The 57,671-nt window shown below is 71.3% G+C and carries 38 protein-coding genes and 5 pseudogenes (1 of these 43 cut by a window edge); 24 read left to right on the plus strand and 19 right to left on the minus strand.

All coding sequences use genetic code 11. From position 1 onward, the window contains the following. Window positions 1-750, minus strand: coding sequence for an ABC transporter permease (locus WJ438_RS13105; protein WP_406725396.1), 750 nt, complete (start codon window positions 748-750; stop codon window positions 1-3). Beyond that, window positions 747-1,706 (minus strand): ABC transporter ATP-binding protein, encoded by a 960-nt coding sequence (locus WJ438_RS13110; RefSeq protein WP_406725397.1) that lies wholly within the window; start codon window positions 1,704-1,706, stop codon window positions 747-749. The genes WJ438_RS13105 and WJ438_RS13110 overlap by 4 nt, the downstream gene beginning before the upstream one ends. Window positions 1,707-1,911: 205 nt before the next feature. Here WJ438_RS13110 and WJ438_RS13115 point away from each other — a divergent pair, with 205 nt between their 5' ends. From WJ438_RS13115 to WJ438_RS13130, 4 genes are all read left to right on the plus strand, one after another. Further along, the gene (locus WJ438_RS13115; RefSeq protein ID WP_406725398.1) at window positions 1,912-3,717 is read left to right on the plus strand and encodes an ABC transporter ATP-binding protein; all 1,806 of its coding nucleotides are present in this window, start codon (window positions 1,912-1,914) and stop codon (window positions 3,715-3,717) included. After that, window positions 3,714-5,585, plus strand: a complete 1,872-nt coding sequence (locus tag WJ438_RS13120; RefSeq protein ID WP_406725399.1) for an ABC transporter ATP-binding protein — start codon at window positions 3,714-3,716, stop codon at window positions 5,583-5,585. Before WJ438_RS13115 ends, WJ438_RS13120 begins: the two co-directional genes overlap by 4 nt. A gap of 341 nt (window positions 5,586-5,926) precedes the next feature. Next, window positions 5,927-7,612: a M4 family metallopeptidase gene (locus WJ438_RS13125; RefSeq protein ID WP_406725400.1), complete on the plus strand. Its 1,686-nt coding sequence runs from the start codon at window positions 5,927-5,929 to the stop codon at window positions 7,610-7,612. Window positions 7,613-7,803: 191 nt separating this feature from the next. After that, window positions 7,804-8,325 carry a DUF1990 domain-containing protein gene (locus WJ438_RS13130; RefSeq protein ID WP_406725401.1) on the plus strand — a complete coding sequence of 174 codons (522 nt, stop codon included), beginning with the start codon at window positions 7,804-7,806 and terminating at the stop codon, window positions 8,323-8,325. Window positions 8,326-8,353: 28 nt separating this feature from the next. Here WJ438_RS13130 and WJ438_RS13135 read toward each other — a convergent pair whose 3' ends face one another. Beyond that, the gene (locus WJ438_RS13135) at window positions 8,354-11,023 is read right to left on the minus strand and encodes a glycosyltransferase family 1 protein (RefSeq protein ID WP_406725402.1); all 2,670 of its coding nucleotides are present in this window, start codon (window positions 11,021-11,023) and stop codon (window positions 8,354-8,356) included. A gap of 291 nt (window positions 11,024-11,314) precedes the next feature. Between WJ438_RS13135 and WJ438_RS13140 the strand changes: the two are divergent. From WJ438_RS13140 to glgB, 5 genes and pseudogenes are all read left to right on the plus strand, one after another. Further along, window positions 11,315-12,528, plus strand: a pseudogene (locus WJ438_RS13140) (S8 family peptidase). Window positions 12,529-12,811: 283 nt separating this feature from the next. Then, window positions 12,812-14,877: pseudogene (locus tag WJ438_RS13145) on the plus strand (alpha-1,4-glucan--maltose-1-phosphate maltosyltransferase). Beyond that, window positions 14,874-16,573: pseudogene (gene treS, locus WJ438_RS13150) on the plus strand (maltose alpha-D-glucosyltransferase). Before WJ438_RS13145 ends, treS begins: the two co-directional pseudogenes overlap by 4 nt. Before the next feature lie 93 nt (window positions 16,574-16,666). Then, window positions 16,667-18,129, plus strand: a pseudogene (locus tag WJ438_RS13155) (maltokinase N-terminal cap-like domain-containing protein). A 60-nt stretch (window positions 18,130-18,189) separates the two neighbouring features. Beyond that, window positions 18,190-20,649, plus strand: a complete 2,460-nt coding sequence (glgB, locus tag WJ438_RS13160) for a 1,4-alpha-glucan branching enzyme (protein ID WP_406725403.1) — start codon at window positions 18,190-18,192, stop codon at window positions 20,647-20,649. 34 nt (window positions 20,650-20,683) lie between these two features. On the opposite strand, the gene WJ438_RS13165 is transcribed toward glgB, so the two are convergent. Together WJ438_RS13165 and WJ438_RS13170 are read right to left on the minus strand one after the other, a co-directional pair. Then, the gene (locus WJ438_RS13165) at window positions 20,684-23,044 is read right to left on the minus strand and encodes a HelD family protein (RefSeq protein WP_406729671.1); all 2,361 of its coding nucleotides are present in this window, start codon (window positions 23,042-23,044) and stop codon (window positions 20,684-20,686) included. A gap of 215 nt (window positions 23,045-23,259) precedes the next feature. Beyond that, window positions 23,260-24,651, minus strand: coding sequence for a cation:dicarboxylate symporter family transporter (locus WJ438_RS13170; RefSeq protein WP_406725404.1), 1,392 nt, complete (start codon window positions 24,649-24,651; stop codon window positions 23,260-23,262). Between the two features lie 156 nt (window positions 24,652-24,807). Here WJ438_RS13170 and WJ438_RS13175 point away from each other — a divergent pair, with 156 nt between their 5' ends. Then, a complete protein-coding gene (locus WJ438_RS13175) occupies window positions 24,808-26,484 on the plus strand; it encodes an ATP-binding protein (protein ID WP_406725405.1) in 1,677 nt (558 codons plus the stop codon). Further along, window positions 26,481-27,164 (plus strand): response regulator, encoded by a 684-nt coding sequence (locus WJ438_RS13180; protein WP_406725406.1) that lies wholly within the window; start codon window positions 26,481-26,483, stop codon window positions 27,162-27,164. Before WJ438_RS13175 ends, WJ438_RS13180 begins: the two co-directional genes overlap by 4 nt. Before the next feature lie 160 nt (window positions 27,165-27,324). Here the strand turns inward: WJ438_RS13180 and WJ438_RS13185 are convergent, their stop codons facing one another. Beyond that, window positions 27,325-28,350, minus strand: coding sequence for an ATP-dependent 6-phosphofructokinase (locus WJ438_RS13185; RefSeq protein WP_406725407.1), 1,026 nt, complete (start codon window positions 28,348-28,350; stop codon window positions 27,325-27,327). A gap of 284 nt (window positions 28,351-28,634) precedes the next feature. Between WJ438_RS13185 and pta the strand changes: the two genes are divergently transcribed. The 3 genes from pta (at window position 28,635) to pyk (ending at window position 33,497) form a co-directional block, all read left to right on the plus strand. After that, complete coding sequence (pta, locus tag WJ438_RS13190; RefSeq protein WP_406725408.1) at window positions 28,635-30,737, plus strand: phosphate acetyltransferase; 2,103 nt, start codon at window positions 28,635-28,637, stop codon at window positions 30,735-30,737. Beyond that, window positions 30,734-31,996, plus strand: coding sequence for an acetate kinase (locus tag WJ438_RS13195; RefSeq protein WP_406725409.1), 1,263 nt, complete (start codon window positions 30,734-30,736; stop codon window positions 31,994-31,996). Before pta ends, WJ438_RS13195 begins: the two co-directional genes overlap by 4 nt. 73 nt (window positions 31,997-32,069) lie before the next feature. Continuing rightward, on the plus strand, window positions 32,070-33,497 hold the full coding sequence (pyk, locus tag WJ438_RS13200; RefSeq protein ID WP_406725410.1) for a pyruvate kinase: 1,428 nt from the start codon (window positions 32,070-32,072) through the stop codon (window positions 33,495-33,497). Window positions 33,498-33,584: 87 nt separating this feature from the next. On the opposite strand, the gene WJ438_RS13205 is transcribed toward pyk, so the two are convergent. The 4 genes from WJ438_RS13205 to WJ438_RS13220 all read right to left on the minus strand — a co-directional run bounded on the left by WJ438_RS13205 (window position 33,585) and on the right by WJ438_RS13220 (window position 37,926). After that, window positions 33,585-34,952 (minus strand): hypothetical protein, encoded by a 1,368-nt coding sequence (locus WJ438_RS13205; RefSeq protein WP_406725411.1) that lies wholly within the window; start codon window positions 34,950-34,952, stop codon window positions 33,585-33,587. Beyond that, entirely contained in the window at window positions 34,942-35,544 is a 603-nt protein-coding gene (locus tag WJ438_RS13210; protein WP_406725412.1) for a DUF6114 domain-containing protein, read from the minus strand. The genes WJ438_RS13205 and WJ438_RS13210 overlap by 11 nt, the downstream gene beginning before the upstream one ends. A gap of 118 nt (window positions 35,545-35,662) precedes the next feature. Beyond that, window positions 35,663-36,298, minus strand: coding sequence for a DUF6230 family protein (locus WJ438_RS13215; RefSeq protein ID WP_406725413.1), 636 nt, complete (start codon window positions 36,296-36,298; stop codon window positions 35,663-35,665). Window positions 36,299-36,945: 647 nt separating this feature from the next. Beyond that, window positions 36,946-37,926, minus strand: a complete 981-nt coding sequence (locus WJ438_RS13220; RefSeq protein WP_406725414.1) for a tetratricopeptide repeat protein — start codon at window positions 37,924-37,926, stop codon at window positions 36,946-36,948. Between the two features lie 246 nt (window positions 37,927-38,172). Between WJ438_RS13220 and WJ438_RS13225 the strand changes: the two genes are divergently transcribed. Then, entirely contained in the window at window positions 38,173-38,799 is a 627-nt protein-coding gene (locus tag WJ438_RS13225; protein ID WP_406725415.1) for a TetR/AcrR family transcriptional regulator, read from the plus strand. 30 nt (window positions 38,800-38,829) lie between these two features. Here WJ438_RS13225 and WJ438_RS13230 read toward each other — a convergent pair whose 3' ends face one another. The 5 genes from WJ438_RS13230 to WJ438_RS13250 all read right to left on the minus strand — a co-directional run bounded on the left by WJ438_RS13230 (window position 38,830) and on the right by WJ438_RS13250 (window position 42,314). Beyond that, complete coding sequence (locus WJ438_RS13230) at window positions 38,830-40,530, minus strand: methylmalonyl-CoA mutase (protein WP_406725416.1); 1,701 nt, start codon at window positions 40,528-40,530, stop codon at window positions 38,830-38,832. A 128-nt stretch (window positions 40,531-40,658) separates the two neighbouring features. Then, window positions 40,659-40,997: a DUF3817 domain-containing protein gene (locus tag WJ438_RS13235; protein WP_406725417.1), complete on the minus strand. Its 339-nt coding sequence runs from the start codon at window positions 40,995-40,997 to the stop codon at window positions 40,659-40,661. A gap of 59 nt (window positions 40,998-41,056) precedes the next feature. Continuing rightward, a complete protein-coding gene (locus WJ438_RS13240; RefSeq protein ID WP_406725418.1) occupies window positions 41,057-41,566 on the minus strand; it encodes a MarR family winged helix-turn-helix transcriptional regulator in 510 nt (169 codons plus the stop codon). A 104-nt stretch (window positions 41,567-41,670) separates the two neighbouring features. After that, window positions 41,671-41,973 carry an MTH1187 family thiamine-binding protein gene (locus WJ438_RS13245; RefSeq protein ID WP_406725419.1) on the minus strand — a complete coding sequence of 101 codons (303 nt, stop codon included), beginning with the start codon at window positions 41,971-41,973 and terminating at the stop codon, window positions 41,671-41,673. After that, window positions 41,970-42,314 carry a DUF3817 domain-containing protein gene (locus tag WJ438_RS13250; protein ID WP_406725420.1) on the minus strand — a complete coding sequence of 115 codons (345 nt, stop codon included), beginning with the start codon at window positions 42,312-42,314 and terminating at the stop codon, window positions 41,970-41,972. The genes WJ438_RS13245 and WJ438_RS13250 overlap by 4 nt, the downstream gene beginning before the upstream one ends. 218 nt (window positions 42,315-42,532) lie before the next feature. Between WJ438_RS13250 and WJ438_RS13255 the strand changes: the two genes are divergently transcribed. The 4 genes from WJ438_RS13255 to WJ438_RS13270 all read left to right on the plus strand — a co-directional run bounded on the left by WJ438_RS13255 (window position 42,533) and on the right by WJ438_RS13270 (window position 45,204). After that, window positions 42,533-43,165 carry an AIM24 family protein gene (locus WJ438_RS13255; protein ID WP_406729672.1) on the plus strand — a complete coding sequence of 211 codons (633 nt, stop codon included), beginning with the start codon at window positions 42,533-42,535 and terminating at the stop codon, window positions 43,163-43,165. A gap of 1 nt (window position 43,166) precedes the next feature. After that, window positions 43,167-43,817, plus strand: a complete 651-nt coding sequence (locus WJ438_RS13260) for an AIM24 family protein (RefSeq protein WP_406729673.1) — start codon at window positions 43,167-43,169, stop codon at window positions 43,815-43,817. Continuing rightward, on the plus strand, window positions 43,814-44,626 hold the full coding sequence (locus tag WJ438_RS13265; protein WP_406725421.1) for an AIM24 family protein: 813 nt from the start codon (window positions 43,814-43,816) through the stop codon (window positions 44,624-44,626). Before WJ438_RS13260 ends, WJ438_RS13265 begins: the two co-directional genes overlap by 4 nt. A gap of 101 nt (window positions 44,627-44,727) precedes the next feature. Beyond that, the gene (locus WJ438_RS13270; protein ID WP_406725422.1) at window positions 44,728-45,204 is read left to right on the plus strand and encodes a MarR family winged helix-turn-helix transcriptional regulator; all 477 of its coding nucleotides are present in this window, start codon (window positions 44,728-44,730) and stop codon (window positions 45,202-45,204) included. A 14-nt stretch (window positions 45,205-45,218) separates the two neighbouring features. Here the strand turns inward: WJ438_RS13270 and WJ438_RS13275 are convergent, their stop codons facing one another. After that, window positions 45,219-46,718 carry a sensor histidine kinase gene (locus WJ438_RS13275; RefSeq protein WP_406725423.1) on the minus strand — a complete coding sequence of 500 codons (1,500 nt, stop codon included), beginning with the start codon at window positions 46,716-46,718 and terminating at the stop codon, window positions 45,219-45,221. Continuing rightward, window positions 46,715-47,437, minus strand: a complete 723-nt coding sequence (locus tag WJ438_RS13280; RefSeq protein WP_406725424.1) for a response regulator transcription factor — start codon at window positions 47,435-47,437, stop codon at window positions 46,715-46,717. Before WJ438_RS13280 ends, WJ438_RS13275 begins: the two co-directional genes overlap by 4 nt. A gap of 263 nt (window positions 47,438-47,700) precedes the next feature. Here WJ438_RS13280 and WJ438_RS13285 point away from each other — a divergent pair. Continuing rightward, a pseudogene (locus tag WJ438_RS13285) lies at window positions 47,701-48,927 on the plus strand (RNA-guided endonuclease InsQ/TnpB family protein); the annotation flags it as partial. Window positions 48,928-49,027: 100 nt separating this feature from the next. Then, window positions 49,028-49,681 (plus strand): PepSY domain-containing protein, encoded by a 654-nt coding sequence (locus WJ438_RS13290; RefSeq protein WP_406725425.1) that lies wholly within the window; start codon window positions 49,028-49,030, stop codon window positions 49,679-49,681. Window positions 49,682-49,772: 91 nt separating this feature from the next. Here the strand turns inward: WJ438_RS13290 and meaB are convergent, their stop codons facing one another. Then, window positions 49,773-50,729 (minus strand): methylmalonyl Co-A mutase-associated GTPase MeaB, encoded by a 957-nt coding sequence (gene meaB, locus WJ438_RS13295; RefSeq protein ID WP_406725426.1) that lies wholly within the window; start codon window positions 50,727-50,729, stop codon window positions 49,773-49,775. 47 nt (window positions 50,730-50,776) lie between these two features. Then, window positions 50,777-52,018 (minus strand): acetyl-CoA C-acetyltransferase, encoded by a 1,242-nt coding sequence (locus WJ438_RS13300; protein WP_406725427.1) that lies wholly within the window; start codon window positions 52,016-52,018, stop codon window positions 50,777-50,779. A gap of 147 nt (window positions 52,019-52,165) precedes the next feature. Here WJ438_RS13300 and mce point away from each other — a divergent pair, with 147 nt between their 5' ends. The 3 genes from mce to WJ438_RS13315 all read left to right on the plus strand — a co-directional run. Beyond that, window positions 52,166-52,606: a methylmalonyl-CoA epimerase gene (gene mce, locus WJ438_RS13305; RefSeq protein ID WP_406725428.1), complete on the plus strand. Its 441-nt coding sequence runs from the start codon at window positions 52,166-52,168 to the stop codon at window positions 52,604-52,606. Window positions 52,607-52,878: 272 nt separating this feature from the next. Beyond that, complete coding sequence (scy, locus tag WJ438_RS13310) at window positions 52,879-56,739, plus strand: polarized growth protein Scy (RefSeq protein ID WP_406725429.1); 3,861 nt, start codon at window positions 52,879-52,881, stop codon at window positions 56,737-56,739. Window positions 56,740-56,961: 222 nt separating this feature from the next. Next, on the plus strand, window positions 56,962-57,671 hold the 5' portion of the coding sequence (locus WJ438_RS13315) for a cellulose-binding protein (protein WP_406725430.1). It continues 226 nt past the right edge of the window; 710 of the gene's 936 nt are visible here — the first part of the coding sequence; it begins with the start codon at window positions 56,962-56,964; its stop codon lies beyond the right edge, outside the window.

Genomic DNA, 57,671 nt, shown 5'->3' on the forward strand with positions numbered 1-57,671 from the left:
TCACTCCCAGCGGAACCAGCGCGCGGCGGCCGCCGTCAGCAGCAGCGTCCAGGCCGCCAGGACGGCCAGGTGTGTCCAGCCGGGCCAGGCGCCGGCGGCGGCCTGGTTCAGTGCCTCGGCGGCGGCGCCGAACGGGGTCCAGCCGACGATGTCGGCGAGCAGGTCCGGCATGGCCTGCACCGGCAGCCACACCCCCGCGCAGAACATCGCGGGGAACAGCGCGGCGGAACCCACCGCGCCCGCGATCTTCGTCGTGCGGGACAGCGCGGAGAGCACGGCGCCCAGGGCGAGCGCGACGAGCACGGCGAGGACCAGCGCCAGGAGGTAGCCGAGGGGCTGACGCGGCAGCCGCACGCCGAAGGCGAGCCGGCCGGCGGTGAGCGAGAGCAGCGCCGAGAGCAGGGCGGCCCCGCCGTACACCAGCATCTGCGCGCCGAGCAGGGCCGTGGCCCGTACCGGGGTGGTGGCCATCCGGCGCAGGATGCCGTGTTCGCGGTAGCCGGTGAGGGTCTGCGGCATGCCCTGCAGGCCCCCGACGATCAGGCCGAGCAGCACGGCGACCGGGACGTACGCGTCCACCGGGCGCAGTCCGCCGAAGGACGGGCCGGCCTCGCGGAAGGACGGGATGGAGCCGAGGATCGCCAGCAGGAGGGTGGGGAAGAGCAGGATCCAGAAGATTCCGCCGGGTTCACGGCGGAAGAGGCGGATCTCGGCACGCAGGACGGCGGCGTTGAGGACGGGGGTGGTCACGCCGGGGCCTCCTCGGTGGGGTCGGGCTCGGGCATGGCGTCGCGCTCGGGCAGGGCCTCGGTCCGCCCGGTCAGGTCCAGGAACGCGTCGTCCAGGGTGGCGTCGGTGACCCGGAGCTGGTGGGCGGTGACGTGGGGGCGGGCGAGGAGGGTGAGGACGGCGTCGACGGTCTCGTCCGTGCCGGACAGGGTGACGCGGCCGTCCCGGTGCTCGATCGAGGCCAGGGCGGGCAGGCCGTTCAGGTCATGTTCGTCCAGGGGCGCGGAGGGCGTGAAGCTGATGACGGTGGCGCCCGCCGAGCGGCGGATCAGCCCGGCCGGGGTGTCCAGGGCGGCCACCCTGCCCTTGTCGATCACCGCTATCCGGTCGCAGAGGCGCTGGGCCTCCTCCATGAGGTGGGTGACGAGCAGGACGGTGACGCCGTTCGCGCGGATGTCCTCGATGAGCTGCCAGGTGTCGCGGCGGGCGCGGGGGTCCAGTCCGGTGGTGAGTTCGTCGAGGACGACGATCCGGGGGTCGCCGATGAGGGCGAGCGCGATGGACAGGCGTTGCTGCTGTCCGCCGGAGAGCTTGCCGAAGCGACTGTTCAGGTGTGGGGCCAGACCGAGCCGTTCGGCTAGGGGCCGCCAGTCGGCGGGCCGCGGGTGGAAGGCGGCGTACAGCTCCAGGGCCTCGCGGACGGTGAGTTTGGCCTGGAGTCGGCTCTGCTGGAGCTGGGCGCCGAGGACCTGGGCGACCTGCCCGTGGTCGGCGATCGGGTCGAGGCCGGTGACGCGGACGCGGCCCGCGTCGGGGACCCGCAGGCCCTCGACGCATTCGACGGTGGTCGTCTTGCCGGCGCCGTTGGGGCCGAGGACGCCGAAGATCTCGCCCTCCTCGACGGTGAAGGAGACGCCGTCCACGGCGGGCCTGCCCCGGTAGGACTTGCGCAGATCGGTGACTTCGATGACGGGCATGGCACCAAGCGTCCCGGTGGGCGGGGTGCCCGCACATCGGCCGTCACGCTCGAGACGCATCAACCGATCGGCTGATGGAGTGGTACGACTCCCACGGTTTCCGCGTACGGCCGGCCGGAGCCGCAGGTCGTAGGTCCGAAGGCCGAGCCCGGTCCGGCCGAAACTCGGTGGGCAGTGTCAGTTGCGATCCGTAGGCTCGCTGCTGATGGCCACCACACTCCCACCCCTCGAAGCGCGCGAAGCGCCCTCCACCGTTCGTTCGTTGCTGCGTCTGTGGCCGTACGTGCGGCCCGTGCGGGCGCGGCTGCTGACCGCTGCCTTCATCGCGATCCTCGCCTCGTGCATCGGCCTGGTCATCCCGCTGGTCCTGAAGTGGATGGTGGACGGTCCGATCGCCGACCGGGACCCGGCGGGTGTGTGGCTCGGCGCGCTGTACCTGCTGCTGCTCGGGATCGCGGAGGCGTTGCTGTTCGGGCTCCGGCGATGGCTGGTGGCACGCCCGCTGGCGGGTGTCGAGGCGGGGATGCGGGCGAGCCTGTACCGGCATCTGCAGCGGCTGCCGGTGGCGTTCCACGACCGGTGGCCGTCGGGGCAGTTACTGTCCCGGGGGACCACGGATCTGATGCTGGTACGCATGTTTCTGGCCTTCCCGCTGACGTTCCTGCTGGTCAACGGGGTGACGATCCTTGTCGGTGTGATCATCATGCTGATCCAGGACTGGGCTCTGGGACTGGTGGTCCTGATTCCGGCCGTGCCGGTGATGCTCATCTGCGTGGCCTTCGAGAAGCGGTACTCCAAGGCGTCGCGGCTCGCACAGGACCAGGTCGGCGACCTGACGACGGTGGTCGAGGAGAGCGTGCTCGGCATTCGCGTCATCAAGGGGTTCGGACGGCACCGCAGCCAGGCGCGGGCGTTCCGGGAGCTGTCGAAGGAACTGCGCGGGACGGAGCTGCACAAGGCGCGGCTGCTGGCCTCCATCATGAGCGTCATCGTGACGCTCCCGGAGCTGGCCATCGGCACGACGCTGGTGCTGGGGACCATGCGGGTGGCCGACGGGGACCTGTCCGCGGGCACCCTGGTGGCGTTCCTGTCGACGGCCCTGGCGCTCCGCTGGCCCGTGGACTCGATCGGCTTCCTACTGGCGATGAGCCAGGAGGCGGCGACCGCGACCGAGCGGTACTTCGAGGTGATGGACGCCGCGGAGGAGTCCCCGGGCCCGGACGGCGCACGGACGCCGGCCGCCCCCGCGGACGACGGCGGGCTGCGCTTCCACGACGTCACTTTCCGCTACCCCGACGCCCCTTCCGGGTCCCCGCCCGTCCTGGACCGTGTCGACCTGCACATCCGACCCGGTGAGTCGATGGCCCTGGTCGGCGCGACCGGCAGCGGCAAGACCACGCTCACCGCCCTGGTCCCGCGGCTGCACGAGGTGACCTCGGGGCGGATCACCCTGGACGGCACGGACATCACCGCGCTCTCCCGCGAGGAGCTGCGGAGCAGGGTCTCCGTCGCCTTCGAGGAGCCCACCCTGTTCTCGGCCGCGGTCGGGGAGAACGTGCTGATGGGCGCGGGGGCCGGGGCCGGGAAGGCCGAGTTGGAGCGGGCGCTGGGCGTGGCGCAGGCCGACTTCGTGAACGCGCTGCCGCAGGGCACCGACACGCAGGTCGGCGAGCAGGGGCTCAGCCTCTCCGGCGGGCAGCGGCAGCGTCTCGCGCTGGCCCGCGCGGTGGTCGGGCAGCCCGACTTCCTGGTGCTGGACGATCCGCTGTCCGCGCTCGACGTGCACACGGAGGCCGCGGTCGAGGCCGCCCTGCGCCGGGTGCTCGCCGACACCACGGCCCTGATCGTGGCGCACCGCCCGTCCACGGTGCTGCTGGCCGACCGCGTCGCCCTGCTCTCCGGCGGCCGGATCACGGCGGTCGGCACCCACCACGAACTGCTGCGCACCCACACCGAGTACGCCCGCCTCATGGCCGGCGACCCGGCGGGGGAACAGGAGGACCAGCGATGACGGCGGCCCCCACCGCGCCCGCGCGGGACGAGGACGGCAAGGACGACGGTCCGCAGACCTCGCAGCCCCCGCAGGCCGGCGACCCCTTCGACCGGGACGTACTGCCCACTCCCCCGGACGCCACCGGCGTCCTGCTGCGTTCCCTGCTGGCACCGATGCGGGGCAGGGTCGCCCTCACCGCGCTTCTGCTGCTGCTCCAGCAGGCTGCGGTGCAGGCGGGTCCGCTGCTGGTGGCGTACGCGATCGACCGGGGCGTACCCGCGTTCCGGTCCGCCGACCACGGGCCGCTGATCGCGGTCGCGGTGGGCTATCTGCTGTGCGCGGCGTCGGGCGGTGTGCTGCAGTACGCGTTCATCACCACCGCCGCCCGGGTCAGCCAGGACGTGCTGCTGGATCTGCGCGGCCGGATCTTCCGGCACGCGCAGGCGCTCAGCGTCGACTTCCACGAGCGCTACACCTCGGGCCGGCTCATCTCCCGCTCCACCACGGACGTCGAGTCGCTGCGTGAGCTGCTGGAGGAGGGCCTGCAGGAGCTGGTCACGGTCATCGTGTCCTGCGTCTACGTCTCGGTGCTGCTGCTCTGGCTGGACCTCGGGCTGGGAGCGGTGGCGGTGGCCTCCTTCGTCCCGCTGTACGCACTCGTACGGTCGTACCGGCGGCGCGTCACGGAGGTGTACCGGCAGCGGTCGACGGCGATCGCCGCGGTGATCGTGAAGTTCGTCGAGACGATGAACGGCATCCGCCCGGTGCGCGCCTTCCGCCGCGAGGCCGCCAACGACGCCGACTTCCGCGCGCTGAACCGGCGGCACGAGCGGACCAACGGGGACGCCCTGCTGGAGATGGCCCGCTACGTCGTCGGTTCCCGGGTGACCGCCAACACGACGGTCGCGCTGATCGTGCTGTGGGGTGCCTACCGGGTCGCGGACGGGACGCTCGCGCTCGGTGTGCTGGCGGCGGCGGTGCTGTATCTGCGGCGGCTGTACGACCCGATCGACCGGCTGGGCATGTTCCTCAACGCGTACCAGTCGGCGGCCGCCTCGCTGGAGAAGATCGCCGGGCTCCTGGCACAGGTCCCGTCCGTACCGGAGCCCGCGGCCCCCCGGGAGCTTCCGGAGGCGCCGTCGCGGCACCCGGGGCGCGAAGTCGTCTTCGACGCGGTCCGTTTCGCGTACCGCACCGGCGGCGAGGTGCTGCCCCGCTTCGACCTCACCCTCCCGGCCGGGCAGACCGTCGCCGTCGTCGGCTCGACCGGCGCGGGCAAGTCGACGCTGGCCAAACTGCTCGCCCGTTTCTACGACCCCACCGACGGCCGGGTCCTGCTGGACGGCGTCGACCTGCGCGACCTGCCGGGGCCCGAACTGCGGCGCGGGGTGGTCATGGTGACGCAGGAGGCGTTCCTGTTCTCCGGCACGGTCGCCGAGAACATCGCCCTCGGCCGCCCGGACGCCACCCGCGAGGAGATCGAGCGGGCCGCGAAGGAGATCGGCGCGCACGACTTCATCAGCGCCCTGCCCGACGGCTACGACACCGACGTACGCAAACGCGGCGGCCGCATCTCGGCCGGCCAGCGCCAACTCGTCTCCTTCGCCCGGGCGTTGCTCGCCGACCCGGCCGTACTGATCCTGGACGAGGCGACCAGCTCCCTGGACATCCCCGGCGAGCGGGCGGTGCAGCGGGCGATGGCGACGGTCCTGCGGGGGCGTACGGCGGTGGTGATCGCCCACCGCCTCTCCACCGTCGAGATCGCGGACCGCGTCCTGGTGATGGAACACGGCCGCATCGTGGAGGACGGCACCCCCACCGAACTCATCGCAGGCACCGGTCGTTTCGCAGCCCTGCACCAGGCCTGGCGGGACAGCCTGGCGTAGTGGGAGCACAGCCCCCGGGGGAGAGACGGCAAGCGCGGAGCCGCTGCCGCCACCGGCGCCACCTCGATGAAACGCTCCGTTTATCGAACCTGAACTCCCGGACAGCGGAATGTTTTCGGCCAAAGTTTTGACGCGCCCCTGACAGGAACTGCGGTCTCCTGCCACTCTTCCCACGGCCCCTGCGCGGCAACCCCACAGCGCCACCCGACCGTCGTGCCGTGGCCACCGCTCCAGCACAGCAGCACGTGGTACCGCGTACCGCCCTGTTCTGCCCGGCCGGCTCACCAGCCGGCCGGTCTCCCCTGGCCGCACAACCCGCGGCCGCGCAGAAGGAGTCAGTGTTGAGAAGCAGGCCCTCCCACAGACGCACCCCCCGCACCACACGCCGCACCGCCGCCGTCGCCCTCGCCGGGGTCGCCGCCCTGGTCGCCACGGCCGTGCAGGCCGGCAGCGCCACCGCCGCACCGGACGACACCCCGTCGGCCGTGAGCCGGGCGGACTCCGGCGCCGAGTCGCTCCGGCTCACCCCCGCCCAGCGCGCCGAGCTGATCCGCGAGGCGAACGCCACCAAGGCGGACACCGCCGAGGACCTCGGTCTGGGCGAGAAGGAGAAGCTGGTCGTCCGTGACGTCCTCAAGGACCGCGACGGCACCGTCCACGTCCGCTACGAGCGCACCTACGACGGTCTGCCCGTCCTCGGTGGCGACCTGGTCGTCCAGGGCGAACGGGCCGGCGCGGCCGAGTCCGTGGTCAAGGCCACCCGGACCTCGGTGAAGCCCGCCACCACCAAGGCCGCGGTGCCCGCCACCAAGGCGGAGCGGCAGGCCCTCGACGCCGCGAAGGCCGAGGACGCCAAGAGCCCCGACGTCGACGGCGCACCGCGCAAGGTCGTCTGGGCCGCGGGCGGGACGCCGACCCTCGCGTACGAGACCGTCGTCGGCGGGCTCCAGCACGACGGCACCCCGCAGGAACTGCACGTCGTCACCGACGCCACCACCGGCGAGAAACTGTACGAGTGGCAGGCCGTCCAGAACGGAACCGGCCACACCGTCTACAGCGGCACCGTCGGCCTGACCACCACCCGGTCCGGGTCGTCGTACAACCTCACCGACGGGGCGCGCGGCAACCACAGGACGTACAACCTGAACCGCCGCACCTTTGGCACCGGCACCCTGTTCTCCGGCTCCGACGACGTCTGGGGCAACGGCAGTCCGTCCAACCTGGAGTCGGCCGCCGCCGACGCCCACTACGGGGCCGCGCTGACCTGGGACTACTACAAGAACGTGCACGGCCGCAACGGCATCCGCGGGGACGGCGTGGGCGCCTACTCCCGGGTCCACTACGGCAACAACTACGTCAACGCCTTCTGGTCGGACAGCTGCTTCTGCATGACCTACGGCGACGGATCGGGCAACGCCAACCCGCTCACCTCGATCGACGTGGCCGCGCACGAGATGACCCACGGCCTCACCTCGAACACCGCCGGCCTGCGCTACAGCGGGGAGTCCGGCGGCCTCAACGAGGCGACCAGCGACATCTTCGGCGCGACCGTGGAGTTCTACGCCGGCAACGCCTCGGACGTCGGTGACTACCTCATCGGCGAGGAGATCAACATCCGCGGCGACGGCACCCCGCTGCGCTACATGGACAGGCCGAGCAGGGACGGCTCGTCCAAGGACTCCTGGTACTCCGGGCTCGGCTCGATCGACGTGCACTACTCCTCGGGCCCCGCGAACCACTTCTTCTACCTGCTGAGCGAGGGCAGCGGCGCCAAGACCATCAACGGCGTCAGCTACAACTCGCCCACCTCGGACGGGCTGCCGGTCACCGGCATCGGCCGTGCCAAGGCGGAGAAGATCTGGTTCCGCGCGCTGACCACCAAGTTCACCTCGACCACCAACTACGCCGGCGCCCGCACCGGCACCCTGGCGGCGACCGGTGAGCTGTACGGCACGAACAGCGCCGAGTACAAAGCGGTGCAGAACGCCTGGGCCGCCGTCAACGTCGGCGCCCGCGCCAGTGGCTGAGGGCGCAGCGCCCGGCGGCCGGGCGGCCCGGGACACCGGCCGCCCCGACGGCCGGAAGCCCGCCCTCACGTAGGCCGTAGGCCGTAGGCCCGCCGTACGTGGTGAAGGGGCGCCCGCGCCGGAGGTGCCGGACTCCGGGGCGGACGCCCCCGCGCCACCGGTTGTGCGGGGCCGCCCTACCCTTGGGTCCCATGTCTTCGGCGGACTTCACCTACGACCACGTCGGCGCGACCCGTGAGCCGGGTTTCTGCCCTCCCGGATTCCATCCCCTGCACCTGCGCACCCGCCTCGGCGAGGGCGAGGCGGTCTTCCGCCAGGGCGCGGAGGCGGTGCTCACCTGGGAGCTGCACCGGGCGCTGGGCGTCGGCATCGACGCCGGCGCCGACCGCGCGGCGCCCGGTGTCGACGTCACCGTCACACTCGCCGGGGTGGTCAAGGCGCCGTGCCGGGTGGTCTGGACGCTGGAGGAGCCCCGCAGGGCCGGCTGGGCGTACGGCACCCTGCCCGGTCATCCGGAGTGCGGCGAGGAGGCCTTCGTCGTGAACCGCACCGGTGACGGAACGGTGTGGCTGACCGTTTCCGCGTTCAGCAAAGCGGCCCGTTGGTACGCTCGTGCGGCCGGTCCGGCGGCACGCGTAATGCAGCACGCCTACGCCCGCCGCTGCGGCACGGTGCTGCGCCGCCTGGCCACGAAGGGCCTCAAGGAGTTCTGAGGCCCTTCGCACCACCGGACCGCCGGGCCTACCGCATCAGCAGTCCCGCCGCCTCGGAGACGTCCTGCGAGGGGACCGCGACCAGACCCATTTCCGTGCCGTGCGCCAGCAGCGGATGGCTGGGCAGGATACGGACCGTGTAGCCGAAGGGCCCGGTACGGTCCAGGGAGAGCGGGCCCTCGTACACCCAGCGGCCCTCCAGATCGGCGGCGCCCACCGGTTTCAGCGGCACGGGCGTCGCGCCGGTGATGCGGTCCTCCCCGTCCACCCGCCCGGAGACCGCCTGGACCTCGACGTCGTCCGGATCGAGGTCGCCGAGGCGGACGCACACCCGCAGGGCGAGGGTGGTGCCGAGTTCCGCGGTGGCCGCCGTCGTCCCGGACGTCTCGACGTGGTCGACGGTCACGCCGTGCCAGGCGGCACGCACCCGGGTCTTCCACCGGGCGAGGTCGCGCGCGCGGTCGGGTCCCATCGCCCGGTGGGCGCGGGCGGCGGGCGCGTACAGGCGCTCGACGTACTCGCGGACCATGCGGCCGGCCAGCACCTTCGGGCCGAGCAGGCTCAGGGTGTGCCGGACCATTTCCAGCCACCGATCGGGCAGTCCGCTCCCACCTCGCTCGTAGAAGCGCGGCGTGATCCGCTGCTCCAGCAGGTCGTACAGCGCCGCGGCCTCTACGGCGTCGCGCCGGTCCGGGTCCTCCCCCACTGCCGAGAGCGTGGGGATGCCCCCACCCGCCCCGTCCGCGGTGGGGATGGCCCAGCCGAAGTCGGGCTGGAACCACTCGTCCCACCAGCCGTCCAGCACCGAGAGGTTGAGGCAGCCGTTGAGGGCGGCCTTCATACCGCTGGTCCCGCACGCCTCCAGCGGTCGCAGCGGGTTGTTCAGCCAGATGTCGCAGCCGGGGTAGAGCTTCTGCGCCATCGCCATGCCGTAGTCGGGCAGGAAGACGATCCGGTGCCGCACACGCGGGTCGTCGGCGAACCGGACCAGCTCCTGGATGAGCCGCTTGCCGCCCTCGTCCGCCGGGTGCGCCTTGCCCGCGACCACGATCTGCACCGGCCGCTCGGGGTGCAGCAGCAGGTCCGTCAGCCGGTCCCGGTCCTGCAGCATCAGCGTCAGCCGCTTGTACGAGGGGACCCGTCGGGCGAACCCGATGGTCAGCACGTCCGGGTCGAGCACCCGGTCGATCCAGCCCAGCTCCGCCGTCCCCGCGCCGCGCTGCCGCCACGAGGTGCGCAGCCGCTCCCGCACCTCCATCACCAGCAGCGAGCGCAGGGACCGGCGCAGCTCCCAGATGTCCTCGTCGGGGATGTCCGCGACCGAGTCCCAGCGGTCCGAGCCGCCGACGGTCAGCGCCTCCTCGGCGCGCTCGGCGCCGATCTGCCGGGCGCCGAGCCGGAACACCTCGGGGGCGACCCAGGTCGGCGCGTGCACCCCGTTGGTCACGGACGTGATGGGCACCTCCTCGGGGTCGAAACCGGGCCAGAGTCCGGCGAACATCTCGCGGCTGACCCCGCCGTGCAGCAGGGAGACTCCGTTGGCGCGCTGGGCCAGACGCAGGCCCATGACGGCCATGTTGAAGAGGTTGGGCTCGCCTCCGGGGTACGTCTCCATGCCGAGCCGGAGGATGCGGTCGACCTCGATGCCCGGCAGTTCTGCGGCGGGGCCGAAGTGGCGGGCGACCAGCTCGCGATCGAAGCGGTCGATGCCGGCCGGTACGGGGGTGTGCGTGGTGAACACGGTCCCCGCCCGGACCGCCTCCCACGCGGGGCCGAACTCCATTCCTTCTGACCTCAGTTCGGCGATGCGTTCCAGGCCGAGGAAGCCGGCGTGGCCCTCGTTGGTGTGGAACACCTCGGGCGGCGCGTGCCCGGTCAGCCTGCAGTACGCGCGCACCGCCCGGACACCTCCTATGCCGAGCAGCATCTCCTGGAGCAGACGGTGCTCGCTGCCACCGCCGTAGAGTCGGTCGGTGACGCCGCGTTCGCCGAGGTCGTTCTCCTCGACGTCGGAGTCCAGCAGGAGCAGCGGGATCCTGCCCACCTGCGCGAGCCAGATCCGGGCGCGCAGCGACCGGCCGCCGGGCAGCGCGAGGATCACCAGGGCGGGTGTGCCGTCGGGCTCCTTGAGCTGGGCGAGGGGCAGCTCGTTGGGGTCGAGGACGGGGTAGTGCTCCTGCTGCCAGCCGTCCCGGGACAGCGACTGGCGGAAGTAACCGTGCCGGTAGAGCAGGCCGACGCCGATCAGCGGGACGCCGAGGTCGCTGGCGGCCTTGAGGTGGTCGCCGGCGAGGATGCCGAGCCCGCCGGAGTACTGCGGCAGGGCGGCCGTGATGCCGAACTCCGGGGAGAAGTAGGCGATGGCGGTGGGCAATTGGTCATTCTGTGGCCGGGTGCCGGACTGGTCCTGGTACCAGCGGTCGCCGGTCATGTACGTGTGCAGGTCGCCCGCGACCGCGTCGAGGCGGTCCAGGAACGGGCGGTCCCCGGCCAGTTCCATGAGCCGCTCGGGCGGCACACCGCCCAGCAGCCGTACGGGGTCGCGGCCACAGGCGGCCCAGCGTTCGGGGTCGACGGACTGGAACAGGTCGCCGGTCGGCACGTGCCAGGACCAGCGCAGGTTGCGGGCCAGATCGCTGAGGGGCCGGAGGGGGTCGGGGAGAACGGGTCGGACGGTGAATCGACGGATCGCCTTCAAATTCCACCTCGGCGCGAGTCACGGTGCGGAGGGACGGCTGTGTGCGTCCGGTCGTCGCGCACGACAGTACCGGCGGAAACGCCCTCCCCGCTGGAAGCCGGGCAACCCGGCCCCGCCGTACACCAACCCAAACGATTCACCTCATGGCGGATATGACCGATTCCCCACTCCCAGGCTTCCTTGTGGCACTTCGTTCCGCACGAGACGCTGCCACGGTGGCGTGCCAGGCCCGCGCCGGGCGCTCCCCGGCCCGCGACGCCCTACACCGAGTCGAGGAGGGGAACCCGGACCATGGCACGGACGCGAACGCGGCGTCTGCGCCGGGCGGGGGTCATGCCGGCGGTCCTGTGTACCGCGACGGTCTCGGCCGCGACCCTGCCCGCGCACGCCGCTCCTGAGGGGCGGATATCCGGTGCCGGAGCACCCGGCTCCGTGGCCGGCAGCTACCTGGTGACACTGAAGGAGGGGGCCGCGGCACACTCGGCGATCGGCAGAGATCTCGTCCAGCGCTACAGGGCGAGAATCAGCCATACCTACGGCACGTACTCAACGGCTACGCCGTCCGCGTCGACGCGAGAGCGGCCGCGCGGCTCGCGGCCGACCCCCGCATCGCCTCGGTCACCCAGGACACCGGGGTGACGCCGGCCCGCACGCGGAACAACACGCAGCAGAACCCGCCGTCCTGGGGACTGGACCGCGTGGACCAGCGGAACCTGCCGATGGACGAGCGGTACACCGCGCCGGACACGGCGGGTGCGGGGGTGACGGTCTACGTCATCGACACCGGCGTACGAATAGCGCACCGCGACTTCGGCGGCCGGGCCCGGCACGGCTGGGACTTCGTCCAGAACGACCGGACCGCCCAGGACGGCAACGGCCACGGCACCCATGTGGCCGGCATCATCGCGGGAAAGACCTGCGGCGTCGCGAAGCGGGCCAGGATCGTCTCCGTTCGTGTGCTCGACGACAACGGCTCGGGCACCACGGCCCTGGCGATCGCGGGCATCGACTGGGTGACCCGGAACGCGAGGAAGCCCGCGGTCGCCGATCTCAGCCTCGGCGGCTTCTCCGACGCCCAACTGAACGCCGCCGTACGTACGTCCCTCGCGTCCGGCGTCAGCTACCCGGTCACCGCGGGCAACGAGGGAACGGCGGCCGCCCTGTACTCGCCCGCGGGCGTGCAGCAGGCGATCACGGTGGGCGCGACCGATCGGCAGGACAAGAAACCAGCCTTTTCCCACCACGGCTCCGCCCTCGGTCTGTTCGCCCCGGGGGTGTCGATCACCTCGGCGTCGGCCGCGAGCGACACCGGGCGGGTCGCCGCCTCGGGGACGTCGATGGCGTCGCCGCACGCGGCGGGCGCGGCGGCGCTGTATCTCGCCGAGCATCGGCGGGCCACCCCGGCGCAGGTGGCGAACGCGCTGGTCAAGGGGGCGACGAGCGGGAAGGCGAGCGGCCGCGGGCTCGGTTCGCCGAACCGGCTGCTCCGGACGCCGACGCGGTAGTGCGGACCTGCCCGGCCCCGCGCCACGACCGCCCGGGGCGCCGGCGGGGAAGACGGCGAGGGGTGGGGAGCGGGTCCGTCGAGACCGGTTCCGTCCCGCGCGGACGAGGCCGGTCTTGTGTGTCGACATACGCGCGAGTAGTTAACAAAGTGCCGGATTGCCCACCCGAACAGGATGGGAAGACTCCTGCGGTACACCCCCTCAGAAACCTCACGCACCGTCAAGCAGGACCCACCTCGCCACAGTCATCCGCCCACCCACGTTGACTCGGACAGGAGCGGTCATGCCCGTCAAGCATCATTCGTCGTCGTCCCCTCCCACGCCTTCTCCGAAGCCCGCCGCCGGAACGCCCCCACCGGCCGCGGTGAGCGCAACCTCCCTGGGGCGCATCCCCGTTCTCGATGTCCGGCCGATGGTCCGTCAGGGACGCCGGCCGGCGAAGGCCGTCGTCGGTGAGACGTTCGAGGTGACGGCCACCGTCTTCCGTGAGGGACATGACGCGGTGGCCGCCAATGTCGTCCTGAAGGATCCCGAGGGCCTGCGGGGCCGTTCACGCCGATGCGGGAGCTGGCGCCGGGCACGGACCGGTGGGGGCGACCGTCCGCGCCGGTGTGACGGGGCATTGGACGTACACCGTGGAGGCGTGGGGCGACCCGGTCACGACCTGGCGCCGCCACGCGCGGATCAAGATCCCGGCGGGCATGGACACGGAGTTGGTGCTGGAGGAGGGCGCCCGGCTCTACGAACGGGCGGCGGCCGGAGTGCCAAAACCGGACCCACGGGGCGTGCTCCTCGTCGCGGTGGACGCGCTGCGCGACGAACGGCGCCCCGCGGCGTCCCGGTTGGCGGCGGCGTTGACGCCGGAGGTGGACGCGGTACTGGCCCGCTACCCCCTGCGGGAACTGGTCACCGCCGGCGACCCGATGCCCCTGCTGGTGGAACGCGAACGGGCCCTGTACGGCTCCTGGTACGAGTTCTTCCCCCGCTCCGAGGGCACCCCCACCACCCCGCACGGCACCTTCCGCACCGCCGCCCGCCGGCTGCCCGCGATCGCCGCCATGGGCTTCGACGTCGTCTACCTCCCCCCATCCACCCCATCGGCACCACCCACCGCAAGGGCCGCAACAACACCCTCGACGCCGGCCCCGACGACGTCGGCGTGCCCTGGGCGATCGGCTCCCCCGACGGCGGCCACGACGCCGTCCACCCCCAACTCGGCACCCTAAAGGACTTCACCTGGTTCGTCGGCCAGGCCGCCCGCCACGGCCTGGAGATCGCCCTGGACCTCGCCCTCCAGTGCTCCCCCGACCACCCCTGGGTGCACCACCACCCGAACTGGTTCCACCACCGCCCCGACGGCACCATCGCCCCCGCCGAGAACCCGCCCAAGAAGTACCAGGACATCTACCCCCTCGCCTTCGACGCCGACATGGACGGCCTGCTCGCCGAGACCTGCCGGCTGCTGCGGCACTGGATGTCCACCGGGGTACGCATCTTCCGGGTGGACAACCCCCACACCAAACCCGTCGTGTTCTGGGAACGCGTGCTGGCCGACATCAACCGCACCGACCCCGACGTCATCTTCCTGGCCGAGGCCTTCACCCGCCCCGCGATGATGCACACCCTGGCCCAGAGCGGCTTCCAGCAGTCCTACACCTACTTCACCTGGCGCACCACCAAACAGGAACTGACGGAGTACCTCACCGAACTCTCCGGGGACGCCGCCTGCTACATGCGGCCCAACCTGTTCGCCAACACCCCCGACATCCTGCCCGCCTACCTCCAGCACGGCGGCCGGCCCGCCTTCGAGGTCCGCGCCGTCCTCGCCGCCACCCTCTCCCCGCCTGGGGCATCTACAGCGGCTACGAACTCTGCGAGAACACCCCGCTGCGCGAAGGCTCCGAGGAGTACCTGCACTCGGAGAAGTACCAGCTCACCCCGCGCGACTGGGACACCGCCGAACGCCACGGCCGCACCCTCACCCCCCTTCTCACCCGGCTCAACACCATCCGACGGGCCCACCCCGCGCTGCGCGCACTCAGAAACCTCCGCTTCCACGACACCGACAACGACGCCGTCCTCGCGTACAGCAAGCGCAGCGGGTCCGATGCCGTGCTGGTGGCCGCCAACCTCGACCCGCACCGCACCCAGGAGGCCACCGTCTCGTTGGACATGCCGCAACTCGGCCTGGACTGGCACGAGTCGGTGCCGGTGCGCGACGAGCTCAGCGGCGAGACCTACCACTGGGGCCGGGCCAACTACGTGCGCCTAAAACCGGGCGGCGCGCATGTCCTGCACGTCCAGCGCCCGCCCGCCGCACAGCGAACCGGAGGGGCAAAAACGCCATGACCGTCAACGAGCCCGTCCCGGACACCTTCGAGGACACACCGGCGGGGGACCGCGACCCGAACTGGTTCAAACGGGCCGTCTTCTACGAGGTCCTCGTGCGCTCCTTCCAGGACAGCGACGGCGACGGCATCGGCGACCTGAAGGGGCTGACCGCCAAACTCGACTACCTGCAGTGGCTCGGCGTCGACTGCCTGTGGCTGCCCCCTTCTTCAAGTCCCCCCTGCGCGACGGCGGCTACGACGTCTCCGACTACACCGCCGTCCTGCCCGACTTCGGCGACCTCGCCGACTTCGTGGAGTTCACCGACGCCGCCCACCAGCGCGGCATGCGCGTGATCATCGACTTCGTCATGAACCACACCAGCGACCAGCACCCCTGGTTCCAGGAGTCCCGCAAGGACCCCGACGGCCCCTACGGGAACTTCTACATGTGGGCCGACGACGACAGGGGCTACCCGGACGCGCGGATCATCTTCGTCGACACCGAGGCCTCCAACTGGACCTACGACCCGGTGCGCGGACAGTACTACTTCCACCGCTTCTTCTCGCACCAGCCGGACCTCAACTACGAGAACCCGCGGGTCCGGGAGGAGATCCTGGCGGCCCTGCGGTTCTGGCTGGACCTGGGGATCGACGGTTTCCGGCTGGACGCGGTGCCCTACCTGTACGCGGCCGAGGGCACCACCTGCGAGAACCTGCCCGCCGCGCACGCGTTCCTCAAGCGGGTGCGCAAGGAGATCGACGCGCAGTACCCGGACACCGTGCTGCTGGCGGAGGCCAACCAGTGGCCGGAGGACGTCGTCGACTACTTCGGCGACTACCGCGCCGGCGGCGACGAGTGCCACATGGCCTTCCACTTCCCGGTCATGCCCCGCATCTTCATGGCCGTCCGCCGCGAGTCGCGCCACCCCGTCTCCGAGATCCTCGCCAAGACCCCCGCCATCCCCTCCGGCTGCCAGTGGGGCATCTTCCTGCGCAACCACGACGAGCTGACCCTGGAAATGGTCACCGACGAGGAACGCGACTACATGTGGGCCGAGTACGCCAAGGACCCCCGCATGCGCGCCAACATCGGCATCCGCCGCCGCCTGGCCCCGCTCCTGGACAACGACCGCAACCAGATCGAACTGTTCACCGCCCTGCTGCTGTCCCTGCCCGGCTCGCCGATCCTCTACTACGGCGACGAGATCGGCATGGGCGACAACATCTGGCTCGGCGACCGCGACGCCGTGCGCACCCCCATGCAGTGGACCCCCGACCGCAACGCCGGCTTCTCCTCCTCCGACCCGGGGCGGCTGTTCCTGCCCACGATCATGGACCCGGTCTACGGCTACCAGGTCAGCAACGTCGAGGCGTCCATGGCCTCGCCGGCGTCGCTGCTGCACTGGACCCGCCGCATGATCGAGATCCGCAAGCAGAACCCCGCCTTCGGCCTCGGCTGCTACACCGAACTGCCGTCGTCGAATCCGGCCGTCCTCGCCTTCCTCCGCGAGCACGAGGACGACCTGGTTTTGTGCGTCAACAACTTCTCCCGCTTCGCGCAGCCCACCGAGCTCGATCTGAGTGCCTTCGAGGGCCGTCATCCGGTCGAGCTGTTCGGCGGGGTCCGCTTCCCCGCCGTCGGCGCACTGCCGTATCTGCTGACCCTCGGGGGCCACGGCTTCTACTGGTTCCGGCTGCGCGGGGACGCCGCGTAGGACGCGCGGAACCCGGGCGGGGCGGTTTCTCCCGCTCCGCCCGGGGCACGCATCAGTAACACCCCGACGATCCGGGGAAAGGACGCGACTGAAATGTCGGAAGCCGTCATACGTACGGTCGCACCCCCGCCCGGCCTCCTTGCGTCACTGGATCCGCTGTTGAGGGAGTGGCTGCCGCGACAGCGCTGGTTCGCCGGCAAGGGACGCCCGGTCACCGGGTTCACCCTGGTCGCGGCCACCGAGTTACTGCCGCCCACCGCCAGGGTGGGCCTGTACCACCTGCTCGTCCGCGCCCACCAGCCCGCCCTGTCCGCCCAGGGCGGCACCGACCATCCCGGCGACTGCTACCAACTGCTGCTGGGCGTGCGCGAGGCACTGCCGCCCAGGCTCGCGCCCGCGCTGATCGGGCACGTGAGTCAGGGACCGCTGGCCGGGCGGACGGTGTACGAGGCCCTGTACGACACCCGGCCCGCCGAACTGCTCCTGGAGGCCCTGCGCTCCCGGGCCCGGATCGGCGGGCTGCGCTTCGAGCGGGACCCTGGGCAGGAGATCGGGTCCGGTCTGGTGCCGCGCCTGATGACCGTCGAGCAGTCGAATTCGTCCGTCGTCTACGGAGATACGTTCGTCCTGAAGCTGTTACGCCGGATCGTGCCCGGGATCAACCCCGACCTGGAGCTGCCGCTGGCGCTGGCCCGCGAGGGCTGCCCCCGGGTGCCCCCGCCCACGGCCTGGCTGCTGGCAGACCGTGACGGCACCGACGGTCATGGTGTGGCAGGGGTGTCGGCCGCCCCCGGGCCGTATGTGCTGGGTGTGCTCCAGCCCTTCGTGCGGGGCGCGACGGACGGCTGGGAGCTGGCGCTGCGGGAGCTGGCCAAGGGCGAGGACTTCGTCGCCGAGGCGCGGGCGCTGGGGCGGACCACCGCCGAGGTGCACACCGCACTGGCCCGCGCGCTGCCGACGGTCACTCTGGGCCGGAGCCGGCTGCGTCGCATGGTCGCCGATATGGCCGAGCGGCTGGGGGCGGCGGTGCAGGCGGTGCCCGCGCTGCGGCCGTACGCGGACGGGCTGGGCTCGGCGTACATGGCGCTGGACGACCTGGCCGCCGAGGGACAGACCTGGCCCGCCCAGCGTGTGCACGGCGACCTGCACCTCGGCCAGTGTCTGCGGTCCCCGGCCGGAGGCCCCTCCCACGCTTTCGGCAGTGGGGGGAGTGGTCGCTGATCGACTTCGAGGGCGAACCGGCACGGCCACTGGCCGAGCGGCGGATGCCGCAGCCCGTGGTACGGGACGTGGCCGGGATGCTGCGGTCCTTCGACTACGCGGCATGTTCCGCGGACCCACCGCAGCCGGAATGGGCCGGGCGGTGCCGGGCGGCGTACTGCTCCGGCTATGCGGAGACCGCGGGCCGGGACCCGCGCACCGATCCGGTGCTGCTGCGCGCGTACGAAACGGACAAGGCGGTATACGAGGTGCTGTACGAGGCCCGGCACCGCCCCGAGTGGCTGCCGGTCCCGCTGGCCGCCGTACGCCGGCTCGCCCAATCCGGGCAAGGGTGATCCGGTGATCCACACGATTCACTTCCGTCCGCCCCGCACGTCGACCAGGAGGCTCCGTCCGTGACCCCCCGCCCCGAGTCCAGCGGTTCGCATCCGGAGCAGCCGGCCGAGCAGGTGTCCCAGAAGGCCACGGCGAAAAAGGGGACGCCGAAGAAGTCCCCGGTGAAGAAGGCCGGCGTGCGGAAAGACGCGGCGGTGAAGCGGGCCGCCGCGACGCAACCCGGGAAGAAGGCCGGAACGAAGAGAGCCGGGGTGGAGAAGACCAAGGCGCAGCAGGCCGTCGGCAGGACCCCGGCCGTCGAGCGGCCCGCACCACCCGAGGCGGAGATCGCGGTCTCCCCCGCCGTGGGCACCGACGACCGGGACCGGCTGCTGAACGGCACGCATCACGCCCCGCACTCCGTGCTCGGCGCGCACCCGGTGCCCGGCGGGGTCGTGTTCCGGACGTTCAAGCCGTACGCCCAGACCGTGTCCGTGGTCTCCGGGGACCTCACCGTCGCACTGCACGACGACGGGGGCGGGTTCTTCTCGGCGCTGCTGCCGCTCCGGGAGATCCCGGCGTACCGACTGCTCGTGACGTACGAGGGGACGGCGCGGGAGATCGAGGACGCGTACCGTCTGCTGCCCTCGCTGGGCGAGTTCGATCTGCATCTGATCGGCGAGGGGCGGCACGAGGAGCTGTGGACCGCGCTCGGCGCGCACCCCATGACCCACCAGGGTGTGAGCGGCACCCGGTTCGCGGTGTGGGCGCCGAACGCGCGCGGGGTGCGGGTGACGGGCGGATTCAACCTCTGGGACGGCACCGGACACCCGATGCGGTCGCTGGGCTCGTCCGGGGTGTGGGAGTTGTTCGTGCCGGGGGTCGGCGAGGGCGAGCTGTACAAGTTCGAGATCACCCGCCCCGACGGTTCGAGGACCCTGCGCGCCGACCCGATGGCGCGCCGTACGGAGGTTCCGCCGGCCACGTCGTCCATCGTCACGTCCTCGCGGTACGAGTGGGGTGACGCGCGGTGGCTGGAACGCCGTGCCGGAGTACCCGCGCACCAGAGCCCGTTCTCGGTCTATGAGGTGCACCTGCCCTCATGGCGACCGGGCCTGACGTACCGCCGGCTGGCCGAGCAGCTCCCCGCGTACGTGAAGGATCTCGGGTTCACCCATGTCGAGCTGATGCCGGTCGCCGAGCATCCCTTCGGCGGCTCCTGGGGCTACCAGGTCACCGGGTTCTACGCGCCCACGGCCCGCCTCGGCACCCCGGACGACTTCAGGTACCTGGTGGACGCACTGCACCAGGCGGGCATCGGGGTGCTGATGGACTGGGTGCCGGGGCACTTCCCGCGCGACGAGTGGGCGCTGGCCGAGTTCGACGGCCGGCCGCTGTACGAGCACGAGGATCCGCTGCGGGCCGCCCATCCCGACTGGGGGACCCTGGAGTTCGACTTCGGGCGGCGCGAGGTGCGCAACTTCCTGGTCGCCAACGCCCTTTACTGGTGCGAGGAGTTCCACATCGACGGGCTGCGGGTGGACGCCGTCGCCTCGATGCTGTACCTCGACTACTCGCGCGAGCCCGGCCAGTGGACGCCGAACGAGCACGGCGGCCGGGAGAACCTGGACGCGGTGGCGTTCCTCCAGGAGATGAACGCGACGGTGTACCGCAGGGTGCCGGGTGTGGTGACGATCGCGGAGGAGTCCACGGCCTGGGACGGGGTCACCCGGGCCACCCATCACGGAGGCCCGAGCGGTTTCGGCGGGCTCGGCTTCGGGCTGAAGTGGAACATGGGCTGGATGCACGACTCGCTGGAGTACATGAGCCACGATCCGGTGCATCGCGGTCACCACCACCACGAGATGACGTTCTCGATGGTGTACGCCTACAGCGAGAACTACGTCCTGCCGATCTCGCACGACGAGGTCGTGCACGGCAAGCGGTCCCTGGTGTCGAAGATGCCCGGCGACTGGTGGCGGCAGCGCGCCGACCTGCGCGCCTACCTCGGCTTCATGTGGGCCCACCCGGGCAAACAACTGCTCTTCATGGGACAGGAGTTCGCGCAGGGCGCCGAGTGGTCGGAACAGCACGGCCCGGACTGGTGGCTGCTGGATCCGGCCTACGGCGCGGAGGCCGACCACCGCGGGGTGCGCGATCTGGTGCGCGACCTCAACACCGAGTACGGGCGGACTCCGGCGCTGTGGCGGTGCGACACGGAGCCGTCCGGTTTCCGGTGGGTGGCCGGTGACGCGGCCGAGGACAACGTGCTGGCGTTCCTGCGGTACGACAGTGACGGCGCCCCGCTGCTCGCGGTGTCCCACTTCGCCCCCGTCGTCCGGGAGGAGTACCGCATCGGTGTCCCCGACGACGTGCCCGCCTGGCACGAGGTCCTGAACACCGACGCGGCCCGCTACGGCGGCAGCGACGTGGGCCGACCGGACCCGGTCAAGCCGGAGCCGCGGGGATGGCACGGCTTCCCGGCGAGCATCCGGCTGACCCTGCCGCCCCTGGCGACGGTGTGGCTGCGCCCGGCCTGACCGCCGGAGGACTCCTGGCCTCCGGGCCGGCCTTTCACACCAGGGCGTCGGCCAGCGGCTTCGGCAGCGGCTCGGTGTGCAGGACGCCGAGCCGCTGGGTGGCGCGGGTCAGCGCCACGTACAGGTCGCTGGTGCCGTAGCGCCCCGGCTCGACCACGAGGACGGAGTCGAACTCCAGCCCCTTGGCCTGCCGCGGGTCGAGCAGCACGACGCCGTGCGTCAGGTCGGGTTCGGCACCGGCCGCCACCCCGTCCAGCCGGGCGGCCAGCGCGCGGTGCAGGTCGCGCGGGGCGATGACGGCGAGCCGGCCGCCCTCCGGCACGCCGAGCTCCGTGACGGCCTTGGCGACGGCGCCGGGCAGGTCGTCGGTGGCGCGGGCCCAGGGACGTACGCCGGTGGAGCGGACCGAGCCGGGCGGCTCGAAGCCGGGGTGCTCGGCGCGGACCACGGCCGCCGCGACGTCCATGATCTCGGCCGGGGTGCGGTAGTTGACGCCGAGCCGGGTGTGCTCCCAGCGGTCCTCCACGTACGGGGCGAGGATGTCTTCCCAGGAGCCGACACCGCCCGCCTCCGACGTCTGCGCCGGGTCGCCGACCAGGGTCATCGAACGGGTCGGGCTGCGTCGCATCAGCAGCCGCCAGGCCATCGGCGAGAGCTCCTGCGCCTCGTCGACGATGATGTGCCCGAACGCCCAGGTGCGGTCGGCGGCGGCCCGTTCGGCGGCGCTGCGGTGGTCCTCCTCCTCGTGCCGTTCGGCGAAGCGCTCGGCGTCGATGATGTCGTGCGCGGACAGCACCTCGGAGGATTCGGGGTCGCCCTCCTCCTTGTCCTCGAACTCGAAGGTCCGGGAGGCGTACGACACGTCCAGTACGCCCTGCGCGTAGGCGATCTGCGTCCGCCGCTCGTGGTCGGCCCGCTCGCGCGCCGACCGGTCGTCCTCGCCGAGGAGTTCGGCGGCCTCGTCGAGCAGCGGCACGTCGGCGACGGTCCAGTGCCTGGTCACCGGGCGGCGGATCGCGGCGGCGTCCTCGGCGGACAGGAAGTCCTCGGGCTCGGCGAGGAAGTCGGCGACCAGCCGCTGCGGGGTGATCCGGGGCCACAACCGGTCCACGGCGGACCACACTTCGGGGTTCTCGGCAAGTTCGTCGCGGATCTGGGTGATGTCGCTGGGGTCGAGCAGATTGGTGCCGTCGTAGGGGTCGGTGCCGATGCGTTCGGCGACCATGTCGGTGAGCGTGTTGAGGATGTGGCCCTCGAAGTACTCGCGGGACGCGTTGTGCGGCAGCTTGGCGGCGCGGGTGCGTTCCCGGGCGACACGCACCAGGCCGTCGTCCAGCATCAGGATCTCGCGGTCGTGCTCGATGGTGATCACCGGGTCGGGCAGTGCCTGCCGGCTGCGGACGACCTCGGCGAGGACGTCCGCCATGCCGGCCCGGCCCTTCACGGCGGCGGCCTCGGGAGCGTCGGCCCGGGTGGTCTTCACGCCGGGGAACAGCTCACCGACGGTCGCGAGGAGCACCCCGGTCTCGCCGAGGCTGGGCAGTACCTCTCCGATGTAGCCGAGGAACGCCGGGTTGGGTCCGACGATCAGGACGGCGCGGCGGGCCAGCAGTTCGCGGTACTCGTAGAGGAGGTAGGCGGCACGGTGCAGGGCGACCGCGGTCTTGCCGGTGCCGGGGCCGCCCTCGACCACCAGCACACCCCGGTGCGGGGCGCGGATGATGCGGTCCTGGTCGGCCTGGATGGTGCGCACGATGTCACCCATGCGGCCGGTGCGCGCGGAGTTGAGCGCGGCGAGCAGCACGGCGTCGCCGGTCGGGTCCTCGTGGCCGGTGCGGGTCTCGTCGTCGAGGTCGAGGATCTCGTCGTGCAGGGCGGTGACCCGGCGTCCCTCGGTGGTGAGGTGCCGGCGGCGCCTGAGGCCCATCGGGGTGTGGCCGGTGGCCAGGTAGAAGGGGCGGGCCACGGCGGCCCGCCAGTCGATCAGGACGGGGGTGCGCTCCTCGTCGTCGGCGCGCAGACCGATACGGCCGATGTGGTGGGTGTCGCCGGATGGGGGTCCCCCCTCCTCATGGGGGTCCCCCCTGTTCGAGCGGAGCCGAGAACTCGGGGAAGAAGCCGAGAGCTTGGGGGAGAGGTCGATCCGGCCGAAGCAGAGGGAGCCGTCCACCGCGTTCAGCGCGGCGAGCAGCCCGGACCGCTCGGCGACGAGGATGTCCCGCTCCAGCCTGGCCTGCATGGGCGTGTCGCCCTGGCCGAGCGCGTCCGTGACGGACGCCTCGGTGTCGCCGCGCAGGGCGTCCACCCGTGCGTACAGTCCGTCGATGAATTCCTGTTCCTGTCGGAATTCATGGTCCGGAAATTCGCTGTTTGACAATTCCACTCCCACCCGGATAGACTGTGCTCACTGAACTTCATTGTGACTTGCTTCAATTGAAGTCGTGAGTCAATGAATATACGCAAAGAAAACCCCCGGGCGCAATTGCCCGGGGGTTTTCTTTGTCTGTGGCCGGGAGAGGGCGGGTAACGGAAAGGGCCGAACGGCCGGGCTCACGGGGGAGGGAGTCCGGCCGCTCGGCGGCGGGGGAAGCCGGGGAGGGCTGTGCCGTGTCAGGCCTTGGCGAGTTCCTTCTCGCTGCCCGCTTCGGGGGCCTCGGCACGGTCGGCGGAGCCGACTCCGTCGTGGTCGTCCAGCAGGGTGGCCTCGTCGAAGGGCAGTGCGCCGGAGAGGACCTGGTCGACCCGCTCCCGGTCGATCTCCTTGGTCCAAGTGCCGATCAGCACCGTGGCGACCGCGTTGCCCGCGAAGTTGGTGAGGGCGCGGGCCTCGCTCATCAGGCGGTCGATGCCGACGATGAGGCCGATGCCGTCCACCAGGGCCGGCTTGTGCGACTGCAGACCACCGGCCAGCGTCGCCAGGCCCGCACCGGAGACACCGGCGGCGCCCTTGGACGCGATCAGCAGGAAGAGCAGCAGCGTGATCTGCTCGCCGATCGACATCGGCGTACCCAGGGCGTCGGCGATGAACAGCGAGGCCATGGTCATGTAGATCATGGTGCCGTCGAGGTTGAAGGAGTAGCCGGTCGGGACGGTGATGCCGACCACCGGCTTGCTGACACCGATGTGCTCCATCTTCGCGATGAGCCGCGGCAGCGCCGACTCGGACGACGACGTGGAAAGGATCAGCAGGAACTCACGGCCCAGGTACTTGAACAGGCTCCAGACGTTCAGACCCGCGACGATCCGCAGCAGCGCGCCGAGCACCAGGAAGATGAACAGCACACAGGTGAGGTAGAAGCCGAGCATCAGCATCGCGAGGCTCTTCAGCGCGTCCACGCCGGCGGAGCCGGTGACGGCGGCCATGGCGCCGAACGCACCGATCGGGGCAGCCCACATGATCATGGCGAGGACCCGGAAGACCAGCCGCTGGATGTGCTCGATCCCGCGCAGGACCGGCTGGCCGGCGTTGCCCATGGCCTGCAGCGCGAAGCCGCACAGCAGGGCGATCAGCAGGGTCTGCAGGACCTCACCCTGGGTGAAGGCGGACACGATCGTGGTCGGGATGATGCCGAGCAGGAACTCGGTGGTGTCCTTGGCCTCCGCGTCGACCTGGGCCTGACCGGTCTCCTTGACCGCGTCGGTGACCGCGAGCCCCGTACCGGGGTCCAGGATGTTGCCGACGATCAGGCCGATGCCGAGCGCGACCAGCGACATGACCAGGAAGTAGAGCATGGCGATACCGCCGACGGCGCCGACCTTGGCGGCCTTCCGCACGGAGCCGATGCCCAGCACGATGGTGCAGAAGATGATCGGCGAGATCATCATCTTGATCAGGTTCACGAAGCCGGTGCCGATCGGCTTCAGCTCGACCGCGAAGTCGGGGGCTATCAGACCGACGGCGATACCGAGGGCGACCGCGATGATCACCGCGATGTAGAGATAGTGCGTGCGGTCCCGCTTCACTTCGGGAGCGGCAGGTGCCGTATCGGCTGTGCTGGTCACGGCGGCCTCCTTGACGACGTCGTCGGCATCAACCGGCGTGCGGCTCACGTCCGGGGATGAGCTTCTGGGGAACGCCGTGACTATGTCCCGCCTTGTGAGCGCGGTCACCCTTCCGTTCATTTAGTTCATCGCGACCCGGGAAGGCAGACTGACCGCATGCGCATCCCCGTCCCGAGACCCCGCAGCCTGGCGGGCCAGCTCTTCGCCATGCAGGCGGTGCTGATAGCGGTGCTCGTGGTGGGATACGCGGTGTTCAGTTACTTCAGCGACCGCAGCCAGGCCGAGGAGGAGGCGGGCCGCCAGGCCACGGCGGTGGCCCTCTCGGTCGCGGACTCCCCCTCGGTGCGCGAGTCGATCCGTACCGCCGACCCCTCGGCCACGCTCCAGCCGTACGCGCTGGCGGTGGTGCGCGACACCGACATCGACTTCGTCACGATCATGAATCCGCGGGGCATCCGCTGGACCCACCCCGACCCGGACCAGCTCGGCCTGCCCTTCCGCGGCCACACCGCGCCCGCCCTGGAGGGCCGGACGTTCACCGAGACCTACACCGGCACCCTCGGCCCGTCCGTCCGCGCGGTCACCCCGGTCCGGGACGGCGACCGGATCGTCGGCCTGGTCAGCGCGGGCATCCGGGTCGACGAGATCAGCCAGCGCGCGCAGGCCCAGCTGACGGCCCTGCTCGCGGTCGCGACCGGTGCGCTCGGGCTCGGCGCGATCGGCACGTACGTCATCAACGCCCGCCTGCGCCGGCACACCCACGGGATGAACGCGAGAGAACTCAGCCACATGCACGACTACCATCAGGCCGCGCTGCACGCCGTGCGTGAGGGGCTGCTGATGCTGGACGGGCGGTACAGAGTGGCGTTGATCAACGACGCCGGCAGGGAGCTGCTGGGTGTGGCTCCGGAGGAGAACGTGGTGGGCAGGTCGGTCGCGGAGCTCAGCCTCCCGACACCGCTGACGGGCGCGCTGCTCGCCTCGGCGCCCCGGGTGGACGAGGTACATCTCACCGCGGACCGCGTGCTGGTCGTGAACACCTCACCGGTGTCGGGCGGTGAGCGGCGCGGTTCGGTGGTGACCCTGCGCGATGTGACGGAGCTCCAGTCACTGATGGGCGAGCTGGACTCCGAGCGGGGCTTCACCCAGGCGCTGCGCTCGCAGGCGCACGAGGCGGCGAACCGGCTGCACACCGTCGTCTCGCTGATCGAGCTGGGCCGGGCCGAGGAGGCGGTGGACTTCGCGACCGCCGAGCTGGAACTCGCCCAGGCGCTCACCGACCAGGTGGTGGCGGCGGTGGGCGAACCGGTGCTGGCGGCACTGCTGCTGGGCAAGACCGCCCAGGCCCACGAGCGGGGCGTGGAGCTGGTGGTCTCGCCGGACAGCCGACTGGACGACGGGCTGCTGCCGGACAACCTGCCCGCCCGGGACCTGGTCACCATCCTGGGCAACCTGATCGACAACGCGGTGGACGCGGCACTGGGCGGCATCAGTCCCCGGGTGACGGTCACGGCCCTCACCGACGCCGGCGCGGAGCTGCTCCTGCGGGTGTCCGACACCGGCCCGGGCGTGGACCCGGACCACACCGAGGCGGTCTTCCGGCAGGGCTTCACGACCAAGCCGTCCGGGCCGGACGGACGTGGGCTGGGCCTGGCGCTGGTACGGCAGGCGGTGCACCGGCACGGCGGCGCGCTGACGGTGACCTCGGCGGAGGAGGGCGGCGCCCGCTTCGAGGTACGGCTCCCGCTGCGGGCCAACGGCGGGGCCGCGGCCAGGAGCGGTGCGTTCGCGAACAGCGTCGGCACGGGCACCGGCACGGGAGGCGAGGCATGACCGACAGGCCCGTCCGCGTCCTGGTCGTGGAGGACGACCCGGTCGCCGCCGACGCCCATGTGATGTACGTCGGCCGGGTGCCGGGATTCGTCGCGGTCGGCAAGGCGACGACGGGCGCCGAGGCCCGCCGGGCGCTGGAGCGCACCCCCGTCGACCTGCTCCTCCTCGACCTGCACCTGCCCGATGTGCACGGGCTGCAGCTGGCCCGCTCGCTGCGGACGGCCGGGCACCACGCGGACGTCGTCGCGGTGACGTCGGCACGGGACCTCGCGGTGGTGCGCGAGGGGGTGTCGCTGGGCGTCGTCCAGTACGTACTGAAGCCGTTCACCTTCGCAACACTGCGGGACCGCCTGGTGCGGTACGCCGAATTCCGCGCGGCCGTGGGCGAGGCCAGCGGTCAGGCCGAGGTGGACCGCGCGCTGGCCACCCTGCGCGCCCCCGGACCGGCCGCCCTGCCCAAGGGCCTGAGCGCACCGACCCTGGAGCGGGTGACGGAGGCCCTGCGGGACGCCGGTGAGGGCCTGACCGCCAGCGGGGTGGCGGAGGCGGTGGGCATCTCCCGCATCACCGCCCGCCGCTACCTGGAACACCTGGTGGACGCGGGCCGCGCGGACCGGCGCCCGCAGTACGGGACCGTGGGGCGGCCGGAGTTGCAGTACCGCTGGGTGACGGGGCGATGAGACCGTACCCGCTGGAGCTGCCGCTGTACGTACTGACCGCCCGCCGACTGGGCGGCGGCTTCGCACGAGGCGGGGCGGGGCGGTCAAGGGGTGAGGCGCGGCGGCCGGGGGCAGGCGCGGGCAGGCCCGCGCACGCCTCCTCCCCGACCGCCGGGGTGGGTCAGAAGACCGACTCGGCCTCGTCCATGCGGTCCTTCGGGACCGTCTTCAGTTCGGTGACGGCCTCCGCGAGCGGGACCATCACGATGTCGGTCCCGCGCAGCGCGGTCATCCGGCCGAACCGCTCCTGGTGCGCGGCCTCCACCGCGTGCCACCCGAAGCGGGTGGCGAGCACCCTGTCGTACGCGGTCGGCGTGCCACCGCGCTGGATGTGGCCGAGGATGACCGGCCTGGCCTCCTTGCCGAGGCGGCGCTCCAGTTCGCCGGCCAGCGCCGTGCCGATGCCCTGGAAGCGTTCGTGGCCGAACTTGTCGATCTCGCCCTTGCCGTAGTCCATGGTGCCGTCGGCGGGGTGGGCGCCCTCGGCGACGCAGATCACCGCGAACTTCTTGCCGCGGGCGAAGCGCGCCTCGATCATCTTGACCAGCTGGGCCGGGTCGAAGGCCCGCTCGGGCAGGCAGATGCCGTGGGCGCCGGCGGCCATGCCGGACTCCAGGGCGATCCAGCCCGCGTGCCGGCCCATGACCTCGACGACCATCACCCGCTGGTGGGACTCGGCGGTGGTCTTCAGCCGGTCCATCGCCTCGGTGGCGACACCGACGGCGGTGTCGAAGCCGAAGGTGCGGTCGGTGGAGGAGATGTCGTTGTCGATCGTCTTCGGGACGCCGACCACCGGCAGTCCCGCGTCCGACAGCATGCGGGCGGCGGTGAGCGTGCCCTCGCCGCCGATCGGGATGAGCGCGTCGATGCCGAAGTCGCGGATCATGTCGGAGGCGTTCTCGCAGGCCTCGCGGAGCCGGTCGCGCTCCAGCCGGGAAGAGCCGAGGATGGTGCCGCCGCGGGCCAGGATGCCGCTGACCGCGTTGAGGTCGAGGGTCCGGTAGCGGCCGTCGAGCAGGCCCGAGTAGCCGTCCTCGAAGCCGATGACCTCGTCGCCGTAATTGTCGACCGCGCGGTGCACGACCGACCGGATCACGGCGTTCAGGCCGGGGCAGTCGCCGCCTGCGGTGAGAACTCCGATACGCATCGTGCTGTCGTCTCCTGGTCGCTGTGGATACCGGTGAGCCAGCTTCGATTGTTCCATGCCGCCCGGCGCGCCGCGGCCCTCGTCCCGGCCGCTCGCCCGGCCCTTGTCCGAAACCCGCCCCGGCCGTCGTGCCCCGGGCCCGGGGCCGCACCCCACAGGCGAGCACCCCCACCAGCGCCGGAGGTACTGTCGGGGGGATCAGCTCGCCCCGGCGAGCGAGGCGTCCGGGCCGAATCCCGCAGGGCCGACAAGCACCGCGAGACCCCCGACGAAACGGAGCGCGCGTGACCCGCAGTGTGTACGTGACCAGCATCGACCGTGGCGACGGCCGCCAGGTCGTCGAACTGGGAGTCATGGAACTCCTGACCCGGCAGGTCGACCGGGTGGGTGTCTTCCGTCCCCTGGTGCACGAGGGCCCCGACCGCCTCTTCGAGCTGCTGCGCGCCCGCTACCGGCTCACCCAGGACCCGACGACCGTCTACGGCATGGACTACCAGGAGGCGTCCGCCCTCCAGGCCGAACGCGGCCCCGACGAACTGGTGTCGACGCTGGTCGACCGGTTCCACGTCGTCGCCCGCGACTACGACGTCGTCCTCGTCCTCGGCACCGACTACGCCGACACCCAGTTCCCGGACGAGCTGTTCCTGAACGCCCGCCTCGCCAACGAGTTCGGCGCCTCGGTGATCCCGGTCGTGGGCGGCCGCAGGCAGACCTCCGAGTCGGTGCGCGACGAGACCCGCAACGCCTTCCGCGCCTACGAGACGCTGGGCTGCGACGTGCTCGCCATGGTGGTCAACCGGGTGGCCCCCGAGGACCGGGACGAGATCGCCGAGCGGCTCGCCTCCCGACCGTCGGTGCCCTGCTACGTCCTGCCCGACGAACCCGCGCTGGCCGCCCCCACCGTGGCCCAGATCGCCCACACCCTGGGCGCGAAGGTGGTGCTCGGCGACGACTCCGGGCTGGCCCGCGACGCCCTGGACTTCGTCTTCGGCGGCGCGATGCTGCCCAACCTCCTCGCCGCCCTGACCCCGGGCTGCCTGGTCGTCGCCCCGGGCGACCGCGCCGATCTGGTCGTCGGGACGCTGGCCGCGCACAGCGCCGGCACCCCGCCGATAGCCGGGGTGCTGCTGACCCTGGACGAGGTGCCCCCCGACCGCATCCTCACCCTCGCCGCCCGCCTCGCCCCCGGCACCCCGGTCCTGTCCGTGCCCGGGAACAGCTTCCCCACCGCCGAGCGGCTGTTCTCCCTGGAGGGGAAGCTGAACGCGGCCACCCCGCGCAAGGCGGAGACGGCGCTCGGCCTCTTTGAGCGGTACGTCGACACCGCCGACCTCACCCGGCGGGTCTCCGCGCCCAGCAGCGACCGCGTGACGCCGATGATGTTCGAGCACAAGCTGCTCGAGCAGGCCCGCTCCGACCTCAGGCGGGTCGTCCTGCCCGAGGGCAGCGAGGAGCGGGTGCTGCACGCGGCCGAGGTGCTGCTGCGCCGGGGCGTGTGCGAGCTCACCCTGCTGGGGCCGGTCGACCACATCCGCAAGAAGGCCGCCGACCTCGGTATCGCCCTCGGCGACACCCAGCTGATCGACCCGGCCGCCTCCGAGCTGCGCGACGCCTTCGCCGAGAAGTACGCCGCTCTGCGCGCCCACCGGGGAGTCAGCGTCGAGCTGGCCTACGACGTCGTCTCGGACCCGAACTACTTCGGCACGCTGATGGTGGAGGAGGGGTTCGCCGACGGCATGGTGTCCGGCTCGGTGCACTCCACGGCCGCGACCATCCGGCCGGCCTTCGAGATCATCAAGACCCGGCAGGACTCCTCGATCGTGTCCTCCGTCTTCTTCATGTGCCTGGCCGACCGGGTCCTGGTCTACGGCGACTGCGCGGTCAACCCCGACCCGGACGCCGAGCAGCTCGCCGACATCGCCGTGCAGTCGGCGGTCACGGCCGCCCGGTTCGGGGTGGAGCCGCGGATCGCGATGCTGTCGTACTCGACGGGTACGTCCGGCTCCGGCGCCGACGTCGACAAGGTGCGCGAGGCGACCGAGCTGGTGCGTGCCCGCCGCCCCGACCTCAAGATCGAGGGGCCGATCCAGTACGACGCGGCCGTGGAGCCGTCGGTCGCGGCGACCAAGCTGCCGGATTCCGAGGTCGCCGGGCAGGCGACCGTGCTGATCTTCCCCGACCTGAACACCGGCAACAACACCTACAAGGCCGTGCAGCGCTCGGCCGGCGCGATCGCGGTCGGCCCGGTGCTCCAGGGTCTGCGCAAGCCGGTCAACGACCTGTCCCGGGGCGCCCTCGTCCAGGACATCGTCAACACCGTCGCCATCACGGCGATCCAGGCCCAGTCCGCCGCTTCGTCCCCGATCGAGAAGGCAGCCACCCCGTGAGCGCCCGTCCGTCACCCACCACCGCCCTGCCCGACGAGCTGCGCTCGCCCCCTCCTTCTCGTGTCCTCGTCCTCAACTCCGGCTCCTCGTCGGTGAAGTACCAGCTGCTGGACATGGGCGACGGCAGCCGGCTCGCCTCGGGCCTGGTCGAGCGGATCGGCGAGCGGACCTCCCTGGTCCGGCACACGCCGCTGGCGTCGGACGGGGAGCACAGGGAGCGAACCGGTCCGGTCGCCGACCACGATGCCGCCCTGAAGGCGATGGCCGGGGAACTGGCCCTCGACGGGCTGGGGCTCGATTCCCCCGAACTGGCCGCGATCGGGCACCGGGTGGTGCACGGCGGGACGCACTTCACCGAGCCGACCGTCATCGACGAAGCGGTGCTCGCCGAGGTCGAGCGGCTCATCCCGGTCGCCCCGCTGCACAATCCGGCCAACCTGACGGGCATCCGTACCGCCATGGCGCTGCGCCCGGACCTGCCGCAGGTCGCCGTCTTCGACACCGCCTTCCACACCACGATGCCGGAGTCGGCCGCCCGCTACGCGATCGACGTGGAGACCGCCGACGAGCACCGCGTCCGCCGCTACGGCTTCCACGGCACCTCGCACGCGTACGTGTCCCGGGAGACGGCCCGGCTGCTCGGGAAGGCTCCCGAGGACGTGAACGTCATCGTGCTGCACCTGGGGAACGGGGCGTCCGCCTCGGCGGTGCGGGGCGGGAAGTGCGTGGACACCTCCATGGGGCTGACGCCCTTGGAGGGACTGGTGATGGGTACCCGGTCCGGAGACATGGACCCGGCCGTCATCTTCCATTTGATGCGTGTGGGCAAAATGTCCGCCGACGAGATCGACACCCTCCTCAACAGGAAGAGCGGACTGGTCGGTCTGTGCGGTGACAACGACATGCGGGAGATCCGCCGCCGGGTCGACGCGGGCGACGAGCAGGCGAAGCTCGCGTTCGACATCTACATCCACCGCCTGAAGAAGTACATCGGTGCCTATTACGCCGTTCTCGGACGGGTGGACGCGGTGGCGTTCACCGCCGGGGTCGGCGAGAACTCCGCTCCGGTGCGAGAGGCGGCCGTGGCGGGCCTGGCCGGGCTGGGTCTGGAGGTCGACGCCGAACGCAACGGTGCGCGCGGCGACGGGCCACGGCTGATCTCGCCCGCGGGTGCGCGGGTCGCGGTCGCCGTGGTACCGACGGATGAGGAAATGGAGATCGCCACACAGACCTATGCACTGGCCGGAAAGCGCAATTGAGCAGCGACTTCCTCATGTGCGTCTTCCGCCAGACGGAATATTCCGGAGCGAAACAAACCGATAGGATCGCCCCATGCGCCGTTCCAAAATCGTCTGTACTCTCGGCCCCGCGGTCGACTCCCACGAGCAGCTCGTCGCCCTGATCGAAGCCGGCATGAACGTGGCCCGCTTCAACTTCAGCCACGGCTCGCACGCCGAGCACCAGGGCAGGTACGACAGGGTCCGTGCCGCCGTCAAGGAGACCGGCAGGGCCGTCGGCGTGCTCGCCGACCTCCAGGGCCCGAAGATCCGGCTGGAGACCTTCGCCGAGGGGCCCGTCGAGCTGGTGCGCGGTGACGAGTTCACCATCACCACCGAGGACGTCCCCGGCGACCGGACCATCTGCGGGACGACCTACAAGGGCCTGCCGGGCGACGTCTCCCGCGGCGACCAGGTGCTGATCAACGACGGCAACGTCGAGCTGAAGGTGCTGGAGGTCGAGGGCTTCCGGGTGCGGACGATCGTCATCGAGGGCGGTGTCATCTCCGACCACAAGGGCATCAACCTGCCCGGCACGGCCGTGAACGTGCCCGCGCTGTCCGAGAAGGACATCGAGGACCTGCGGTTCGCGCTGCGCATGGGCTGCGACATGGTCGCCCTGTCCTTCGTCCGGGACGCCAAGGACGTGGCCGACGTCCACCGCGTGATGGACGAGGAGGGCCGCCGGGTGCCCGTCATCGCCAAGGTGGAGAAGCCGCAGGCGGTGGCGAACATGGAGGACGTCGTGATGGCGTTCGACGGTGTGATGGTCGCCCGCGGTGACCTCGCCGTCGAGTACCCGCTCGAGAAGGTCCCGATGGTGCAGAAGCGCCTGATCGAGCTGTGCCGCCGCAACGCGAAACCGGTGATCGTGGCGACCCAGATGATGGAGTCGATGATCACCAACTCCCGTCCGACCCGCGCCGAGGCCTCCGACGTGGCCAACGCGATCCTGGACGGCGCCGACGCGGTCATGCTGTCGGCCGAGTCGAGCGTGGGCGCGTACCCGATCGAGACCGTGCGGACGATGTCGAAGATCGTCCAGGCGGCCGAGCAGGAGCTGCTGTCCAAGGGCCTGCAGCCGCTGGTGCCCGGCAAGAAGCCGCGCACCCAGGGCGGTTCGGTGGCCCGTGCCGCCGCCGAGATCGCCGACTTCCTCGGCGGCAAGGGCCTGGTGGCCTTCACCCAGTCCGGCGACACCGCCCGCCGGCTGTCCCGCTACCGCGCCATCCAGCCGATCCTGGCGTTCACCACCGACGAGTCCACCCGCAACCAGCTCACGCTCAGCTGGGGCGTGGAGCCGCACGTCGTGCCGTTCGTGAACAGCACCGACGAGATGGTCGACCTGGTCCAGCAGGAGCTGGTCCGGCTCCAGCGCTTCGAGGAGGGCGACACCGTGGTGATCACCGCCGGCTCGCCGCCCGGCGTCCCCGGCACCACCAACATGGTCCGCGTCCACCACATGGGCGACGCCACCAGCTGACCCGCCCGTGTGTACGGCACCGAGGGCGCCCCCCGGAGAGGGGGCGCCCTCGGCGTTGTGCGGCTCCCGGAGTGGTCCGACGGGTACTCAGTTGACGTACTGGTGCAGCCCCGGCACGTGCAGGGTCCCGCCGAACTGGCCGGCCTGCTGCACCGTCACATCGGTGAAGTAGATCAGGGGGATGTTGAGCGGCGGCGGGTTCTCGGGGTCGAAGGTGATCGGGATCAGCCCGAGCAGCTTGCCGGAGATGCGCTCCGTGTACATCACGGTGTCGCCGTCGCGGATGGTGGACGTCGACCCCTTGGCCGCCTGCACGTGGTAGGTCTTGCCGATCGACTTGTCCTCGACCGTCTGGTGCAGGTCGCCGATGTCGGTGCCGTCGGAGATGACGTACTTCAGGACCTTCTTGACTTTGCCGCTCGCGGTCCGGACCTCGACGATGCCCTGGTAGTCGGCGCCTTTCAGCAACAGCGAACTGGCGTTCAGGAACCAGGGTTCGTCGGGCAGCGGGACCTTGTTGTCGACCCCGCCCTCGGCATCGGTGGCGACCGGACAGTCGTCGAGGTCGGTCGTGGCACTCCCGGACGGGTCGGACGGGCTCGGCGAGGCGGTGGCGGGACCCGTCGACTCCGGGGTCTCGGGGGTCTCGGCCACCTCCGCTGCGTCCTCGACCGCCGTGTCCGCCTTGTCGGCGGCTTCCTCGGCGGTGTCCTTCGCGGCTTCGGTGGCCTTCTCGGCGGCCTTCTCGGTGGTCTCCTCCGCGGAGCCGACCGCGTCCTTGGCCGTGTCCTCGGCGGCTTCGGCGGCCGAGGCCGAAGGGGTGGGGGCCGGGCTCGCCTCGGCTTTCTGGTCCTTGGGGGTGAAGGCGTCCTTGATCGTGTCCCCGACGTCCTCCAAGACGTTGCGGTCGGCCTCCGAGGGCGACGGCGCGGGTTCGGACTGGTCACCGGGGTCCTGCTCGCCCGAGGTCGCGGACGGGGCGGGCGCCGGCTCGTCCTTGTCGTCGGAACCTGAATCCGACGAAGAGGAGGAGTCGTTGTCCGTGTTCTTGTCCGTGCCCGGGTCCGCGGTCCTGCCGTTCCCGGCGGAGGCCGAGGGGCTCGGCTCCGTGGCGGCGTCGTCGGAGGACGGGGACGCGCTGTCGCTCGTCGAGGCGGACGGGCCGGGCGAGGCGGACGCGTCGTCCTTCTCGGCCTCCTCCAGGGCCTTCAGGCAGTCCTCGTACTCGTCGGCGGTCAGACTCTTCGACTGCGGCTGGTCCTCGGCCTGGGCGAGCGTGGGCGTGAACCCCATTCCCATGAGGACCGCGGTCGGCATCGCCGCGAGGGCTATCGCTTTCCCGGCAGGCATGTGGAATCTGGTGAACAGCGGCTTCTTGGGTGCCGCGTGGCGCGGCCCGGTTCTCACACGGAACGTCCCCACATCGGCCCCGCGGGTCACCTCGTCAGCCGGCACTGTGCCTCCCGTTCGCCCCGTTCACGGGGCTCGTTCCTGACAGATCGTTCTCCCCCAGTGCCTTGAGGGCCTGGGAGGGACCCCCACCGTCCACCGCCGCGGCGTCCTTCACGGGTCCCGTGGCCGTGGTGTCGGGTTCCGCGCCCTGCGGGGCGCCGCCCCGGCCCTGGGGGTCCGCCTGCGGCTCCTGCTCGGGCGGGATGCCCGGCGCCCACGACACGGCCATCGCCCCACCGACCAGCGAGAGCAGGAAGCCGATGATGAAGCCGCCGAAGTTGGACACCGGAATGGAGACGAGTCCCAGCAGGATCGCCGCGACACCCGCGAAGACCCGGACGTGCTCCTGGACCCACAGGCTGACGCCCAGGACGACCAGCAGCACCCCGATGATCAGAGACCCCGCGCCCGCGGTGGTGGCCATCGCCAGTGTCAGGTGGCCTATCCGGAGATTCGCGTACGGGAAGTACATGATCGGAAAGCCGCCGAGCGCGACGAACAGGCCGGCCCAGAACGGCCGCGCGCCTCGCCAGGCATGGAACTGCTGCCTGCGGCGGATGAACTGGCCGGAGGCGGCAGGAGTCTCGGCGCTCATGGAAAACAGCTCCCTGGTACGGCTTTGCTGTGGTGGTGATGTGCGCCGCGCGTGAAGACGCGGCGGGAAGGTGGACGGGCGGGGGCGCCACTCGGCTCCCCCGCCCGTCAGCGAGTGCTTAGTAGCACTCCTTGACACCCGCGGACAGCGACATCTTCAGCCCGCTGAGCTTGAAGGTTCCGGCGGTGGTCGCCCACGCCGTCTGCTTCACCTTGGTCAGCGTGGCCGAGTCGGCCTGCTGGGCGAAGCCGTACGGGTTGGCCTGTTCCTTGCCGCCCTTCATGCCCGGACCCTTGTGGGCGTCCTTGGCGGCCACACCGATGTCGATGCCACGGAAGGTGGCGTCGGCCTGAAGGTCCGCGATGTCGATGTACAGGTTCTCCGCACGGACCGGGGTGCCGCCACCGCCGGCCTTCAGCGTCAGACTGACCGAGCCGAGCCCCGGGATGCCCGGGGTCACCACGGACTGGCACATGTTCGTGATCTCTGCGGTCCGGAACGCCGAGACCGCGACGGGGTGGGCCGTCTTCTCGCCCTTGAGGGTGTAACCCTCGTCGAGCGCTCCGTACTGGGAGAAGCCCGTACCGTCGAGCCGGTCCGCCGTCACCTTGAACGACTGGCCGGAGACACTGAACGACGCGGCGAGAGCGCCCTGCGCGAGCGCGACGCCTATACAAGCCGTGGCGGCCACGCTGGGCACCATCACCACAGCGAACCGCTTCCATCTGGTCCCGCCACGCACCTGGGACTCCATATTTCCTCCTTCTCGGACGTACATCTCCTGCTCTGACACACCGCCAGTAGGCGGGCAGCCGCGCAGGGATGGGAGAAGTGCTACGTCCTCGGGAAGGAGAGCGCCGCGCTCGGCAGCACACAAAGCGGCCGAATCACCGGCGATCACCCCCGAGCGACAACCACTGGTCGCGCCTGACACGCATCACGCACAACCTGCTGGACAGGCTTCGCCGGGTGAGCGAAGACCCCCCTGTCCAAGAACCGGCTCCACTGCCGCCGGCTCTACTCGGTGGGGACCCAGGAACGCCCGCGTCCCGACCGGCTGTCGGAGTACGGGCAATGGACCGAGCGTCGCCGATCGTGGTGCATTCTCGCCGCCTGCACAAGGGGGTTCATTACTCGCCGGTAACATTCGAACGACCGGAGGGCGACCCGTCGGCATCGGACGGCGACCCTCGGTGTTCCGCAGGGGGCGGACAAAGCAGTTGACGCCTGGACAGAATCCGACAGATCGACACGGGCGACTTACTCGCAGTAACAGCGGCCGCGATTGCCAAGTTTTGGCAAAACGCGGCCGCACCGGCCCCCCGTCGGCCAATCTTTCACTCGGGCACCACAGGTCCGGAAACCGCCCGGAAGCGGCCGGACGCCAGGCCCCCGGCACGCTCAGAACAAGGCACGCGCCAGCGCTCTGCGCGCGGCGATCACCCGCGGATCCTCGGCCCCGACCACCTCGAACAGCTCGAGCAGACGCACCCGTACGGCGTCGCGGTCGTCGCCGACCGTGCGCCCCACCGTCTCGATGAGCCGGCCGAAGGCGTCCTCGACATGACCGCCCACCAGGTCCAGGTCGGCGGCGGCGATCTGCGCCTCGACGTCCTGCGGCTTCCCGGCGGCGTCCGCGCGCACCCGCTGCGGGTCCAGACCCTCCACCCGCTGGAGCAACTCGGCCTGGGCAAGCCCCAGCTGAGCCTCCGGGTTGCCCGGGTCGTCGGTGAGCACGTTCTTGTACGCCTGGATCGCGCCGCCCAGGTCGCCGGCGTCCAGCGCCCGCACAGCGGCCTCCAGCAGCGCGTCGTACGGGCCGACGGGCACCGCGGCGTCCGACGCGGCACCGCCGCCGCCCGGCGCGGCGTCGGGGTCGACGGTGAGCCCGGTCAGGCCGAAGCGCTCCTCGGCGACCTGCACCAGCTGATCCAGGGTCTGGCGGATCTGCGTCTCGCCCGCGGCCCCCTGGAAGAGCGGCAGCGCCTGCCCGGCCACCACCGCGAACACCGCGGGGATGCCCTGGATCCCGAACTGCTGCATCAGCATCTGGTTGGCGTCGACGTCGATCTTGGCGAGCAGGAAGCGCCCGTTGTACTCGACGGCGAGTCGCTCCAGGACGGGGCTCAGCTGCTTGCAGGGCTCACACCATTCGGCCCAGAAGTCGATAACGACCGGGACCTCGGTGGACCGCTGCAGGATGTCGCTCTCAAAGCCGGCCTCGTCGACGTCGATGACGAGGTCGGCCGGGGAGACCGCGCCTCCGCCGCCCTGCCGGGCCGCCTCCGCGCGGGCCTGCTCCGCCTTCGTCTTGGCCTCCTGGGCCGCCTTCACCGCGGCGAGGTCGACGACTCCGCTCATGGACATGTTCCGTGGCTGCATACGTCTATCCTCCCCCGTACTCCGCCTGTCTGTGAAAACGCCGGGAAACCCGGGCGTCCGCGTCCTCTTCGGCGCCGGGTCCCCACCCACGCCAGTGGCCGTCGCTCGAGCCGGGTCGGCCGTTCCGTGAGGGCCTCCCACACTTACGCTACGGGTCGTAGCGTAATGCCCGGCACGGCGCACGGGGCGGCCCACCCCGGTGATCTCCCTCACGGCGACCCGGGGACCGGCGGATAGGGTCGTGCCATGCAGAGCCGTGCCCCCGTCAGTCGCACCGGACGCCCGCGCAGCGCCGCGGCGGACACCGCGATCCTGGCCGCGACGCGGGAGGCTCTGGTCGAACTGGGGTGGTCCAAGCTCTCCCTGGGAGACGTCGCGAGCCGCGCGGGAGTCGCCAAGACCACCCTCTACCGGCGCTGGGCGGGCAAGAACGAACTGGTCGTGGACGCGGTCGCCGAGCTCTTCGACGCGCTCGAACTCCCCGATCGCGGCAGCCTCGCCGCGGACATCGAGGACGTGGTAGTCCAGTTCGCGGCACTGCTGTCCCGCCCGGAGGCCAGGAGCGGGCTGATGGCGGTCGTCGCGGAGTCCACCCTCGACGAGGCCCTGCGCGAACGCATCCGCACCTCGATCGTCGAACGGCAGAAACGCCTGGTCCACACCGGCCGCGCCCGCGCCCAGGCACGCGGCGAACTGCCGCCCGAGCCCGACCCGGCCGAGGCGGTCCGCACCGTGGACCTGACCTTCGACATGGTGGCCGGCGCGGTGGTGCACCGCACGCTGGTCAGCGGACGCCCGGCGGACGAGGAATGGGTACACGACCTCACCCGCGTCCTCCTCACCGGCCTCACCACCACCGACCCCACCCTGTAGGCGGGGGCGGGGTCGGGGCGGGGACGGCGGTCAGAAGCCTGCGGGCTCCGTGTACACCCCCCACTCGTCCCGCAGCGCGTCGCAGATCTCGCCGAGGGTCGCCTCGGCTCGTACGGCGTCCAGCATCGGCTCGATCATGTTGCCGCCGGAGCGGGCCGCGTCGAGCATGGCGGCCAGGGCGGCGCGTACCACCGCGTCGTCGCGGGCGGCCTTGCGCTCGCCCAGCGCCCGCACCTGCTCGCGTTCCACCTCGTGGCTGACCCGGAGGATCTCCAGGTCGCCGGTGACCGAGCCGGTGTGGACGTTGACGCCGACGACCTTCTTGTCGCCCTTCTCCAGCGCCTGCTGGTAGCGGAACGCCGACTCGGCGATCTCGCCGGTGAACCAGCCGTCCTCGATGCCGCGGAGGATGCCCGAGGTGATCGGCCCGATGGGGTGCTGCCCGTCGGGGTGGGCGCGCAGCCCCCGTTCCTTGATCTGCTCGAAGATCTTCTCCGCGTCCGCCTCGATCCGGTCCGTCAGCTGCTCCACGAACCAGGAACCGCCCAGCGGGTTGGCCACGTTGGCGACGCCGGTCTCCTCCATGAGCACCTGCTGGGTGCGCAGGGCGATCTCGGCGGCCTGCTCGCTGGGCAGGGCGAGCGTCTCGTCCAGGGCGTTGGTGTGCAGGGAGTTGGTCCCGCCGAGTACGGCGGCGAGCGCCTCCACGGCCGTCCGTACGACGTTGTTGTACGGCTGCTGCGCGGTCAGCGAGACACCGGCGGTCTGGGTGTGGAAGCGCAGCCACTGCGCCTTCTCGCTCCGCGCGCCGTACACGTCCCGCATCCAGCGGGCCCAGATGCGGCGCGCGGCGCGGAACTTGGCGATCTCCTCGAAGAAGTCGAGGTGCGCGTCGAAGAAGAAGGACAGGCCGGGCGCGAACACGTCCACGTCGAGCCCGCGGCTGAGCCCCAGCTCCACGTACCCGAAGCCGTCCGCCAGCGTGTACGCCAGCTCCTGGGCGGCCGTCGACCCGGCCTCGCGGATGTGGTAGCCGGAGACGGAGAGCGGCTTGTAGGCGGGGATGCCGGCCGCGCAGTGCTCCATCAGGTCGCCGATGAGGCGCAGATGCGGCTCGGGCTGGAAGAGCCACTCCTTCTGGGCGATGTACTCCTTGAAGATGTCCGTCTGCAGCGTGCCGTTGAGCACGGCGGGGTCCACGCCCTGGCGCTCGGCGGCCACGATGTACATGCAGAAGACGGGCACGGCGGGCCCGCTGATCGTCATGGAGGTCGTCACGTCCCCGAGGGGGATGTCGTGGAACAGGACCTCCATGTCGGCGGCCGAGTCGATGGCCACCCCGCAGTGCCCGACCTCGCCCAGGGAGCGCGGGTCGTCGGAGTCGCGGCCCATGAGCGTCGGCATGTCGAAGGCGACGGAGAGCCCACCGCCGCCGTTGCGGAGGATCATCTTGTAGCGCTCGTTGGTCTGCTCGGCGTTCCCGAACCCGGCGAACTGCCGGATCGTCCAGGTGCGTCCCCGGTAGCCGGTCGGGTACAGACCGCGGGTGAAGGGGTACTCACCGGGCCAGCCGATCCGCTCGAACCCCTCGTAGGCGTCCCCGGGCCGTGGCCCGTACACCGGCTCCACGGGATCCCCGGAGAGCGTGGTGAAGTCTGCGTCGCGCTTGCGCGCGGCGTCGTACCGGGCCTGCCAGCGACGGCGGCCTTCCTCGATGGCGTCAGCATCCATGCCTTCGAATTTACTAGGACGTCCTAATAAATGTCGATGGCCGACCGCCGTACGCTGCTCCGTACGGCGGTGAGGCTTGGGGTGTGGGGCGGTGACGCTCCGTGGTACCCCGCGGTGACACCCGGTGGCTACGCCTTGGCGGTCGCAGGCGTGTCGGCGGCGTCCGCCGACTCCAGCTCACGGGAGATCCTGCGCTCGACGAAGAACGCGGCCGTCGGGACGGTTCCGGCCAGGAGCACCCAGATCTGCTTCTTGACCGGCCACTTCAGCTTGGAACCGAGGTCGAAGGCGAAGACCAGGTACAGGACGTACAGCCAGCCGTGGGCGATGCTAACGACCTGCGTGAAGTCGGCCGCTCCGTCCATCTTGAGCGCGTACTTGCCGATCATGCCGATGGTCAGCGCGACGAGCAGGACACCGGTGACATAGGCCATGACCCGGTAGCGGGTCAGCACGCTTCGCTTCATGCCGTCGAGCGTAACGGTCCGTTCCTGCGGATCCCGGGCCGGGTCCGGGGTGCCGTCGGTCACTCCTCTTTGAAGTCCCCCGCCGCGATTCGTAGGGGGCGGAGGATCGCGAAGAGTTCGGCGCACTCCTCGGCGTCGTAGGCACCGAGGCCGAAGTCCATCGCCATCAGGTCGCGGGTGGCCGCCTCGACGACCTCGCGGCCCTTGTCGGTGATGCTCGCGAGGGTGCCGCGGCCGTCGTTGGGGTTGGGGCGCTTGGCGACCAGGCCCGACCGCACCAGCCGGTCCACGGTGTTCGTCACGGACGTGGGGTGCACCATGAGCCGCTCGCCGATCTTGGACATCGGCAGCTCGCCGGACTTCGAGAAGGTCAGCAGCACCAGCGCCTCGTACCGGGCGAAGGTGAGCCCGTACGGCTTGACCACCGCGTCGACCTCGGCCAGCAGGATCTGGTGGGCGCGCATGACCGACGTGATCGCGGCCATGGACGGCACGCTTCCCCAGCGCTGCTTCCAGAGTTCGTCGGCACGGGCGATGGGATCGAACGAGAGACTGAGCGGCTTCGGCACGCAGCAGACACTATCGGCCGGTTACCTGCTGGTCAGCCCCGTCTCGCCCTTCGGTCCGCGCCGGTGCGTCCTCACCTGCGCCGGACGGCGATCGGGCGGTCCCGCTATTCCGCGTCCTGCGCCAGGTGCCGCTCGACGGTGTCGACCTTGGAGGTGAGGCCGTCCTCGACCCCGGGGCGAATGTCCGCCTTGAGGACGAGCGAGACCCGCGGGGCGCGTGCCTCGACCGCGGCCACGGCACGCTTCACGACGTCCATCACCTCGTCCCAGTCGCCCTCGATCGAGGTGAACATGGCGTCGGTGCGGTTCGGCAGCCCCGACTCGCGGACCACCCGCACGGCGTCGGCGACGTACTCCCCCACGTCCTCGCCGACGCCCAGCGGCGTCACGGAGAAGGCGACGATCACGCGCCCACCACTCCCTCGGCACGGGCACGGGAGGCGATGACCGCGTCCTCGGTCTCGGCCTTCAGCCGGCGCTCGGCGAAGAAGCCGCCGGTGGGCAGCACCGACATCAGGAAGTAGAAGGCGGCGGTCTTCAGCGACCACTTGGTGCGGTTCCAGGCATCGGCCCAGAAGAGCACGTACACGACGAAGAGGAATCCGTGGATCGCGCCCAGCGCCGGGACGGCGTTGAACTCCGTGGTCCGCTTCAGGACCGAGGCGACGAGCAGCAGGAGGAACGAGATCGCCTCGGGGCCCGATACCAGGCGGAGGCGGCGGAGGGCACTGGCGGTCTTGAGGTCCACGGATCACCTTCGGTGGGAGAGACGTTTGTGAATGCACGCACAAGCGTGTGTCCATTGTGACAAACCCCGTCCGCGATCGCCGGAGCGGGTCCGGCTTCCGCCTCGCCCACTCGCGCCCTGCGCCCGGGGCAGGTCCTAGGGGGATTCTCAGGGTGCGCGACTCACCCCACAGGAGCTGTCGGCGGGGCGGAGCGGCGGTTAACGTCGCAGACGTGGCGATGTTCCGACTTCAGAGCAGCAAGGTGCTCGCCGTCGACATGACCGGAGATGCCGTGAAGGCGAAGAACGGCTCGATGGTCGCGTACGACGGCGACATGGCGTTCAAGAAGCTCACCGGTGGCGGGGACGGCATCCGGGGGATGGTGACCCGGCGGCTGACCGGTGAGCAGATGACGGTGATGGAGGTGAAGGGGCGCGGGACCTGCTGGTTCGCCGATCGCGCCGCCGAGATCAATCTCGTCGGCCTCCAGGGGGACAGGCTCTTCGTGGAGTCGGGCAACCTGCTGGCGACCGACGGCGGCCTGCGCACGGGGACCAGTTTCACGGGCCTGCGCGGGGCGTCGCAGGGCAACGGGCTGTTCACGACCACCGTCGAGGGGCACGGCCAGGCGGCGATCATGTCGGACGGGCCGGCGGTGGTGCTCCGGGTCGGTCCGCAGTACCCGCTGACTGTCGACCCCGGTGCCTATGTCGCCCACCAGGGGAATCTGCGGCAGTCCCTCCAGGCCGGGGTGACGTTCCGCACGCTGCTCGGGGAGGGCGGCGGCGAGGCGTTCCAGATGCGGTTCGAGGGCGACGGGCTGGTCTACGTGCAGCCCAGCGAACGGAAGACGATCGCGGGGGATGTCTGACATGGGCTTCCGGGAGATCAACTCGAAGGTCGTCGAGGCGACCGTGGTGCCCGGTCAGCGGCTGTTCAGCCAGCGCGGCGCGATGCTCGCGTACCGGGGCGAGGTCGGCTTCACGCCCAACATGGCGGGCGGCCAGGGCGGGCTGCGGTCGATGATCGGCCGGCGGGTGGCGGGCGAGGACACGCCCCTGATGAGCGTCGAGGGCAACGGCACGGTCCTGTTCGGGCACGGCGGCCACCACATCCAGGTGATCAACCTCTCCGGGGACACCCTGTACGTCGAGGCGGACCGCCTGCTGGCGTTCGAGGGCACCCTGGAGCAGGGCACGGTGTTCCTGGGCTCGCAGGGCGGGGTGAGGGGCATGGCCCGGGGTCAGGTCTCCGGGCAGGGCCTGTTCACCACCACGCTCAAGGGGCACGGCTCCGTGGCCGTCATGGCGCACGGGGGCGTGATCGAGGTCCCGATCACCCCGCAGCGCCCGGTGCATGTCGACCCGCAGGCCTACGTCGCCCACCACGGCGACGTCCGCAACAAGCTGTCCACCGCGCTCGGCTGGCGGGACATGGTGGGGCGCGGCTCCGGCGAGGCGTTCCAGTTGGAGCTCAGCGGCAGCGGTGCGGTGTACGTCCAGGCGTCGGAGGAGAAGCTTTGAGCATCTACGGATCCCCGGGCGGCGGTCCCGGGCCCGCCGTCACGGTCTTCGACCCGGCGACGCTGCCGTCCGACGACAACGTCGATCACTACACCTTCTGTGTGGAGCTCCGGGGGAGCCAGTGGTTCCTGCAGAAGGGGAAGATGATCGCCTACTACGGCACGATCGAGTTCAACGGCATCGGGCACGGCCGACTCGACCGACTTGTCCGTACGTCGTTCCATTCGCCACTGCACGCGAGCGACTGGGTCGTGGCGGAGGGCTCGGGCAAGATGCTCCTCGCCGACCGGGCCTTCGATGTGAATTCGTACGACCTCGAGGACGGCAATCTGACCATTCGCTCGGGCAACCTGCTTGCTTTTCAGCCAAGTCTGTCGCTGAAACAGTCGATCGTGCCAGGTTTTCTGACCCTCATCGGAACCGGAAAGTTCGTGGCCGTGTCGAACGGCCCGGTGGTGTTCATGGAGCCCCCGCTCCGGGTGGACCCGCAGGCGCTGGTGGGATGGGCGGACTGCCCCTCCCCGTGCCACCACTACGACCATGGCTACATGACCGGTGTCATGGGCGGTCTACGTGCGATGACGGGCCTCGGCGGGGCTTCCGGCGAGGAGCATCAGTTCGAGTTCGTGGGGGCGGGCACCGTGCTGCTGCAGTCGTCCGAGAGCCTGATGACGGAGCAGGCCACGGGGGGCGTTCCGCAGGAGCCGGGAGTGCCCGGCGGCGGGGTTTCCGGAGCACCCGGGCAGGCCACGGGGGCACCGCGCCTTCCCGGACAGCTGGGAGACCTCCAGCGTCGCTTCGGGCTGTGAGCGGTAGTCTGCGGAGTGTGACGTCGAACGCGTGCACGCTGTCACCGTCACACGGAAACCGTCACTAGTTCACCTTTCAACTTTTTAGGTAGACTTCATCCATGGAGACCGAGACGGCCACACGCTGGCTGACCAATGCGGAGCAGTGCGCCTGGCGCACCCACCTGGAGGTCAACAGGCTGTTGACGTACCAGCTCGAAAAGGATCTGCAGCCCTTCGGCCTGACAATGAACGACTACGAGATCCTGGTGAACCTGTCCGAGTCGGAGGACCGCCGGATGCGGATGAGCGACCTCGCCTCCGCCACCATGCAGTCCAAGAGCCGCCTCTCGCACCAGGTCACCCGGATGGAGAGCGCGGACCTGGTCCGGCGGGAGCACTGCGAGTCCGACCGGCGCGGCCTCTTCGCCGTCCTCACCGACCACGGCATGGAGACCATGCAGAAGGTCTCGCCCCATCACGTGGCGTCGGTGCGCCGGCACTTCATCGACCTGCTCTCCCCCGAGACCCTCGGGGAGCTGGACAAGGCCCTCAGGCCCATCGCGGAGCACCTGCGCGGACAGCGCGGGCGTCTCTGACCCACCGGTCTCCCTCAGGCGAGCGGCAGGCGGAGTTCGAACAGGGCTCCGCCTGCCGGTGCCGCACCGGCCGTGAGCGCCCCGCCGTGCCGTACGGCGACGTCCCTCGCGATGGCGAGGCCCAGGCCGGCTCCGCCGTCGTCGCGGCTGCGGGCGTCGTCCAGCCGCACGAACCGCTCGAAGATCCGCTCCCGGTCGGCCTCGGCCACCCCGTCGCCGTCGTCGGCCACACCGAGCACCGCCCAGTCACCCTCCCGCCGCACGGTCACCGAGACCGTCTCGCGGGCGTGCCGGCGGCCGTTGTCGAGCAGGTTGCCGAGCACCCGGCCCAGTTGCCCCCGCGACCCGGCCACCTCCGCCGTCTCCGCGTCCACCGTGACGCCCGTCCGTCCCGCCGCCTCCTCACGGGCCAGCGCGGCCAGGTCCACCCTGCCGTCGACGGGCCGCTCCCCCGCGTCCAGCCGGGCGAGCAGCAGCAGGTCGGCGGCAAGGTGCTGGAGCCGCACGGTGTCCTCGACGGCGCCGTCCAGGTCCAGGAGTTCGGGGTGGGCCGCGGCCACCTCCAGTTGGGTGCGCAGGGACGCGATCGGGCTGCGCAGCTCGTGGGAGGCGTCGGCGACGAAGCTCCGCTGCCGCTCCACGGACTTCTCCAGGGCGGCGAGGGTCTCGTTGGTGGTGCGGGCGAGCCGCGCGATCTCGTCGTGGGTCGCCGGTTCCGGGACGCGGCGCGTGAGGTCCTCGGACGCGGTGATCGCGGCCATCTCCTCGCGGATCCCGGCGACCGGACGCAGGGCACGCCCGGTGACCACCCAGGTCATACCGGCGACGAGCGCCGCGAGCAGCGGGAAACCGATCAGCATCACGGTCAGCGCGGTCCGCACGGCGCTGTGCTCGGCGGCCAGCGGGGCGCCCGCGTAGACGGTGAGCAGGCCCCGCTCGTGGGTCCGCACGTCGACGGCCGCGAAGCGGTAGTCGGCGGTGTCGCCGAGGATCGTCGCGGCGCCGCTGCTGAAGGTGGTCTGCGGGCTGGTCTCGCCGGGGGCGAGGGACGGGGCGGCGCCGGCATCCGGCGACCGCTCCGCTTCGCCGGAGCCGCCGGAGTCCTCCGTTTCGTCCTCGTCGTCCTCGTCCTCGTCGTCATCGTCGTCCTCGCGGGCCGGGGGCGAGGGTGAGGCGGAGGGCGAGGACGACGGCCGGGGACTCACCTCGTCGGTGACCGTGCCGTTGATCCACCGCAGGCCCTCGGCGGCCTTGACCAGGTTCCCGTCCTCGTCGACGACCTGCACCGGCCCGGCCTCGCCGTCCAGCCCCGACAGCTCTTCGTACGGGGTCCGCGCGGCGAGCTCGGAGGCGACCGACCGCGCCGTGCGCTCCGCCTGGGCGCCCGCCTCGGCGGTCAGGTTGGAGCGCAGCGCCTGCAGGACCGCGGTGCCGGTCACGACCAGCGCGACCACGACCACGAGCGTGGCACCGAGCGTCGCCCGGGAGCGGACCGAGCCGAACAGCCGGCTCACGGCGCCGTCTCCAGCCGGTAACCGGCGCCGCGCACCGTCCGGATCAGCTTGGCGCGCAGCTTGCGGCGCAGGGCACTGATGTAGACCTCGACGATGTTCGGGTCGCCCTCGTAGGCGAAGTCCCAGACCTGCTCCAGGATCTCCGCCTTGGAGATCACCTCACCGGCCCGCAGCACCAGCTGCTCCAGCACGGAGAACTCCTTGGCGGTGAGCGTCACTTCGTCCTCGCCGAGGAAGACCCGGCGAGCCGCGGTGTCCACCTTGAGATCCCCGTGCACATGCACGGGGGAGGCCCCGCCGCCCTGACCTCGGCGGCGCAGCAGCGCCTTCACGCGGGCGACGAGGACGACGTAGGAGAACGGCTTGGTGAGGTAGTCGTCGGCGCCGGTGTCCAGCCCTTCGGCCTCGTCGTACTCACCGTCCTTGGCGGTGAGCATGAGGATCGGCATCTCGTGGCCGGCGGCGCGCAGGGCGGCGCAGACGCGGTAGCCGTTGAGGCCCGGCAGCATGATGTCGAGGAGCACGAGGTCGTAGGTGCCCTCGGTGGCCCGGCGCAGGCCCTCCCGGCCGTCGTGGACGGCGTCCACGACGTATCCCTCGGCCGTCAGGCCTTTGGCGAGGGACAGGGCCAGCCGCTTTTCGTCCTCGACCATCAAGATCCGAGAGGTGTGGCGCGCGGCGCCTCCTGCAGGGTGGTGGTGGGTGACGGGTGGGCGCATGCGCACAAGGGTCGCAGAGCGAACCTGAAGATCACTTCAGCGTGTTCTTGCGAGGAACCCCGGGGCTTCGGCCCCGGGAGGAATCGCACCCTCGTGTCCCGCGGCGCGGAGCATACCGATGTCGCGGTGTCCGTCCGGCCGCGTGGCGGCCGAATCTCGCGGGGCAGGGTGCGGCGGACCCGGTGGTGCCGGGCTGCACCCGATGGGATGGCCGGTGGGGAACGCGTGGTGCGGCGTCGTGCGGGTGCCCACGATCGGTGATCGTGAAGCTGGTGGTGCAGGTCAGGCTGCTGCCGACGCCCGGGCAGGCGGCGGCTCTGGAGGCGACCCTGCGCGCCTGCGACGAGGCCGCCACCTGGGTCAGCGAGGTCGCCTTCGACCGCGGGGAGTGCAAGAACTTCGCCCTGCGCAGGCTCACCCACGGGCAGGTCAGGTCGCGGTGGGACCTGGGCGCCCAGGCGGCCCAGCACACGATCAAGAAGGTCTGTGATGCGTACGCCACCCTGCGGGCGAGCCTGACGGCGGGCCGCCTCGGCCCTCCCGGCTCGGCACGCCACCGCGCCACCCAGAAACCCGTCGCCTTCCGCCCCCTGGGCGCCCAGCCCTTCGACGACCGGATGCTCTCGTGGCAGCTCGCCGGGCGGACGGTGTCGGTGTGGACCACCGGCGGGCGGATGAAAAACGTGGCGTTCACCGCGTCTGCCGAACAGCTGGCCACGCTCGCCCGGTACCGCAGGGGCGAGTCCGATCGCATCTGCCGGGACGGCAGGTGGTTTCTGAACGCCACCTGCGAGGTCCCCGAGGCGCCGCTGAACACGGACCCGGTGGACTTTCTCGGCGTCGACCTGGGCATCGTGAACATCGCCACCACGTCGGACGGCGAGATCATGGCCGGGCGCGGACTCAACCGGATCCGGGCCCGCGAGCGCGGCCTGCGCAGCAAGCTCCAGAAGAAGAACACCCCGTCCGCCCGGCGGCGGCTGAAGAGACGCCGCCGCAAGGAGGCGCGGCGGGCCAGGGACATCAACCACAAGATCGCGAAGCATGTGGTGGCCGAGGCGGAACGCACCGGTCGCGGAATCGCCCTGGAAGACCTCACGGGCATCCGGCAGAGGGTACGGCTTCGCAAGCCCCAACGGGCCACCCTGCACTCCTGGGCGTTCCACCAGCTCGGGCAGTTCATCGCGTACAAGGCCCGCCGCGCGGGGGTGCCGGTGGTGCACGTCGATCCGGCGTCCACCTCCCGTACCTGCGCCGAGTGCGGGCACATCGACAGGGCGAACCGGGCTTCCCAGGCCCGGTTCGCGTGCCGGTCCTGCGGATTCGTTGATCACGCGGACCGGAACGGCTCCCGCAACATCCGCGCCCGGGCGTGGGAGTTGTGGCGACGCGGGGCCCCGTCAACGGCCCCTGCCCCGCTCCCGCGTCCGCGGGGCGGGGCTGGACTCAAACGCAGTGTCACATCCAGTGATGCCCGTTGTGCAAGCCCGGGGCTTTGGTCCCGGGTTGTTGATGTGGTTTCAGGTTCCCCTCAGGTTCGATCGGCGACATTGAAGACGTCGAAAACGAAGCGACTGGGGAGGAACCCGCATGAAGCGCAACATCGTGATCGCCGTCGTCACCGCCGCGGCACTGATCGGGGGAGGCACCGCAACGGCCATCGCGACCTCGGGGGACGACGACACGCCGACGACGACGCACCCGGTGGACACGGTGGGGTCGGACGACGACCGGCGTGACGACGACCGGGACGACCTCGACGACCTCGACGACGACGCTCAGGCGCTCTCCGCGAAGGTGAACGCGGCCGACGCCATCGCCGTCGCCCTGAAGCACCAGCCGGGCACCGCGGTCGCCGTCGAGAGGGACGACGACGGTGCCGATGACGACGACCGGGACCACCGCGGCAAGGCGGCCTGGGAGGTCGACGTCCTCGGCGGCGGCGACACCTGGTACAGCGTGTGGATCGACCCGAACACCGGCGAGGTCCTGGGCTCGGAGACCGACGCCGAGGACGACGCCGACGAGGTGCGGGCAGCGCTGAAGGGCACGTCGGTGACGGCCGAGGAGGCCGCGGAGGCGGCGGCCTCCAAGGGCACGGTGACGTCGGTGGACCTGGACGACGACACCCGGGGCTGGGAGGTCGAGACGATCACCTCCGGCGACGACGACCGGGAATGGCTGGTCGACCTGAACCGCGGCAAGGTCACCGCGGACGAGGACGACGACCGCGACGACCGCTGAACTGGCCGGTGGACAAGGAACGGGGCGGGCGAATTCGCCCGCCCCGCCCCTTTCCGTCCGCTCCTGCCCAGGCCTCGGCCTCGGCCTCGTGTCAGCTCTCTGTCAGCCCCGCCACCAGTTCGTCCGCCGCGTGGTACGGGTCCAGCTCGCCGCCGATGATCCGTTCCGCCAGCGCGTCCAGCCGGCGGTCGCCGTGCAGGTCGCCGATGCGTTGCCGCAGGGCCGTGACGGCGATCGTCTCGACCTCGCGGGCGGCGCGGGCCAGCCGGCGCTCCGCCAGGACCCCGCGCTCCTCCATCCACGCGCGGTGCTTCTCCAGTGCCTCGACGACCTCGTCGACGCCCTCCGCGCGCGAGGCGACCGTCTTGACGATCGGCGGGCGCCAGTCGCCGGGGGCGCGGGCCTCGCCGAGACCCAGCATGTGGTTCAGGTCGCGGGCGGTGGCGTCCGCGCCGTCGCGGTCGGCCTTGTTGACGACGTAGACGTCGCCGATCTCCAGGATTCCGGCCTTGGCCGCCTGGATTCCGTCGCCCATGCCGGGGGCCAGCAGCACCACCGAGGTGTCGGCCTGGGAGGCGATCTCCACCTCCGACTGGCCGACGCCGACCGTCTCCACCAGGACCACGTCGCAGCCCGCCGCGTCCAGGACGCGGATGGCCTGCGGCGCGGACCAGGCGAGGCCGCCCAGGTGGCCGCGGGTCGCCATGGAGCGGATGTAGACGCCGGGGTCGGAGGCGTGCTCCGACATCCGGACCCGGTCACCGAGCAGCGCACCGCCGGAGAAGGGCGAGGACGGGTCGACGGCCAGGACCCCGACCCGCTTGCCCTGTTTGCGGTACGCGGTCACCAGCGCCGAGGTGGACGTCGACTTGCCGACGCCCGGTGATCCCGTCAGCCCGACCACGTACGCGTTGCCGGTCAGCGGCGCCAGGGTCGCCATGACCTCCCGCAACTGCGGGGACGCCCCCTCCACCAAGGAGATCAGCCGGGCCACGGCCCGCGGCCTGCCGTCCCTGGCCTGGGCCACCAGAGTGGAGACGTCCTGCATCACAGCTCCGTTCACGAGAGAAAAACCGGCCGACCATCGGAACCGGGTCAGGCCTTGGCCACCCGCACGATCAGGGCGTCGCCCTGGCCACCGCCGCCGCACAGCGCCGCCGCGCCGACGCCGCCGCCGCGCCGCTTCAGTTCCAGCGCCAGGTGCAGCACCAGCCGGGCGCCGGACATCCCGATCGGGTGCCCCAGGGCGATGGCGCCGCCGTTGACGTTCACCTTTTCCGTGGATACACCGAGGTCCTTCATTGACTGCACGGCCACCGCGGCGAAGGCCTCGTTGATCTCGACGAGGTCGAGGTCGGAGACCTCGAGGCCCTCCTTCTTGAGGGCGTGGGCGATCGCGTTGGACGGCTGCGACTGGAGGGAGTTGTCGGGGCCGGCCACATTGCCGTGGGCGCCGATCTCGGCGAGCCACTCCAGGCCGAGCTCCTGCGCCTTGGCCTTGCTCATCACGACCACGGCCGCCGCACCGTCCGAGATCTGCGAGGAGGTACCGGCGGTGATCGTGCCGTCCTTGGTGAAGGCGGGGCGCAGCTTGCCGAGCGACTCGACGGTGGTGTCGCCGCGGATGCCCTCGTCCTGGTTGAAGAGGACCGGGTCGCCCTTGCGCTGGGGGATCTCGACGGGGGTGATCTCCGCCGCGAAGACGCCGTTCTTCTGCGCGGCGGCGGCCCGCTGGTGGGACAGGGCGGCGATCTCGTCCTGCTCGGCGCGGCCGATGCCGAGGCGCGTGTTGTGCTTCTCCGTGGACTCGCCCATGGCGACGCCCTCGAAGGAGTCGGTCAGACCGTCGTACGCCATCGCGTCGATCATCTGGACCGCGCCGTACTTGAAGCCCTCGCGGGACTTCGGCAGCAGGTGCGGGGCGTTGGTCATGGACTCCTGGCCGCCGGCGACGACCACGTCGAACTCGCCGGCCCGGATCAGCTGGTCGGCCAGCGCGATCGCGTCGAGGCCGGACAGGCACACCTTGTTGACGGTGAGTGCCGGGACGTTCATCGGGATGCCGGCCTTGGCGGCGGCCTGGCGCGCCGGGATCTGCCCTGCCCCGGCCTGGAGCACCTGCCCCATGATCACGTACTGGACCTGGTCGCCGCCGATGCCCGCGCGGTTGAGAGCTGCCTTGATCGCGAAGCCGCCGAGGTCGGCTCCGGAGAAGGACTTCAGCGAGCCGAGCAGCCTGCCCATCGGGGTGCGGGCGCCCGCGACGATGACGGACGTCGTACCGTTCGCGGCGGAGGACGTTGATGATGCGGTGGATTCAGAAGCTGCGGAAGTCATGAGCTGCGATCCCCTTTCGGCTGCACAGCCGAGGAGTGAACGAGGGTTTACTACGAATGTACTGACCTGCGGTCCGCCCCGTCATCGGGCTTACGGTGTGATCGCGCGCACGTTGCGTAACCGCTCCGGTAGCGCTGCACTGATTCCATGCTGACGCGAATCGACCACATCGGGATCGCCTGTTTCGACCTCGACGCGACCGTGGAGTTCTACCGGGCCACGTACGGCTTCGAGGTGTTCCACTCCGAGGTCAACGAGGAGCAGGGAGTGCGGGAGGCGATGCTCAAGATCAACGAGACCTCGGACGGAGGCGCCTCCTACCTCCAGCTGCTCGAACCGACCCGGGAGGACTCCACCGTCGCGAAGTGGCTCGCGAAGAACGGCGAGGGGGTCCACCACATCGCTTTCGGTACGGCGGACGTCGACGCCGAGGCCGCCGACATCAAGGACAAGGGCGTACGTGTGCTGTACGAAGAGCCCCGGCGCGGCTCCATGGGATCACGGATCACCTTCCTGCACCCCAAGGACTGCCACGGCGTACTGACCGAACTGGTCACTTCGGCGCCTGTTGAGTCACCTGAGCACTGACCCACGTACATAAGGGCCGGTAGGGTTGGGGGCGGTCGCCGCTCGATCCAGGGCGATCAGGTCCTGCCGGCAAAAAGGTGACAACTGCCTCCATTCGGGTGAACGTCGTCCTTCTTGACCGCAGGATTTACCGGGGTCCGGGTTTCGGGGGCGAGCGCGGGGGCAGCAGCGCCTGCTCCTCCGTTGATCTGACACCATTCCCCGGGAGCCCCGTTCGGCGGATGGACGGGGCTCGGCCAGAGATGCGACCAGGGGACGGATGGGACCGCGCAGTGCGGGGCTACGAGAGCCAGGAGCGAGAGCCGGCGGCTGACGTCGACCACCTCTCTCGGTTCGAAGCCGAGATGAAGCGGCTGAAGACCGAGCGGGAAAAGGCGATCCAGCACGCCGATGACCTCGGCTACCAGGTCGAGGTGCTGCGCGCCAAGCTGCACGAGGCGCGGCGCACCATCATGTCCCGGCCCACCTACGAGGGCGGCGACATCGGTTATCAGGCCGAGCAGTTGCTGCGTAACGCGCAGGTGCAGGCCGACCAGCTCCGCGCGGACGCCGAGCGCGAGCTGAGCCAGGTGCGGGCGCAGACCCAGCGGATCCTCCAGGAGCACGCCGAGCAGGCGGCCCGGCTCCAGTCGGAGCTGCACCAGGAGGCGGTGACCCGGCGCCAGCAGCTCGACCAGGAGCTGGCGGAGCGTCGGCAGACCGTCGAATCGCACGTCAACGAGAACGTGGCGTGGGCGGAGCAGGTGCGAGCCCGCGCCGAGCAGCAGGCCCGCAGGCTGCTCGACGAGTCCCGCGCGGAGGCCGAACAGGCCCTGGCCGCCGCCCGCGCGGAGGCCGAACGGGTGACCTCCGAGGCCCGCCGGCGGCTGCGCAGCGAGGCCGAGGCGGCGCGCGCGGAGGCCGACCAGACCCTGCGCCGGGCCCGTGCGGACGCCGAACGGCTGCTGAGCGCCGCCTCCACGCAGGCGCAGGAGGCCACCGACCACGCCGAGCAGCTGCGGACGTCGACGGCCAGCGAGTCGGAGTCCGCCCGCCGCGAGGCCCAGGAACTCGCCAGGGCGGCCGAACAGCGCATGGCGGACGCCGAGGCGGCGCTGCGCGAGGCCCGCGTCGAGGCGGGCAAGGTGCTCGCCGAGGCGAAGGAGGCCGCGTCGAAGACGCTCGCCTCCGCCGAGTCCGCCAACGAGACCCGCACGCGCACGGCCAAGGAGCAGGTCGCCCGGCTGGTCAGCGAGGCCACCAAGGAGGCCGAGGCCACCAGGGCGGACGCCGAACAGGTCGTCGCGGACGCCCGCGCGGAGGCCGAGAAGATCGTCACGGAGGCCTCCGAGAAGGCCCGCACGATCACCGCCGAGGAGAGCGCCACCCAGCTGTCCAAGGCGGCCAAGACCGCCGAGGACGTACTCAACAAGGCGTCGGAGGAAGCCAAGCGGACCACCAGGGCGGCGGCCGAGGAGGCCGAGCGGATCCGCGGGGAGGCCGAGGCCGAGGCGGACCGGCTGCGCGCCGAGGCGCACGACATCGCCACCCAGCTCAAGGGCGCGGCGAAGGACGACACCAAGGAGTACCGCGCCAAGACGGTCGAGCTGCAGGAGGAGGCCCGTCGGCTGCGCGGCGAGGCCGAGCACCTGCGTGCCGACGCGGTCGCCGAGGGCGAGAAGATCCGCGCGGAGGCCCGCAAGGAGGCCGTGGCGCAGATCGAGGAGGCGGCCCGGTCCGCCGAGGAGCTGCTGGCCAAGGCGAAGGCGGACGCGGACGAGCTGCGTTCCACCGCGCAGACGGACAGCGAGAAGGTCCGTACCGAGGCAATCGAGCGCGCCACGGCGCTGCGTCGGCAGGCCGAGGAGACACTGGACCGTACCCGCAAGGAGGCGGAGCGGCACCGCGCGGAGGCCGTCGAGCAGGCTGATTCGCTCAAGGAGGACGCCGAGCGGGCCGCGCGCGAGCTGCACGAGGAGGCCGAGCGGGCTGTCACGGCACGCCGCGCGGAGGTGGCCGAGGAGCTGACCCGGCTGCACGCGGAGGCCGAGGAGCGGCTGGCCTCGGCCGAGCAGGCGCTGAGCGACGCCCGTGAGGAGGCGGGCCGCATCCGCCGGGAGGCCTCGGACGAGGCCGAGCGGCTGCGCACCGAGGCGGCGGAGCGCAATCGCGCGCTCCGTGAGCAGGCGGAGGCGGAGGCCGAGCGGCTGCGCACCGAGGCCGCGGCGGACGCGTCGGCGTCCCGCGCGGAGGGCGAGTCCGTCGCCGTGCGGCTGCGTTCGGAGGCCGCGGCGGAGGCGGAGCGGCTCAAGTCGGAGGCGCAGGACAGCGCCGACCGGATGCGGGCCGAGGCGCTGGCCGCCGCCGAGCGGCTCGGCGCGGAGGCGTCTCAGACGCTGGCCGGCGCGCAGGAGGAGGCCGCCCGGCGCCGCCGCGAGGCCGAGGAACTGCTGGGCGCGGCCCGGCAGGAGGCCGACCAAGAGCGCGAGCGGGCCCGGGAGCAGAGCGAGGAGCTGCTGGCCGCGGCGCGTACGCGCGTGGAGGAGGCGCAGGCCGAGGCCGTACGGCTGGTCGAGGAGGCCGACCGGCGTGCCACCGAGATGGTGTCGGCGGCCGAGCAGCACGCACAGCAGGTCCGGGATTCGGTCGCGGGGCTGCACGAGCAGGCGCAGGAGGAGATCTCCGGGCTGCGCAGCGCCGCCGAGCACGCGGCGGACCGGGTGCGGCGTGAGGCGGAGGAGGAGTCGGACCGGGTCCGGGCCGACGCCTACGCGGAGCGGGAGCGGGCGAGCGAGGACGCGAGCCGGCTGCGGCGCGAGGCGCAGGAGGAGTCGGAGGCCGCCAAGTCGCTCGCCGAGCGCACGGTGTCCGAGGCGATCACCGAAGCGGAGCGGGTCCGTTCGGAGGTCTTCGAGCAGACCCAGCGGATGCGTACGGAGGCGTCGGACACGGTCGCCGAGGCCGAGCAGAGTGCCGCGCGCACCCGGGCCGAGGCCCGTCAGGACGCCAACCGGATCCGTTCGGAAGCGGCGACGCAGGCGGACACCCTCATCACCGAGGCGCGGAGCGAGGCGGAGCGGCTCACCGCGGAGACGATCACGGAGACCGACCGGCAGCGCGCGGAGTCGGTCGCCAAGGCCGAGAAGCTGATCTCGGACGCGACGGGCGACGCGGAGCGCCTGCGGGCCGAGGCGTCCCGGACGGCCGACTCGGCGCAGCAGCACGCGGAGCGGGTCCGGGGCGAGTCCGAGCGGCTCAGGGCCGACGCGGAGCAGGAGGCCGAGCGTCTGGTGACCTCCGCGCGCGAGGAGGCCGAGCGCACACTGGACGAGGCCCGTAAGGACGCCAACAAGCGGCGTTCCGAGGCGGCCGAGCAGGTCGACACGCTCCTCACGGAGACCACCGCCGAGGCGGACAAGCTGCTCACCGAGGCGCAGCAGCAGGCGCAGAAGACCACCGCGGACGCGGAGGCCCAGGCCGACTCGATGGTGGGCGCGGCCCGCACCGAGGCCGACCGGATCGTCTTCGAGGCGACCGTCGAGGGCAACTCTCGGGTGGAGAAGTCCCGTGCGGACGCGGACGAGTTGCTGGTCGGGGCCCGCCGGGACGCGACCCGGATCCGGGAGCGCGCCGAGGAGCTGCGGGACCGCGTCACCGGCGAGATCGAGGAGCTGCACGAGCGGGCCCGCCGTGAGGCGGCCGAGACGATGAAGTCCACCGGTGACCGCTGCGACGCGCTCATCAAGGCGTCCGAGGAGCAGCTCGCCAAGGCTCAGGCGAAGGCCAAGGAGATCGTGTCCGAGGCCAACTCCGAGGCGGGCAAGGTGCGTATCGCCGCGGTGAAGAAGGCCGAAGGACTGCTGAAGGAGGCCGAGCAGAAGAAGGCCGCGCTCGTCAGGGAGGCCGAGGAGCTCAAGGCCGAGGCGATCCGCGAGGCGCGGGTCACGGTCGAGGAGGGCAAGCGCGAGCTGGAGGTCCTGGTGCGGCGGCGCGAGGACATCAACACCGAGATCTCCCGCGTGCAGGACGTCCTGGAGGCGCTGGAGTCGTTCGAGGCTCCGGGCGGCGGCAAGGACAGCGGGGTGAAGGCCGCCGCGGCGGCCGGTACGCCGGGCCCGCGGAGCAAGTCTCCGGACAGTCAGGGCGCCGTATAACAAACCGGTCAAACTCTTCGATGACGAGGGAAATCCTTTGTCGGCATGTCAAATCCCGTGCTGACGAGGGGATTTGAGCATGCACTTGGCAAGCGCTCCGGGTGCCGGCCACTCAAAGGGGGTGTCATTCTCCGTATCAAACGTGCATCCGCTCGATGACACAGCGCTTCGGCGCCTAGGATTCCCCCTATCACCTCACCGGTCTCATTCGACAGGAACCCCATGAGCGACACTTCCCCCTACGGCTTCGAGCTTGTGCGGCGTGGATACGACCGCGCTCAGGTGGACGAACGAATCTCCAAACTCGTCTCCGACCGTGACAGCGCTCTCGCCCGCATCACCGCTCTGGAAAAGCGCATCGAGGAGCTCCACCTCGAGACCCAGAACGCCCAGGCCCAGGTCACCGACGCCGAGCCGTCGTACGCGGGTCTCGGCGCGCGCGTGGAGAAGATCCTGCGCCTGGCCGAGGAGGAGGCGAAGGACCTCCGTGAGGAGGCCCGGCGCGCGGCCGAGCAGCACCGTGAGCTCGCCGAGTCGGCCGCCCAGCAGGTGCGCAACGACGCGGAGTCGTACTCCGTCGAGCGCAGGGCGAAGGCCGAGGACGACGGCGTCCGGATCGTCGAGAAGGCCCAGGGCGAGGCCGCTCAGCTGCGGTCGGACGCGCAGAAGGACGCGCAGTCCAAGCGCGAGGAGGCGGACGCCCTCTTCGAGGAGACCCGCGCGAAGGCCGCGCAGGCCGCCGCCGACTTCGAGACGAACCTCGCCAAGCGCCGCGAGCAGTCCGAGCGCGACCTGGCGTCGCGTCAGGCCAAGGCCGAGAAGCGGCTCGCCGAGATCGAGCACCGCGCGGAGCAGCTGCGCCTGGAGGCCGAGAAGCTGCGCACCGACGCCGAGCGCCGGGCCCGCCAGACGGTGGAGACCGCCCAGCGCCA

Origin of the sequence: Streptomyces sp. GD-15H (genome assembly GCF_045291515.1) — a bacterium.
Classification (GTDB): domain Bacteria; phylum Actinomycetota; class Actinomycetes; order Streptomycetales; family Streptomycetaceae; genus Streptomyces.

Coding starts and splice junctions, on each gene's coding strand:
- WJ438_RS13110 (WP_406725397.1), bottom strand. CDS start 1,706: ATGCCCGTCATCGAAGTCACCGATCTGCGCAAGTCCTACCGGGGCAGG.
- WJ438_RS13115 (WP_406725398.1), top strand. CDS start 1,912: ATGGCCACCACACTCCCACCCCTCGAAGCGCGCGAAGCGCCCTCCACC.
- WJ438_RS13120 (WP_406725399.1), top strand. CDS start 3,714: ATGACGGCGGCCCCCACCGCGCCCGCGCGGGACGAGGACGGCAAGGAC.
- WJ438_RS13130 (WP_406725401.1), top strand. CDS start 7,804: ATGTCTTCGGCGGACTTCACCTACGACCACGTCGGCGCGACCCGTGAG.
- WJ438_RS13175 (WP_406725405.1), top strand. CDS start 24,808: ATGCGCATCCCCGTCCCGAGACCCCGCAGCCTGGCGGGCCAGCTCTTC.
- WJ438_RS13180 (WP_406725406.1), top strand. CDS start 26,481: ATGACCGACAGGCCCGTCCGCGTCCTGGTCGTGGAGGACGACCCGGTC.
- WJ438_RS13185 (WP_406725407.1), bottom strand. CDS start 28,350: ATGCGTATCGGAGTTCTCACCGCAGGCGGCGACTGCCCCGGCCTGAAC.
- pyk (WP_406725410.1), top strand. CDS start 32,070: ATGCGCCGTTCCAAAATCGTCTGTACTCTCGGCCCCGCGGTCGACTCC.
- WJ438_RS13210 (WP_406725412.1), bottom strand. CDS start 35,544: ATGAGCGCCGAGACTCCTGCCGCCTCCGGCCAGTTCATCCGCCGCAGG.
- WJ438_RS13215 (WP_406725413.1), bottom strand. CDS start 36,298: ATGGAGTCCCAGGTGCGTGGCGGGACCAGATGGAAGCGGTTCGCTGTG.
- WJ438_RS13220 (WP_406725414.1), bottom strand. CDS start 37,926: ATGCAGCCACGGAACATGTCCATGAGCGGAGTCGTCGACCTCGCCGCG.
- WJ438_RS13225 (WP_406725415.1), top strand. CDS start 38,173: ATGCAGAGCCGTGCCCCCGTCAGTCGCACCGGACGCCCGCGCAGCGCC.
- WJ438_RS13230 (WP_406725416.1), bottom strand. CDS start 40,530: ATGGATGCTGACGCCATCGAGGAAGGCCGCCGTCGCTGGCAGGCCCGG.
- WJ438_RS13235 (WP_406725417.1), bottom strand. CDS start 40,997: ATGAAGCGAAGCGTGCTGACCCGCTACCGGGTCATGGCCTATGTCACC.
- WJ438_RS13255 (WP_406729672.1), top strand. CDS start 42,533: ATGTTCCGACTTCAGAGCAGCAAGGTGCTCGCCGTCGACATGACCGGA.
- WJ438_RS13260 (WP_406729673.1), top strand. CDS start 43,167: ATGGGCTTCCGGGAGATCAACTCGAAGGTCGTCGAGGCGACCGTGGTG.
- WJ438_RS13270 (WP_406725422.1), top strand. CDS start 44,728: ATGGAGACCGAGACGGCCACACGCTGGCTGACCAATGCGGAGCAGTGC.
- WJ438_RS13280 (WP_406725424.1), bottom strand. CDS start 47,437: ATGCGCCCACCCGTCACCCACCACCACCCTGCAGGAGGCGCCGCGCGC.
- WJ438_RS13290 (WP_406725425.1), top strand. CDS start 49,028: ATGAAGCGCAACATCGTGATCGCCGTCGTCACCGCCGCGGCACTGATC.
- meaB (WP_406725426.1), bottom strand. CDS start 50,729: ATGCAGGACGTCTCCACTCTGGTGGCCCAGGCCAGGGACGGCAGGCCG.
- WJ438_RS13300 (WP_406725427.1), bottom strand. CDS start 52,018: ATGACTTCCGCAGCTTCTGAATCCACCGCATCATCAACGTCCTCCGCC.
- mce (WP_406725428.1), top strand. CDS start 52,166: ATGCTGACGCGAATCGACCACATCGGGATCGCCTGTTTCGACCTCGAC.